Genomic DNA, 56,365 nt, shown 5'->3' with positions numbered 1-56,365 from the left:
CCACATCGGACACCTCGTCACAACCATCGAGCCCAACGAATGCAGCAACTACTTCGCCAATGCCGGATACGCTTCCGTCAAAACCTGAAAGGCTCTAGCATTCAGCTAGAAACGGAAAAGCCCCCGGCCGGTGAATCCGACGACGGCAAGGCTTCATGCCTTCGACTTCCGCCATCCTGCGGCCCACGCCTCGAATTCGGAACAGAACCAGCGTTCTCGAGATTGAGGGCTAATTTTCGTCTGCGAGTAAGGCGCGCTGCTTGTGTTGGCGCAGGTGGTGATCGCGCCGGCCATCGGTGAACCGCTAAATTCTGACCTGCCGCCTCAGCCATGCCGCCTCATTTCGACGAGCCGAGGGGGCAGATGGAGTAGCGGCAACGACTTGCCGGACTATCTGGTCGGGGAATCGGAAATCGATGATCAGATGCTTGCCCTCTCGGACAAGCTCCCAACTGATGGCGCCAGCACCAGCGGCTAGTTCTTTAATTTCGAGAATGACGGCCCGCTTCATACGGCTACCTCGCGGAAGCCGGGAAGTGCGATCTGCTCAATCAAGCCATCGAAGTCGGCTACTCCGTCTTCCGCTGGATCGAGCTCAATATCTGGATCGCCGTCGAGACGGTCCAGCAGTTCGATTAGTTGCTCAATGAGATTTTCAATCCGTTCACGCACTGCCTAATACTCCACAAATAGGCCGAGCGAAGTCGGCCGGTTAAAACCGTTGCCATGCTTCGTCTCCTACTGTGGTGGAATGCGCGCGGGTGGTGAGTCCGCTTCGGTTGGTAGCCGCGAGCAATTTTTGCGCGAAACCCAACGGGAAGTCAAGCGACCGAGCTCCCAAGCTCGGCGGGCTTTTGTCCGTCTTTAGGCCGGATTCAATTCAGCGGTTTTTCCAAAGCTCTTTAACAAACGCGGCGCTGCGGCGAGCCCAGTATCTTCATTAACTTCGACAGCGTAGGCGGCTACACCTGCCCAGCGCGGCGCAATTGCTGCTGCGATTCGCAGCGCGCCAGTATCCGTTGAGGCTGGAATCGTTCGTTGTGGGGCGACAGCCGCAGCGATCATGCCGAATGACACAACAATAAATTTCGTGCTCATGTGCGCTCCTCGCTTGTTCGCTTTATGTTCCAAGTTATTTAAGTTGTCAAATCGCTTCAGCGTGCTCAACTGCTTTCCTAAAAGACGTGAAATAATTTTTTCGATCTCGCCGCCATCCCGTCCCAGAATCTTTCTCGATCACCCAGTCTGCTTTTTCCTTAACGAGCCGGATTGTCTTGTTGTCTCTTCGGAGCGTGGGCCAATCGATTTCGGTCCAATCCGGGATCGCGGCTCGCGCGTTCGTCAGTGCAGCGCAGAAATCAGCCACGGTGTCGTATCTGTCCGCATACACAACCCTGGTCGCCTTCCGAACTATCGCCACCAGCGCTTTAGGCACGTAAGCAGGCAAGCTGTCGTAGTCTAGCAGACGACCAGCTTTGATTTTCTTCTCAATGGCATTCGCGGAAAACAGTTGCTGTTCATATCCTTGCAGTTCGTCGTATTTTATCTGTTCCTTGACCGACAGCCAGTCACGTTCACCATAGGGGAGAAAACCGCCTAGCATTTGGTAGTAGAATATTCCCAACTGGTAGACGTCGCCAGCCCTGTAATATGTGTTCGCTACGAAGAGTTCCGGGGGCCTGTAAAGCAAAGAATGTTTCGTCAAAGATACCGCTGATCCAGTTTCACCTTGTTCAACGACTGAACCGAAATCGCCGATCACGCAGCGATCATTGTCCAAAAATATGTTCTCCGGCTTCAGATCCCGGTGGAGAAAACCTTCAGCGTGTAAAAAGCTCACCGCCGATGCCACCTGCGTAGTGAGGTCGGTAGCTTTGATAAGTCCAATTTTTCCCGCAAACAGATGATTGTCGATGTCACCGCCATCACAATGACGCATCATGTAAAACGCGTAATCGTCATCGATTGACTGAGCATCATAGATTTTCACTACATGGTCGTGTTCCAATTGTGCCAGTCGTTTAGGTTCTATGTGGTCGCCATTTTCCCAGAAGTAAAATTTTATAACGACGCTTCGTTCTAAAAGACGGTTTTGGCCGAACAGGACGTAGCCATTGGCGCCCTTTTCGCTAGCTCTCTCAAAATCAATATCCTTCTCAAGCGAGCGTATTGTGGGAACAATCTCGGCCGGAAATGTGGAGTAGTCTATCGGCATTATTTTCTGTCCAGCGACCACAAATGCGCCGCCGCGGCTTCATAGGCATCCCGTTGATAGGTGAGGCATGTCTGCGGAGAGGCGATGGAGTTGGTTTTCTTCAGGGCGGCTCTGACTGTCGCATCGTGTATGAAAACGACTTGTTGGCAGGCAAGTTGAAGAAGTGTCTCGATTTTGTAGGTCACCGGTGATGCCTGCATGTGACCGCCTGGCCTAATTTTAATAACGATCTTTTCCACGCCGTTTTCACGAAAGAAGTTCTTTGCAGAATGGAGAAACGATTCTAGGGATGCTGTTTCCTCATCATTACCCAAGGTAAGTTTCTTAGTAGATGAGACAACATGAGCGGGAATATTTCCTGCATTATCGACCAGCGCGAACAAGGCGTCTTTAGATTTAATCTGAACGCCGCAAATTTTCATGACTCATCTTCTCCTCAACCTTGTGCCGTTGACTACTGAGCCAAATCTAGCCTGCGTTCAACCATCTTCTATGACTTTGCGTCGCAACCTGTGGATAGTTTTTGCTGCCTCGACATCGCGCCTGCGTGGTGCAATCTTTGGTTCACGTGTCCCACGATTCGCAGCGATCAGCATGAGCGACGAGGAAGATAAGGATTTCCCAGAGGGCGCCAAGGGCGGCAAGTACATCCGCGGGGCGCTGAACGCCGCCGGCGGCATGATACCCTTCGCTGGCGGCCTTATCTCTGCAGCGGCGGGCGCCTGGGGTGAGCACGAACAAGAGCGCGCGAACGATTTCTTCCGCCACTGGATCGATATGCTGCGTGCTGAGATGGGCGAAAAAGAGAAGACAATCCTTGAGATTATGCAGCGTCTTGATCTTCATGATGAAAAGATTGCGGATCGCATTCAGTCTCCCGAATTTCAATCGCTACTTAGAAAATCCTTCCGTGATTGGGCGGGAGCAGAAAGCGAAGATAAGCGGAGTTTCGTCCGCAATCTCCTAGCTAATGCCGCGTCCTCAACAGTCTGCAGTGACGATGTTATCCGCTTGTTCATGGACTGGATCAAAAACTTCTCGGAATTGCACTTAACCGTAATCGGCAAAATCTATAACCAGAACGGGATTACTCGCGGCAGGATATGGCAGGCTTTAGGGCGTGCACCAGTCAGGGAGGACTCGCCGGAAGCCGACCTATTCAAGCTTTTGATACGCGATCTCTCCACCGGCGGTATTATCAGACAGCATCGAGAAGTCGACTACGCTGGCAACTTCATAAAAAACTCCTCGCGCCCGCGGAGCACCAGCACTGGCAACGTTCATAAATCAGCTTTCGATGATAGCGAATACTACGAGCTGACAGCGCTAGGAGACCAGTTCGTCCACTACGCAATGACCGACATCCCGATAAAGATCGAGTATCACGACCCGAAACCGACGGAGCGGTAGCACAACCTGTGAAATACCTCCGGGATATCTCGACATTGACTTCGCGTGGTGCGAGTGATGCATCGACCAACAAATCAAACCCAGGACGAACCAATGTCGGAAAACGTGGTAAAAATGCAAAAAGGCTGGGTAGTGCAGCTGAAGTCGGGCGGTCCACTAATGACCGTAACCGAAGTAGAATCGGACATTGACGGTGACACCGTCTATTGCCAATGGTTCGGCGATAAGAACAAGCTTGAATTCTCGTCGTTCGCCTCCTTCGCTCTCATTGTTAAAAATCAATCTTGAGAAGCCCACGACCTGCCGGTTGAATGGTGGCTGGACATCTTCATCGACTTTGCCCAAACGGAGAGCCGGGTCATGGATGATAACCTCACGCAAATAACCGACTTTGTATGTGGAGCTTGCCAACAGCACTGTCGGCGCGTTGCAAAGCGCCCCGTTCTATTTCCCGCGCGGGGAGTAGGATTGAGAGTGTTGAACTAGGGCAAGCCGGTCGGCGCCGATTGAGGCACCCCACCAACTCATGGAAGGTCAATCTTCGTCCAAAAGATGGAGGCCCTCATCGGTCCAGACGCCGCCCCATGCTTCCGGTTTTACCAGGCCATAGGATGCAAGCACCTCTACCGCGCCTTCGCCGGCGCTCATGGACTTGTGAACCAGCCCGTCCCGACCGTCGTCCAGGTACTGAAAGCACATGGCGGCCAGCGCCTTAAGGATCGTTCTTTCTTCCGGTGTCATTGAACTTACGTTCCCCCGTCGGTGAAACAGTGAGCGGTGATTTAGGAGCGCCAAATATGGCGGCGAGGGGACAAAACCAGTTGCGCCCCTGATCCTTCACGATGTGCGCTCACTCCGAGGACGGGCCTATCTGTAGAGCGTCAGAAGCAACAGAGGCATCTTCGTCGCCCAAAGGTGGGATGCGACAGCGATAATAATAGCCCATACGGCGAGCGAGAACATGACCGCCGCTAACCTGATCCCGACTGGCTGCATCATTTCCTCCATCCCAGCATAATCGCTCCCCCCTCGAACGATCCAATGTTAGCAAGATGCAGGCCCGTCAGCTATCGCAAGAAATTGGTACCCAGATAGGCGCCGCAGAGCGCAGTCGATGAAGGTGCACAGATTTCGGTGATGCGGCGCCCATTCCCCATCAATCAAACGATGAAATGAAAGTTGTCGTATTGCGCGCCGTAATAATCCGGGCCGCTCGTCTCTGTGATGACGGGTTCGGTGTCGAGCACGAGATAGTCGATTTCGCCGTAGGCGCTGAGATCGATCACTTGCGGGTCATGAATGCTGTCGGCGGTGACGTTGACCGTGACCAAGAATACGGTATCGTCGTCCAGCTTACCTTCGATCGTCAGAACGTTGTCGTAGTCCGATGTGCCGTTTGCGACACTGAATTGCTCGATCTGAAAGTTGCCGCCATCGGCGGCTTGGATGGGTGTCCAGAACACGCCTCCTCCCAGATAGTGGTTGCCATCCGCTTCCTGCCGCACAGTCGCGTCGTCACCATCGTACCAGGCGCCCCAATCGAAGCCTTTGTAGCCCGTCGGGAAGTCGTGGTTGCCGACATCCTCGAAATTGACGAAGACGTCGCCGCGTTCCGGCAGGTCGACCGCGATGTTGAGCAAGCCGAAGTCGGTGGCGCCTTTGCCATCCGAGATCTTGAAATTGAACTGGTCGACGAGTTGGTCTCCCGGGCCGAGCGCTGATACCACCGGGTTGGTGGGATCGAGCTCATAGGTGTAGTTGCCGTTGGAATAGACGGTCAGAGTGCCGTACTTTCCCTCGACTGTGGTGGTCGTGGCAGGCCCGTTCGGATCGGCTGGTTGCGGAATTCGCTGTCCATTGACGAAGTTGAGACGCACCTGATCTCCGTCGGCATCCACCGAACTGGTATTGTCCAGGATGTTGCCGTCGATCGGGTTGTCGATGTTGAAAATAGGCTGGTATACATCACCTGCGACTGGCTTGTGGTTTGCCATTTCTACCTCCCATGTGATTTTCTGTTCGACTATGCAACCCTATAGGGTATCTGGCAACCGAAATTGAGGGAGCGCCAAAGCAATTCCGCCCGTCAACGCCACACATTCCGGTCGATTACACTTCAACGGTTCAGGTAAAGGGAGCGGCATAAACGTCGATCCTGTTTATGAACCAGGATTTACGTCTTGTCTTACGTTGCTGCCGCTTCATCGATCATGGTGTTGCTCGCCTTTTCAGGCGATCCATCAATTCGGCCAGCGGAAAACTTTCAGGCAGGATAATAATGGCGGATCAATCATGACGTCGTCATGACGATATACTGCATGAATTGCTCGGCGCGCCAAGAGCAATCTTGAAGGCGAAAGGGGAGCAATCAGCAGAGCCGGAGCTTCTGCCGACCATCCCATCAATGCAGGCCGCCGACCCCGAGCAGGCTCTCGACAGCCTCGTGATCCCTGGTGAGGTTCTCCGGCGTTCCGGTCCAGGCCAGTCTGCCGCGTTCGAGAATGACGACCTGATCGGCGAAATCGAGCGCGCTCTGGATGCGCTGCTCTACCAGCACGATGGTCATGTCTCCCGTCTTGGCGAGGTCGGTGAAGGCCGCCATAAGTTCCTCGCAGATAACGGGTGCCAAGCCCTCCAGCGGTTCGTCGAGCAGCAGGACGGAGGGGCGGCCGAGAATGGTGCGGGCCGTGGAGAGCATCTGCTGCTCGCCGCCGGAAAGCTGGCTGCCGAGGTTGCGGCGGCGCTCCTTCAGGCGCGGGAACATCGCATAGGCTTCTTCCAGCGCCGTTTTCGGTCGCGCCTTCAAGCCGACGAAGAGGTTCTCTTCGACCGTCAGCGTCGGGAAGACGCAGCGCGCCTGCGGCACATATCCGAGGCCCTTGTGCGCGCGTGCAGCACTCGGTGCCGTCGTGACATCCGAATCCCCGAGGCGGATGCTGCCCTCGTATCGCCTGGTCTGCCCGGCAAGCGTCGCGAGCAGCGTGGTCTTGCCCATGCCGTTGCGGCCGAGCACGGCAAGCCGTGCACCTGCCGGCACGGCGAAGGAAATGCCTTCGAGCACTTTTGTCGGCCCATATCCGGCCGACAGATTCTCGACCTCAAGTGATATGGCTGGCATTGGCATAGCTCCCGAGATAGGCCTCGCGCACGCGCGCGTCCTTGGTGACGTCTTCAGGCAGGCCGTCGAAGATGATCGCGCCTGATGCCAGCACGATGACGCGTTTCGCAAAACGGAAGACGAGGTCCATGTCGTGTTCGATCATCAGCACGGCGAGATCGGCGGGCAGATCGGCCAGCGCCTGCTCGATGCGGCCGGTATCGCTCTGCGGCACGCCGGCTGCCGGCTCGTCGAGCAGCAGGACTTTCGGCTTCAATGCCAGCGCCACGGCGATCTCGAGAAGCCGCTGCTGGCCATAGGCGATTTCGCTGACCTTGCGATGCATCAGGAAAGCCAGCCCGAGCTTGCCGAGGAGATCATCGACCTCCGCCATGACGCCGGGCATACGCAGGAAATTGCCGAACATGTGCCCGGTCTTTCCGTCGCGCTGGAGGACGGCAAGTCCCACATGTTCGGCCGGCGTCATGTCCTGGAAGAGCCGGGTTACCTGAAAGGAGCGGACAAGGCCGCGTCTGACCCTGCCGATCGCATCGACCTTCGTCACCACCTCGCCGCCGAGGCGAACCTCGCCGGAATCGGGAGAGAGATTACCGGTCACGAGGTTGACGAAGGTGGTCTTGCCGGCGCCGTTTGGGCCGATCAGCGCGATACGATCGCCAGGCGACATCGTGAGCGAGACATTATTGGTCACGGCAAGGCCGCCGAAGGCTTTCTTGAGATTGGCGACTTCGAAGACCGGGCTCATGAGCGCTGCTCCCTGCGGCGGCTAACGAAGGCTGCGGCCGTGCCGTAGAGGCCTTTCGGCGCAAAGAGCACGACGGCAATCAGCAGCGCGCCGACCATGGTCAGCCAATGGAAGGGATTGGCGGCGGAGACATAGTCCTCGAAGAGCATGAAGATGACAGTGCCGGAAAGTGCCCCGAAGAGAGAACCGGTGCCGCCGAGGACCAGCATCACAAGCGCTTCGGCCGACTGCGTGAAAGACAGGCTGTCGAGGCCGACGACCTGCGTCGAAATCGCGTTCAAGGCGCCGCCGACACCGGCAACGGCGCCGGAGATCGCGTACATCCTGATCAGAGCTGCCTTCGGCGAAGCGCCCATGGCGCGGACGCGCAGCGGATCCTGCTTGATGGCGCGGCAGAGCATGCCGAAGGGCGAACGAACCAGGAATCTCAGCAGCACGAAGACGATCAGCAGCAGCGCCATTCCGAAGAAGAAGGCGGTGTGACCGTAGAGATCGAATTCGAAGAGGCCGAAGACCGGGTCCGGCGCAATGCCGGAAAGACCATCGCTGCCGCCTGTCCAGGACGAGGCCTTGTTGGCGAATTCATGGAAGAGGTTGATCAGCGCAATCGACAGCACCAGCTGCGGCAGCCCATGCGCACGCAGGATGATGGCTCCGCAGAGCAGTCCGGCAACCGCGCCGCCGGCAACGCCGGCAAGCATCATCAGCAGCGGGTCATTGATGCCGTAATGCGCCGACAGGATCCCGGCGGCATAGGCGCCGGAGCCGAAAAGTGCTGCATGGCCGAGCGTCGCGACGCCGCAATAACCGGTCACGAGATCGAGCGACAGGACGAGCAGCGCGATCGTGATCATCCGGGTCAGAAGGGCGAGATTATCGGGGAAGGCGAAATAGCCAACCGCGCCAATGGCTATGATCACCGCTATTCCGATAAGATCGCGGCCGATGAACCCGCGGCGATGCTGGAGAGCTCCGTTTTCGTCATTCATGACAAGTGCCATCTCATTTCGCCCTTCCGGCAAGGCCGCGCGGGAAGACGCAGATGATTGCGATCACGGCGAGATAGAAGAAGAATTCGCCGAATTCCGGCATCATATATCGCCCTGTCGTATCGATCGCGCCAAGCAGCAGGCAGGCAATGAGCGCACCCGGAATGGAACCCGCGCCGCCGACGGAGACGACGACTAGGAAGGTGACCATGTAGCGTAGTGCGTAATAAGGCTCGACTGGCAGGAGTTCGGCGCCGACCACGCCACCGAAGGCGGCAAGCCCGACGGCAACGGCAAAGCTCACGGCATAGATGATCTCGGTGCGCACACCGAGTGCCGCAGCCATTGCCGCATCATCGACGGAGGCGCGCAGCTTGATGCCGAAGCTCGTCCTGTCGATCGCAAACCAGAGGGCGAGTGCCACGACGAGGCCGCAGAGGATGACGAAAAGCCGGTGAACGGGAATGGTGCGGAAGCCGAGATCGGCCGATCCCTGCAGCGCGCCGGCAAGCGGAATGGTCTTCAGCGTCGGCCCCATGACATAATTGGCGATGCCGATGACGCAGAAGGTGATGCCGATGGTCATCAGCACCTGGGTCAGTTCCGGCGCGCCATAGATCCGGCGGTAGAGAAAACGCTCGATCGGAATGGCGACGATGATCGTGATGGCAACGGCGGCAACGACCGCCGCGGCATAACCGAGGCCAAGATCACGTGCGACATAGGAGGCGATATAGCCGCCGATCATTGCGAAGGCGCCATGGGCGAGGTTGACGACACGCATCAGCCCCATGGTCACCGAAAGGCCGATCGAGATCACGAACAGCACCATGCCATAGGCAAGGGCGTCGACGGCTATGCTGAAGACTGTCTGCATGGAAATACCTTGCTTCCAAGCGACGGGCTCGGCCTGATCGCAGGCCAAGTCCGTCGTCTGCCTTGACGCTCGATGTTACTTGACGGCCGCCAGGCCCGGATCGCCCTGCTTCTCGAAAGTCTGGACCTCCTTGTTGATGTAGGTCCCGTCATCGGCTTTCGTCACTTCGCGCAGATAGATGTTCTGCGTGATGTGACGGCTTTCCGGATCGATCGAAACCGGGCCGCGCGGGCTCGTCCAGGCAAGGCCCTTGACCGCATCGACAGCCTTTTCAGCATCCTGTTTGCCGCCCGTCGCCTCGATCATCTTGTAGATGACATACATGCCGTCATAGGCGCTGACTGAAGGGAAGGAGAGTTCGGCCTTGTTGCCGATCGCTTTGGTCGCCGCCTCGACGAAAGCCTTGTTCTCCGGAGAATCGTGCGACACGGCGTAGTGGAAGGTCGTCTGGATGCCGAGGGCAGCATCGCCGAGCGCCGGCAGATCGGATTCCTGGGTCAGGTCACCTGGCGCGAAGAACTTGATGCCGGCAGCCTTCAGGCCATTGTCGTTGTAAGCCTTGACGAAGCCGAGCGTCGTCGGGCCGGAGGGCAGGAAGGCGAACACGCCCTCAGCGCCGGAATCCTTGATGCGCTGCATGATCGGGCTGAAATCGTTGGTCGCAAGCGGCATGCGGATCGCCTCGACCACCTGGCCGCCGGCCTTTTCGAAGCCGGCCTTGAAGGCGTTCTCGGCGTCGATGCCGGGGCCGTAATCGCTGACGACGGAAATCACCTTCTTGACGTCGGCGTCGAAGGCGACCTTGGCGATCGGCGTCGAGGTCTGCCAGGTGGTAAACGAGGTACGAACGACGAGCGGGCTCTTGGTCACGATCGCCGAGGTGGCGGCGTTCATGATGACCATCGGCACGTTGCCCTGCTTCAAGATCGGCGTTACTGCCATGGCATCGGGGGTGAAGTAGAAGCCGGCCAGATATTGGACCTTCTCCTTGACGATCAGTTCCTGCGCCAGCGCCTTGGATTGGGCGGGATCGGCCTGCGGCACGTCGCGATAGACGATCTCGACCGTATCGTTGCCGACCTTGTTGCCGTTGACCGCCATATAGGCGTCGATGCCGGCCTTGAAGTTCTTGCCTTGGAGCGCGAACGGGCCGGAGAACGGTCCGATGACCCCGACTTTGATGGTGTCGGCATAGGCGCTCGTGCCCATGACGACTGCCGCAATGGCGGCCAGAAATAGTTTCTTCATTCTCTCTCTCCCTTTTGGGCGCACTCCAGCGCCGTATTCGCTAGCCGCTAGAAATTAGCGCTAACCTGTCATGCGAAATGGTGATGTAAAATGAAATAAATACCGTAATCCATAACTGTGCAATTATGATTGTATGTCGAGGATCGGAACTATCGGCCGCCGGTTCTACGGTCGAATTCTGGTTCATGCCGGCCTCAGACACTCCTATCAGAATGGCAGTCCCACATAGTTCTCCGCAAGCGCCGTCGAGGCGGCGCGGGAATGGGTGAGATAGTCGAGCTCCGCCTCCTGGATCTTCTGGTCAAAATCCCCGGTATCCGGAAAACGATGCATCATCGTCGTCATCCACCAGGAAAAACGCACGGCTTTCCACACGCGTGCGAGCGCCTTCTGCGAATAGGCGTCGATGCCACTATTCGAGCCTTCGCGGTAATGCTCGATCAGCCCGGAGAAAAGGTAGTGGACGTCGCTGGCGGCAAGGTTCAATCCCTTGGCGCCGGTCGGCGGGACGATATGGGCGGCGTCGCCGACCAGGAAAAGCCGGCCGAAACGCATCGGTTCAGTGACGAAGGAGCGCAACGGAGCGATCGATTTCTCGAAGGACGGCGCGGTCGCCAATGCCTCGGCATGATGCGCCGGCAGCCGCCGTCTCAACTCGTCCCAGAAGCGATCGTCGCTCCAGTCCTCGATCTTCTCGTCGAGCGCGCATTGGATGTAGTAGCGGCTGCGGGTCGCCGAGCGCATCGAACAGAGCGCAAAGCCCCTTGGATGGTTGGCGTAGATCAGTTCATGGCTGACGGGCGCCACATCGGCAAGCACCCCCAGCCAGCCGAAGGGATAGACCTTCTCGAAACTCCTGATCGCCCGTTCCGGGACGGCCTTGCGGCTGGCGCCGTGAAACCCGTCGCAGCCGGCGATGAAGTCGCAATCGATGCGCTTGGCAACAGCGTCTTTCACAAAGGTGACGAAGGGAGAATGGCCTTCGAAGTCACGCGGCGCGACATCGACGGCATCGTAGATCGACAGGGAGCCGCTCGCTTCACGCCGCTCCATGAGATCGCGCGTCACTTCGGTCTGTCCATAAACCGTCACGCGCCTGCCGCCGGTCAAGTCGTGGAGGTCGATGCGATGGTCGCGTCCGTCGAAGGCCAATGAGAAACCGTCATGCGGCAGGCCTTCGGTGTGCAGCCGCGTCCCGGCTTTTGCCTGATCCAGCAACCCGACGGTGCCTCCCTCCAGAACGCCGGCGCGAACCCGGCCGAGGATGTAATCCTTGTTCACACGATCGAGAATGACATTGCCGATGCCAGCTTCGGTCAGGAGCTGGCCGAGCAGCAGGCCGGATGGTCCAGAACCGATGATAGCGACCTGCGTTCGCAACTGCTGCCTCCCTGCAATTTTGCGTTTTGCCAGATTCTGCCGTGTCGTCCCTGCCGCAGCAATGGACATTCCGGCCGAAAAATTGCACTAATCGAACATTGGTGCGGGAGGAGCCCCATGAGCAGACATATCCCTACCTACGAACTCTACGGCGAGAATACCGGGCGAAAGCCCGATTTTTGGTTGCATTGCGAAACAATTCGCTCCCGCAGCAGCTTGCATCAATGGGAGATTCGCCCGCACCGTCACGAGAGTTTCTTTCAGATATTGTACATCGAAGGCGGTTCGGGCGATGCGATCTTCGGCGAAAAAAGCCACGCCATCCGTCCGCCGGCCATCATCATTGTGCCGCCCGGTCTCAATCACGGCTTTCGTTTTTCACGCGATATTGACGGCTTGGTGATCACCCTGTTGAAATCCCATCTCAGCCATGCGCCCGGCGACCGAAGCCAGCTCGGCGAATGGCTGGCGGCGCCGCATCTGACGCCGCTCGATCCCGATGATGCCGAGGCTTTCTATGTGATGCAGACGTTGCGGCGGCTGGGCGACGAATTCGCAAATCGTCGCAGCGGCCGCAACGAGATGTTGGGCGTCTATGTCGCTTTGGTGCTACGGCTGACGGCAAGAATTTCGCGTGAGGGAAATGCGCACGATCTTGCGCCAAACGAGAACGCGCGGCGGATGGACATTCTGACCGAACTCATTCAGCAGCATTTTCGATCGCACAAGCCGGCTTCCTTCTATGCAAGGGAGCTTGGCGTTTCATCGACGCATCTCACCCGTATCGTCCGGACGATGACCGGAAACACCCCGCATGAGCTAATCGCCGGCAAACTGATCGAGGAGGCGAAGCGCCAGTTGGTCTTTACGATGGGCAGCGTACAGGAGATCGGATTTCGCCTCGGCTTTGCCGATCCCGCCTATTTCTCGCGCTTCTTCGTCAAGTACACCGGAGAAACGCCGCGGGTCTGGCGCATGAAGGAGAAGGTTCGACTTGAAGGTGTATAGGCCGGGCGCAGGGGTTGCCCGGTGCAACGGCCTTACCAGGCTTCGACACCCTCTTCCGTGTTGCGGGCGCGTTCGCCGGTGCGGGTCTCGTATGCGTCTCGTTGCTCAGCTGGCTTGACGGTATCGTCTGAGCCATCGCGCTGGGCTTCGGGCGTCAGGTAGAAGGCGAGCGCCTTTTCCAGCCGGGCTGCGGTAAGCGTGGCAGCGAAACTTTTCATGTCGTTTCCTCGGTCGACGGCCTTGAAGCTTGCCCGAGACACATAGCCTAGGATGCGGCCTTCCAGGAACAGCGCGCCGATGGTTTTCACCAACTTTAGACTTTGCTTGACGATCGCTTCTGTCGGATGATCTCCGCCGACCAGTTCCGTGCGATTCCGTTTGGCTTTCGATTCACACCTCCGGCCACGTCCAGTCTCGCACCTCCGGCATATCCTCGCCATATTCACGGACGTAGTCGTGATGCTCGGCAAGCTTGCCGCGGAAGGCGGCGAGCGCTTCGCCTGCTTTTTCCTTCAGGCCCGGCACACGCTCGATCGCTTCGATGGCGAGGTGGAAGCGGTCGAGTTCGTTGAGGACGGTCATGTCGAAGGGTGTCGTCGTCGTGCCTTCCTCAATGAAGCCGCGGACGTGGATGTTGCGGTGGTTGGTGCGTTTATAGGTCAGGCGGTGAATGAGATAGGGATAGCCGTGATAGGCGAAAATGACAGGCTTATCGGCGGTGAAGATCGCATCGAATGCCTCGTCGGTCAGGCCGTGCGGATGCTGATCCCTGGATTGCAGTGCCAGGAGATCGACGACGTTGAGGGTGCGGATCTTCAGCTCGGGAATGGCTTTACGCAGAAGATCGACCGCTGCAAGCGTCTCCATGGTCGGCACGTCGCCGGCGCAGGCCATGACGAGATCAGGCAGGATGGTGTCGTCCTCGTTGCTCGCCCAGTGCCAGATGCCGATGCCGGCCTCGCAATGTTTCACAGCCTCGTCCATCGATAGCCATTGCGGCTCCGGTTGCTTGCCGGCGACGATGACATTGATGCGGTCATAGGTGCGCAGGCAATGGTCGCCGACCCAAAGCAGGGTGTTGGCGTCCGGAGGCAGGTAGATGCGGACGATATCGGCCTTCTTATTGGCGACGAGGTCGACGAAACCGGGATCCTGGTGGCTGAAGCCGTTGTGGTCCTGACGCCAGACATGCGAGGTCAGTAGATAGTTCAGCGACGAGATCGGCTTTCTCCATGCGAGTTCGCGCGTCACCTTCAGCCATTTGGCGTGCTGGTTGAACATGGAATCGATGATGTGGATGAAGGCCTCGTAGCAGGAGAACAGGCCGTGCCGGCCGGTCAGCAGATAGCCTTCCAGCCAGCCCTGGCAGAGATGTTCGCTCAGCACCTCCATGACACGTCCATCCCGGGACAAGTGGACGTCGTAGGGTTCGATACGCTCCATCCAGACACGGTCGGTGACTTCGAAGACGCTGCCGAGGCGGTTCGATTCGGTCTCGTCGGGGCCGAAGATACGGAAATTGGCGGCATCGGCGTTGCGCTTCATCGTGTCGCGCAGATAATGGCCGAGGATCTCCGTCGATTGCACCATGGCGCTGCCGCGCTTGCCGATATCGACCGCATAGTCGCGAATATCCGGAACGTCGAGCTCCTTACGCAGCAAGCCGCCATTGGCATGCGGATTGGCGCCCATGCGGCGTTCGCCGACAGGGGCGAGTGCGCGCAACTCGGGTTTCAGCCGGCCGTCGGCACTGAACAGGTCCTCGGGATCATAGCCCCGCATCCAGTCCTCGAGGATCTTGCGATGCCCTTCATTCTCGCGGCAATTGGAGACTGGCACCTGGTGGGCGCGCCAGAAGCCTTCGACCTTCTTGCCGTCGACCTCCTTCGGGCCCGTCCAGCCCTTCGGGCTGCGCAGCACGATCATCGGCCAGCGCGGGCAGATATCGGGCGCCTTGCCATTGCGGGCTTCTTCCTGGATTTCGCGAATGCGGTCGAAGACCCTGTCGAAGGTTGCTGCCATCTGCTGGTGCATGTCGCGCGGCTCGTGACCCTCGACGAAGAAGGGCTCGTAGCCATAGCCTTCAAAGAGGCTCTGCAAATCCTCGTGACTGGCGCGGCCAAGAATGGTCGGATTGGCGATCTTGTAGCCGTTCAGATGCAGGATCGGCAGCACGGCGCCATCGCGGGCAGGGTTCAGAAACTTGTTGGAATGCCAGCTCGCAGCCAGCGGCCCGGTTTCGGCCTCGCCGTCGCCGACGACGCAGGCAACGATCAGATTGGGATTGTCGAAGGCGGCGCCATAGGCATGGACGAGGGCGTAACCGAGTTCGCCGCCCTCGTGGATCGAGCCCGGTGTCTCGGGTGCTGCGTGGCTCGGAATGCCGCCGGGGAAGGAGAATTGCCGAAAGAGCTTGCGCATGCCCTCCGTATCCTCGGAGATATCGGGATAGATCTCGCTGTAGATGCCTTCGAGGTAGGTGTTGGCGACCATGCCCGGTCCGCCATGGCCGGGGCCGCACATATAGATGATGTCGAGGTCGCGGGCGCGGATCAGGCGGTTCAGATGCGCATAGATAAAGTTGAGGCCGGGCGTCGTGCCCCAGTGGCCGAGCAGGCGGGGCTTGATGTGCTCGGCTTTCAGCGGCTCACGCAGCAGCGGATTGGCAAGCAGATAGATCTGGCCGACCGAGAGATAGTTAGCAGCGCGCCAGTAGCGGTCGATGAGCGTGAGTTCGGTGTCGGTCAGGGCGGCGGTCGAGACATGCTTTTCCATGGGTTTCTCCCGTTCGAAAACGTCTTCAACGTCAATTCTACCGGCTGACGCCGGCAAGCTGTTGATCTGGATCAGCCACCGCCAAGAACGGACAGTGCCTCCTCGGCGATGATCTGCTCCTCATCGGTGGCGATGACATGGGCGGCGATGCGGCTTTCCCCGGTGCTGATGGTGAAACTATTGGCGGCATTGGTCTTTTCGTCGATCGCAAGGCCAAGCCAGGACAGCCGCTTGGCCACGCCTGCGCGGATCTCCGGCTGATGCTCGCCGATGCCGGCGGTGAAGACGATGGCGTCAAGGCCATTCAGCGTTGCCGCCATGCGGCCGATTTCGCCGGCAATGCGCAGCGTGAAGAGGTCGATTGCCTGGCGCGCCTCCGGGCGTCCGTCCTTCAACAGATCGCGCGTATCGGCGCTGATGCCGGAGACGCCGAGCAGGCCGCAACGGTGATAGACCAGGTCCTCGATCTCTTCGAAGGATTGTTTCTTCTGACCGGCCAGATGCAGGACGATGCCGGGATCGAGCCAGCCGGGGCGCGTCGCCATCGGGATGCCGTCGAGCGTCGAAAAGCCCATGCTGCAATCGCGGCTGACGCCGTCATCCAGCGCACAGAGGCTGGCGCCGCTGCCGAGATGGGCGACAACCACCTTTGCCGCACGTGGCGCCTTGCGGCGAAGTTCTCCGGCGATGAATTTATAGGAGAGGCCGTGGAAACCGTAGCGCTTGATGCCCTCGTCATGCAGCGCGCGGGGGATGGCGAAGCGGCGAAGGAGATCGTCCTGCGTGGCGTGAAAAGCCGTGTCGAAGGAGGCCGTCTGGGGAAGATGCGGTTTCAGATGCCGGAGGGCGCGGATGAAACGCAGCGCCTGCGGCTGGTGCAGGGGCGCAAGCGGGGTCAGCGCATCGACGGCATCGATTGCGGCGGCGTCGAGGGCGATCGGCCTGGTGAAGCGGCCGCCGCCATGGACGACACGGTGGCCGGCAGCACGCGTCGCTGTCATGTCGAAGTGATCGGCAAGACGCGCAAAAGTCTCATCGATGACGTCGTGCAGGTCTTCCGTCACCTCGGCCTTCAACGGCATCTCGACTATCTGCTGCCCTTTTGTCAGGCCGAGTGACAGCGGTTCGGCGCGGAAATCGATGACGCCCTTGCCGATGCGCTGCGCCTCGGAGCCGTCTATCGCGAAGATGCCGATCTTGATCGTGGAGGAGCCGGCGTTGAAGGTCAGCAGGAGGTCGGTCGATGACATGTCCTCTCAGACTCCGTGTTGAGGTGACGATGGCCGAACTTAGTGCCGGGGCCTTGGACGGAAAGGTATCTCATCGCCATTCCCGCATTTTGTCGCTGCCCGGCCTATCCTCTTGTGCTGGCGGGATCGTGCCACGGCATCCTGCATGAACGTGCCGGGATGGAGGCATGTGACAGTGAATATTGGCCGATGTCAGTACCTTACGGGTGGGCCGGGTAAGGCGTCATGAGAGGTTCACGCTGCAGAATTATTAACAAAAGGCAAATTTGCAAAACGGAACAAGGAACTATGACATGGCCGATATTGCCCCCAGCCAGGTTCATAGCGACGAGTCCCACCCGCTACACAGTTCGAATTCGGCCGGCAAATGGTTCTTGCCGCTGTTCGCGCTCGTTCTGGTTTGCGGCCTTGGATATGTCGCCTATGCACTCGCCCGCGACCTGACAACTGCAGTTGCCGTTCCCTGGATTCTCCTAGGCCTTGCGCTGCTCATCGCGCTCGGCTTCGAGTTCGTCAACGGTTTTCATGATACGGCCAATGCCGTCGCCACCGTGATCTACACCCGTTCCATGCCGGCGGAATTCGCCGTCATCTGGTCCGGCTTCTTCAACTTCCTCGGCGTGCTGACCTCGAGCGGCGCCGTCGCCTTCGGTATTCTGGCGCTACTGCCGGTGGAACTGATCCTGCAGGTCGGTTCCGGCTCCGGCCTTGCCATGGTCTTCGCGCTGCTGATTGCCGCGATCGTCTGGAACCTCGGCACCTGGTATCTCGGCCTGCCGTCGTCGAGTTCGCACACGCTGGTCGGCTCGATCATCGGCGTCGGCCTCGCCAACCAGTTCCTGGCACCGGCAGGTACCGCGACCAGCGGCGTCGACTGGTCGCAGGCGACCAATATCGGTCTCTCGCTTTTGATCTCTCCGCTGATCGGCTTCGGCCTGTCGGCTATTCTTCTGCTGGTCATGAAGCTTCTGGTGCGCAACAAGGCTCTCTATGCAGAGCCGAAGGGCAACCGGCCGCCGCCGCTCTGGATCCGCGCCATCCTGATTTTCACCTGCACCGGCGTCAGCTTCGCCCACGGCTCCAACGACGGCCAGAAGGGCATGGGCCTCATCATGCTTATCCTGATTGGCCTGGTGCCGACGGCTTTCGCGCTGAACCGCACGCCCGATGTCAACTATCTCGAAGCCTACAAGTCGGCATCGGCTCAGGTGGAAACCGCGCTCGGCAAATATGTGAAGCCTGGCGTGACGGTTGCGGACTACAAGGTCGAGGTCAGCAACGCCGTCAAGAACAAGACCTGGACGGATGCGACGACGCTGGCTCTGCAGCAATATATCCACCAGACCAGCGCTGAGGTCGCCGGCTTCCCGACGCTCGAAGCAGTGCCGACCAATCTCGTTGGCAACGTCCGCAACGACATCTACCTGATCGGCGAGGCGCTGAAGCTGATCGACAAGCAGAAGCTGCTGCCGATGGATGCCGGTGACCTCAGCGCGGTGACGAACTACCACAAGGCCGTCGACAACGCGACGAAATTCATCCCGCTCTGGGTGAAGGTGGCGGTCGCGATCGCGCTCGGCCTAGGCACGATGGTGGGCTGGAAGCGCATCGTCGTCACTGTCGGCGAAAAGATCGGCAAGACGCATCTGACCTATGGTCAGGGCGCGGCAGCCGAAGTCGTGGCGATGGTCACCATCGCTTCGGCCGACCATCTCGGCCTGCCGGTCTCGACCACCCATGTGCTGTCATCAGGCGTTGCCGGCACCATGGCGGCGAACGGCTCCGGCCTGCAATGGTCGACCGTGCGCAACATGCTGATGGCCTGGGTGCTGACGCTGCCGGCCTCGATTGCGATCGCCTTCGTGCTGTTTGTGATCATGCGCCAGGTTTTTTAGAGAAAATTCCCGGCGTCAAAACAAAAGGTTAGAGCATACCGTCAGGCCGTGGAGGCCAGACTGGCATTGCGATCGCTGATAAAGATGCCCGCCTCGGCGGCGGGCATGGCCTTGCCGAAGAGATAGCCCTGGCCGATGTCGCAGCCAAGCTGCAGCAGGAAGGCAAGCTGGCCGTGCTCCTCGATACCTTCGGCCGTCGTCTTGATGTTGAGGCTCCTGCCGAGGCCGAGCATGGCGCGGACGATCTTCTCCTGGCGCTCGTCGTCTCGATAGGTGGCGATGAAGCTTTTGTCGATCTTGATCTTGTCGAAACGGTAGCGGGCGAGCTGTGCGAGGCTCGAATAGCCCGTGCCGAAATCGTCGAGGGCGATCTGGATGCCGGCGGCATGCAGCTCATCGAGAATAAGCGCGGCAATGGTGGGATCCTGGATCAGCGCGTTTTCGGTGATCTCCACTTCCAGGCGCTGCGGCGGCAGCCGGCTTGCCGAAAGGACCTTGAGAATGCGCGACGTCAATAATCTGTCTTCCATCTGCACCGGCGAGACGTTGAAGGACAACATCACATGCTCCGGCCAGGTGAGGGCGTCGCTACAGGCCTGGGTGAGAAGGTCCTCGAACAATGCGGTGATCATGCCGGTTTCCTCGGCGATATCGATGAAGACCGGCGGCGGAATGTTGACGCCGTCGTCACCGATCCAACGCGCTAAGGCCTCGAAGCCGCAGAGCTGGCCGGTCTTCAGGTCGATCAGCGGCTGATAGAAGGGCTTGATCGCCTTGTTGGAGATTGCGACGCGCAGCCTGGTTTCCAGCGCGGCACGCTCCGTTACCTTGTCCTGCATCGAAGCTTCGAAGACGAAATAGTGGTTGGGCCCGCGTGATTTCGCCTCGTACATGGCGAGGTCGGCACGGTGGGCGGCATCTTCCAGCGGCTCGGCCCCCTCGGCCCAGCGGTCATAGCCGACGCTGGCGCCGACTTCGACGGCAAAGCCATCGATATGGATCGGCCGGGTGACGGCCTGGATCAGCAGCTTGGCAAAACGCTCCTCGCGCTGCGCGGTCAGGGCGAAGGCGACGATGATGAATTCGTCGCCGCCGAAGCGATAGACGCAATCGGCATTGCCGAGCGCGCAGATGCGTCTGGCAACCTCGATCAGCAGGACATCGCCGCCCTTGTGGCCGACGAGATCGTTGACCTTCTTGAAGCCGTCGAGGTCGACGGAGAAGATGGTGACGTTGCGGTCCCACTCCTCGATCTCGGCCTCATCGTCCTTGATCGGCCGTGAGAGGATCTTACGCTCGAAGGCGTATCGGTTCGGCAGCTTGGTCAGATGGTCGTGGGTTGCGGTCCAATCGGCCTTTGCCTGGGCGGCGGCGCGCAGTTCCATTTCTTTACGCAGGTCGGCGATGCGCAGCACCGAATAGATGAAGCTCATGGCGCCGGCTATGCCGAGGGCCAGAACGAGCTTGTCGGCGCCGTACTCGCCGAAACCGGTCATGAAGGCGACCAGGCTGTCGTCGAGCTGTAACAGCGTGCCGAGGAGCCAGAGGGTTACCCCAAATCCGACAATCGACACGCATTGCCGTCCGGCCCTGCTTTGGAAAAACACCGGCATTATGCCTTCTCCATCTCCACCCTTCGCCGAATTATCACGAAAGTCTGAAATGTTTGTTGAAACCAGAAGGCGAATTATCGGAGGCGGCAGCCTGTTGCTGTGCCGCAGAGAGACCCGACAGGGCTTGTGGGGAACCAGGGCGTCGTTGGCAGCGCGATTCTTGGTTGGGAGACCGGCTGATGCGGGAAAAAACGAAGGCGAGCGTGCTATTGCATCGCTCGCCCTTTCTCGTGCTTCAGGCGGTGACGATCAGCAGCGGGACGCTGACGATGAGACCGACCAGAACCGTGACTGTGGCGACACGCATGAAACGCAGGCGTCGCGTGCGCTCGCCACTCCAATCATATGTCATTCTTCCATCTCCTTGGGACAAGGAAGTAGTCCCCGCAAAGCCGGGTTCAACAGAGATGACGCGATTTGCTTGTGCAAAGCTGGATAAGATCAGCAGTCTCTAATGCTGGAAGCGCAGAGACCAGCGCTGTCCGTTGCTGGTCATGCGGATGACGGAAAGCGGCTCGACGTCGCTCAGCCAGAAGGAGGAGAGCGGCGCCTGCAGCACATGGACGATCGCTGCCCGGATGACGGCCGCATGGCTGATTGCAATGATGTGGCCGCCGAGGACGGTCTGGCCATCCATCCAGCCGGCGATGCGCTTGCGCAGATCAAGAAGGCTCTCGCCGCCATGCGGAGCCGCTTCCGGATCGCTCATCCAGCCCATGAGGTTCTCCGGCTCTTCGGTTCCGATCGCCGCGATCGACCTGCCGGCCCAGCGGCCATGGTCGCAGTCGCAAAGCGCCTGATCTACCCGGGCTTCGAGGCGGAGCGCGTCAGCAGTCTGGCGGGCGCGCAAGGCGGGGCTCGTGGCAATACGGTCGGCGCGGGGCGGGGCGATCATCCTGCCGGCTTCCTCCACTGCCTTGTCCTCCAGCGGTTCGTCGAGCGGGAACAGGGCCTTGCGGCTTGCTGCCGTCGCGCCATGGCAGATCCAGGTGAGGCGCGTGTTCACGGTCGTTCTTGTCTCCCGGAATGCAGCGACAGCGTCCTTCGCCGGCTTGTGAAGTTTCGTTGACAGTCTCTTCGGCGTGCAGATATAACCGTGCTGTTGCGGGTTTGGAAGCCGGTGTAAGTCCGGCGCGGTCGCGCCACTGTGACCAGCGTGTCGAAACTCTTCGCGCTGGAAGTCAGACCCTACTGCACAAGCACTCTTTCGACTGAACGCGTCATTCCCGGAGGAATACATGTCTGACACCACTTTCGCGCCCGTTGCTGTACCGGCGCCGATCCCTGTAGGAGAGATCCTGCCCTGGGCGATCTTCGGCGGCCTGCTGATGCTGATCGTCCTCTATTTCGTCGGTACCGAGGAAGGCGCGATGGCGCTGTTCAACGGCATGTATGTGCACGAATTCGTGCATGACGGCCGCCATCTCCTCGGCTTTCCCTGCCACTAAAGCGCGCTTCGCGATCGGAGTTCCTGACATGGTTGGAAACCTTCTGCTTCGCGGCATGCTCGCGGGCCTGATTGCCGGCATCCTCGTTTTTGCTTTCGCCCATACCTTCGGCGAGCCGCTGGTCGATGCGGCGATCGCCTTCGAGGAGGCGAGCGCCCAGGCGGCCGGCGAAGCTGCCGAACCTGAAATTGTCAGCCGCGCCACGCAGGCCGGTCTCGGCCTTTTCACCGGCGTCATGGCCTACAGCGTCGCCGTCGGCGGGCTCTTCGCGCTCGCTTTCGCCTTCGTGCACGGTCGCTTCAGCCGCCTTTCGGCGCGCGGCACCTCGGCCGCCATCGCCATTGCCGCCTTCGTGGCGGTCGTGCTTGTTCCCAGCATCAAATATCCCGCCACTCCGCCGGCGGTCGGCAATCCCGACACGATCGGCGTCAGGACCGAACTATTCTTCCTGATGATCGTCGTTTCGCTTGCCGCACTCATCGCCGCGGTGGCGCTGTCACGTCGTCTCTCCGAGCGCTTCGGTCCCTGGAACGGCGCGATCATCGCCGGCATCGCCTATCTCGTCTTCATCGGTCTCGTGCTCTCTCTGCTGCCGCCGATCAACGAGGTGCCGGAGAACTTTTCGGCGATGGTGCTCTGGGGCTTCCGCACGACCTCGCTCGGCATGCATGCGATCCTCTGGGCAACGCTCGGCCTCGTCTTCGGGGCGCTGGCGGAAAAGCGGCTTGCCGTTAAGGGCGGGCAACGCGGCCGACCGGCAACGGCATTTCACTGAACGCATCGAAGGGCACCGCTTTGCCGGCGCCCTAAACTTTTCGGGCGATTATGAAAAACGACAGAGCCAGACCATTGCTGCTGGCGGCGTTTTCTGCCGCCGCGTTTTTTTGTGTGGTCGCCGGAAGCGCTTTTGCCCATAGCCGCGGCGGCGGCGGCAGCTATGCCGGGCTGAATATCCCGCAAATCTCCCATGGCGAGATGGCTGTCATGTCTGACTATCGCGGTCGGATCATCGATCTTGCATCCCGCGCCGTCGAGACAAACGAGCCGTTCCGTCGTGTGTTGAACTATGCTGAAATCCAGTACGCCTACTGTCTGTGGGGCCGGGTGCCGGGCAGCGTGACGGACGAGGAGAGCCCGTTCAACGAATGCGCCCATGCCTATCTCGCCGCGACCAAGGCGGTCTTGCTTTCGATGCGCGAGATGCCGCGGGAGGCCGCTGCGGCGGGTGAAATCATTTCCGCGGTCGACGCCGACATGGCGCGGCGCGGGCTTGCGCTGATCAGTTGCCGGTTCAGCGGCGCAGCCTTCAACACGGCCGATATCGTCGAGCCGCGCTGGAGCGGAATCCCGTTTCATGCCGCCAGCATGGCATCGCTGACGGGGCTCGCCTCTTTGTTCGGCCTTAGCGTGTTTGCGCTTCGCCGTTTCACGCGGCCGAAAGCTCAATCGTCGGAATAGCGTTGCTCGCGCCACGGATCGCCATAGATGTGGTAGCCGTTCTTTTCCCAGAAGCCCGCCTGGTCAGCAGGCATCAGCTCTATGCGGCGCAGCCATTTGGCGCTTTTCCAGAAATAGCGATGCGGTACGACGAGACGCATCGGGCCGCCGTGCTCCGCCGTCAGCGGCAGGCCTTCCCAGGCGGTGGCGAGGATTGCATCCTCGGCGGCGAAATCGGAGAGCGGCAGGTTCGTGGTATAGCCGTCGTAGCTCGTCAGCATGACGTAAGCTGCTTCCGGCTTCGGCATGGCGAGGTCGAGCAGATCGCGCGTCGAAACGCCCTTCCATTTGTTGTCGTAGCGCGACCAGGTGGTGACGCAGTGGATATCGCTGACGCTTGTGCTCTGTTCGATCGCCTGGAAGTCGGCCCAGGTAAGGGTGCGCGTCGTTTCGACGAGGCCGCGCAGCTCGAGCCGCCAGGTCTCGGTCGAGATGACAGGCTGCTGGCCGAGGTCGAGTACCGGCCAGTTCTTGACAAGGTGCTGGCCGGGCGGCAGGCGCTCGGCTTCCGGACGGCTGATACGGCCGGTCAGGAACTTGCCCTCTGCCGCCCAGCGACGCTTGGATGTGGTGAGCTTGCTGTCGGCGGGCGTCTGGTCGTCGCTCATAGGCGGGATCTCCTTGCGATGCAGCAATAGGACATCCGCCCCTACCGGGTGTCAAGTTTCAGCAGCCCCTTGGAAATCGCGGCCGGCCTCAATAGCGCTAAGGACGCTCTATCATTTTGAATCTGCGCATAATCCTTTCCGAAAATCGATTCCGATTTTCGGGGTTATGCGCTAGACTTGGCGCCGTCGGGTATGCCTCGCTGGGGAGCGGAGGCAGAAAGGGAGGAGCTGGATCTGTCTTCGAGATATCGTGCGATAGCGGCGTTGCTCGTCGTGCCGCTCATCATTTTCGCCTTCTTCACCTATGGGAGCGCGATTGCGACGCGCGCCTATATGGAGGAAGCCTCGGCGCAGGCAGGAACGGCGCTACGCCTTGCCGTTTCGGCACTCAGCGGCCATCTCAACCGCTACGAGGCGCTGCCGGCGCTGATCGCCGATCATGACGACATCAAGGAACTGGTGAGCGCGCCTGAAGATGCGGCGCTGCGCGATGCGGCCAATCTCTATCTCAAGGAGATCAACGGGCTGCTGAAATCCTCCGATATCTATGTGGTCAAGCCAGACGGAGAGACGATCGCGGCCAGCAATTACGATGGGCCAGCAAGCTTCGTCGGACAGAATTTCAGCTACAGGCCCTATTTCCAGGATGCGATCGAAGGCCGGCAGGCACGATTTTACGCGCTCGGCACCACCTCGCTGAAGCGCGGCTATTATTTTGCCGCACCGATCCGGACGGGCACGGATATTCGCGGCGTCATCGTCTTCAAGGTCGATATCGACATGATCGAATCCTCCTGGGGCGGCGGCGAATACAAGATTTTCGTCTCCGATCCGGAGGGTATCATCTTTATGTCCGGTAGCCCGGAATGGCTCTATGGCGCGATCCTGCCGCTGACGGCCGATCGCGTCGCCCGCACCGAGGCGTCGCGGCGTTATGCCAATGCCAGGCTGGCGGCGCTGCCGGTGACGCGTCACCATTTCGAGCAGCATGAGCTGATGACGCTGGCCGGCGAGCGCGGTTCGAGCGAATATCTGGTGCTTTCGCATTACATGCCGGCCGAGGACTGGACGGTGAACGTGCTGATGGAGACGAGTTCCATCCGTGCCCAGGCACGCACGGCGCTTGCGGCAGTCTTTCTCTTTCTCTGCATCGCCGGGCTCGCGGTTGCGGTTCTGCGTCAGAGGCGGGCGCGGCTTGCCGAGCGCATGCAGATGCAAGCCGAAGCCCGCAACGAGCTGGAGCGGCGCGTCGAGGAGCGCACGGCCGATCTTGCCCGCGTCAACAGCCGCATCGAAGAAGAAATCGCCGAACGGCGGCTGACCGAGCAACAGCTTAGACAAACACAGGCCGATCTGATCCAGGCGGGCAAGCTTGCCGGGCTGGGGCAGATGTCGGCTGCCCTTTCGCACGAGTTCAACCAGCCGCTCGCCGCCGCCAAGACCTATACGGACAGCGCCTCCGTTCTCATCGAGCGTGGGCGGACGGAGGAGGCGCGGGACAATATCCGGCGTATCGGTGGGCTCATCGACCGCATGGCCGCGATCAGCCGGCACCTGCGCAACTTCGCCCGCAAGCCGAACGAGAAGCTCGGTCCCGTTTCCCTCGACGAGGCGATGCGCGATACGCTCGAGATCATAGCCTGGCGGCTGAAGGCGGCGGATGCCGAACTCCTGCTCGATCTGGGACCGCGTCCGCCAGTCGTGCGCGCCGGTTCGGTGCGTCTGCAGCAGGTGCTGGTGAACGTGATCTCGAATGCGGCCGATGCGGTGGAAGGGCTGGACGACAGGCGTATCGAGGTTTCGGCCTTCGAGGAGGCCGGCAAAGTGGTGCTGACGGTGCGGGACCATGGGCCGGGTGTGCCGGCGGCGATCGCCCAGCGTATCTTCGATCCCTTCTTCACGACGAAGGGCGTCGGCAAGGGGCTCGGTCTCGGGCTTTCGATCTCCTACAACATCATCAAGGATTTCGGCGGCAGCCTTACTGCTGCCAATCATCCCGAAGGGGGCGCGGTGTTCCGCATCGAGCTGCAATCGGCGGCAGGGCTGATGCCGGAGGCAGCGGAATGAACGATGCGAAGATCCTGCTGGTCGACGACGAGGAGGAATTGCGCCGCTCGACGGCGCAGGCATTGGAGCTCTCCGGCTTCAGCGTCGAGACCTTTTCGAACGGCGACCACGTGCTGGAGTTGATCGGCTACAGTTTTCCCGGTGTCGTCGTCAGCGATATCCGCATGCCCGGCATGGACGGCATGACGCTGATGCAGAAGATCCGCGAGCTCGACCCCGAGGTGCCGGTCATTCTCGTCACCGGCCACGGCGACGTGCAGCTTGCGGTGAAGGCGATGCGCGAAGGCGCCTATGATTTCATCGAGAAGCCGTTCACGCCGGAGATGCTTGCCGGCGTCATCCGCCGGGCGATGGAGCGGCGCGGCCTCGTGCTCGAAAACCGGCTGCTGAAAGCGGTGGCCGGCAAGCGCGACGATATCGAGGCGCGGTTGCCGGGGCGCACGCAGGTGATGGTGGATTTGCGCTACCGCATCCGGGCGATCGGGGCGAGCGATGCCGATACGCTTATCGTGGGCGAGACCGGGGCCGGCAAGGAGGTGGTGGCGCGGGCGCTCCACGACATCAGCGCCCGGGCGAGCCGGCCGTTCATCGCGATCAATTGTGCCGCACTGCCGGCGAACTTGATCGAGAGCGAGCTCTTCGGCCATGAGGTGGGGGCCTTTCCGGGCGCGGTGAGGCCGCGTTATGGAAAATTCGAACACGGGCGCGGCGGCACGATCCTGCTCGACGAGATCGGCTCCATGCCCTTCGACCTGCAGGCGAAGTTCCTGCGGGTGCTGCAGGAGCGGGTGATCTCCAGGCTCGGATCGAACGAGGTGGTGGCACTCGACGTGCGCTTCATCGCGACAAGCAAGGTCGATCTGGAGGCGGAGGTGGCGGCGGGGCGCTTCCGCGCCGACCTCTTCTATCGGCTGAACGTCGCGACGCTGCACGTGCCGTCTTTGTCGCAGCGGCGGGCGGATGTTCCGCTGCTTTTCCTGCAACTGGTGCGGGAAGCGGCGGCCCGCTACGGCCGCGACGAGATGGCCGTGCCGCCAGACGTGATTTCCGACATTGCTCAGCGCGACTGGCCCGGCAATGTGCGTGAGCTGAGGAACGCTGCCGACCGTCTGGTCCTCGGTCTCGACAATGGCGGTCGGCAAGCCGAGGAGGCGACCGGGCTTGCGGAGCGTGTCGCCGAATTCGAACGCGGGGTCATTGCCAGCGCGCTGGTGGCGCATGGCGGCAGCCTCAGGCCGGTCTATGAGTCGCTCGGCATTTCCCGGAAGACCCTCTACGAAAAGATGCAGAAATACGGTCTCGACAAGCGGATGCTGACGACCGAAGGCTAGCCCCGGAGCTGGCGGCGGCGCAATCTCGCGGTGCGGTGGGTGGATTTCCACCCATCGCCGGAGCCGTTTGTTTCCAAATCGACCCATGCTGCATCGCACTGTCGTAAAATCGTCTTTCGAAAGCGGCTGCAATGATTGCGGGTCGATTTTTCCAGGCGGCAAATAGGTGATCCGAACCGGCGCGGAGGATGTGTCGGCGGGCTCGCTTATTTCATCAGGGAGGAAACGATGAAAATTCTGAAGGCCATGCTCGGCCTGACCGCGGCTGCCGCGGTCTCTCTTCTCGCCGGCGCCGCTTCGGCGCAGACCTATCCCGAGCGCACCATTACGATGGTCGTGCCCTTTGCGGCCGGCGGCCCGACCGATACCGTCGCGCGCCTCGTCGCCGAATCCATGTCGAAGGATCTCGGCCAGCAGATCGTCGTCGAAAATGTCGGCGGAGCGGGCGGCACGCTCGGCGCCGGCCGCGTGGCGAATGCCGATCCCGACGGTTACACCATCCTGCTGCACCATATCGGCATGGCGACCAGCGCGACGCTCTACCGCAAGCTCGCCTACGACACGCTCGGCGCCTTCGACTATGTCGGCCTCGTCACCGACGTGCCGATGACGATCGTTGCCCGTAAGGACATGGAGCCGGCCGACCTCAAGGGGCTGATCGATTATATCAAGGCTAACAAGGACAAGGTGACGGTTGCCAATGCCGGCATCGGTGCGGCCTCGCATCTCTGCGGCATGATGTTCATGAGCGCCATCCAGACGCCGCTCACGACCGTTCCCTATAAGGGGACCGGCCCTGCCATGACCGATCTGCTCGGCGGTCAGGTCGACGTCATGTGCGACCAGACGACCAACACGACGAAGCAGATCCAGGGCGGCACGATCAAGGCCTATGCCGTGACCTCGCCCAAGCGCCTCGACGTGATGAAGGACATTCCGACGGCCGTCGAAGCCGGTCTGCCGGGCTTCGAGGTCGGTATCTGGCACGGCATCTATACGCCGAAGGGCACGCCGGCCGAGATCAACGAACGTCTGTCGAAGTCGCTGCAGGTGGCGCTGAAGGATCCGAATGTCGGCGCCCGCTTTGCCGAACTCGGCACGGCGCCATCCTCCGACGCCGATGCGACGCCGGCTGCGTTGAAGGCCAAGCTCGAAAGCGAGATTGCCCGCTGGAAAACGGTGATCGAGGCCGCTGGCGAATATGCCGACTGAGGATTATCCTCGTCAGGACATGCCGGATAAGCCCCTCACCCTAACCCTCTCCCCGTGAACGGGGAGAGGGGACTTGCGTCACTCAAAGGCGGCAAGGGGCGAAGGGCTTGCAGCAGCATTTTTCCTTCTCCCCGCATGCGGTGAGAAGGTGCCGGCAGGCGAATGAGGGCAATCGCAGCAGCAGTGCGTCACGAACCATCTCCCCAGGAGACACCATGAAATCCATCAGTTTCGATACCACCAATGCGATCTGCGGCGCGCTTTTCGTCGCGACCGGTGCTTTCTTCGCCATCCAGTCGCTGGGGCTCGACCTCGGCACGTCAGTGCGCATGGGGCCTGGTTATTTTCCGTTGGTGCTTGCCGCCGTGCTCGTGCTTCTCGGAGCGATCATCTTCATTCAGGCGCTGCGGGTCGAGGGCGAGCCGATCGACCCGTTTGCCTGGCGCGGCATGTTCTTCATCCTGCCGGCGCCGGTGTTCTTCGGGTTGACGGTGCGCGGGCTCGGATTTGCGCCAGCGCTGTTTTTCACCGCCTTCATCGCCTGCTTCGCATCGCGAAAGATGAACGTGTTCTTCGCGATCGTGCTGTCGTTGCTGCTGACGATCTTTTCGGTTGGGGTCTTCAGCTACGGGCTCGGCCTGCCGTTCGAGCGCTTCGGCCCCTGGGTCCGGTTCTAGGAGACGATGATGGATCTTTTCAGCAATCTCGCGCTCGGCTTTGCAACAGCCGGCACTCCGGAAAACCTGCTCTTCTGCCTGATCGGCGTGCTGCTCGGCACGCTGATCGGCGTGCTGCCCGGCATCGGCGCCACGGCGACGATCGCCATGCTCTTGCCGATCACCTTCCAGCTTGAACCGGTTTCCTCACTGATCATGCTCGCCGGCATCTATTACGGCGCGCAGTACGGCGGCTCGACGACGGCGATCCTGATCAACATGCCGGGCGAATCCTCCTCGGCCGTGACCGCGATCGACGGCTACCAGATGGCCCGCAAGGGCCGAGCCGGCGCAGCGCTTGCGATCGCGGCACTGGGTTCGTTCTTTGCCGGCACGGTCTCGACCTTCCTCGTCGCGATCTTCGCACCGCCGCTGACGGCAATCGCGCTGCAATTCGGCTCGGCGGAATATTTCTCGCTGATGATCGTCGGCCTCGTCTCCTCGATCGCGCTCGCGCATGGCTCGGTCGTCAAGGCGCTGGCGATGGTGGCGCTCGGGCTGCTGCTCGGTCTCGTCGGCACCGACATCTACACCGGCACGCCACGCTTTACGCTCGGCATCCGTGAATATGCTGACGGGCTGAACTTCGTGGCGCTTGCCGTCGGCGTGTTCGGGGTGGCGGAAATCCTGCGCAACCTCGAGGGCGAGTCGACACGCACGGTGCTGATGGCCAAAGTCACCGGCCTTTTGCCGTCCCGCCAGGAATTCAAGGAAATGATTGCGCCGGTCATTCGCGGTACGGCGATCGGCTCGGCGCTCGGCATCCTGCCGGGTGGTGGCGCCATTCTCGCTGCTTTTGCCTCCTACACGGTGGAAAAGCGGATGTCGAAAACGCCGGAGGAATTCGGCAAGGGTGCGATCGCCGGCGTTGCGGGACCGGAATCGGCGAACAATGCCGGCGCGCAGACCTCGTTCATTCCGCTGCTGACGCTCGGCATTCCGGCCAATCCCGTCATGGCGCTGATGGTCGGGGCGATGATCATCCAGGGCATCGTACCCGGTCCGAACGTCGCCACCGAGCAGCCGGCGCTGTTCTGGGGTATCATCGCCTCCATGTGGATCGGCAACCTGATGCTGGTCATCCTCAACCTGCCGCTGATCGGGCTCTGGGTAAAGCTCCTGACCGTGCCTTACTACGTGCTCTTCCCCATCATCATGGCCTTCTGCTCGATCGGGGTCTACAGCGTCAACGCCAACGTCTACGATCTCTACGCCGTCGCCTTCTTCGGGCTCATCGGCTATGTGCTGGCGAAGCTTCGCTGTGAGCCGGCGCCGCTTCTGCTCGGCTTCGTGCTCGGGCCATTGCTCGAGGAGAACCTCCGGCGCGCCATGATCCTGTCGCGTGGCGATCCCACCACCTTCGTCACACGGCCGATCAGCGCCATTCTTCTGGCCATCGCGGTCGCCGTGCTGGTCGTCGTCTTCCTGCCGAGCGTCAAGAAGAAGCGCGAGGAGGTGTTCGTCGAGGAGGGCTAGAGCGTGATGCCGAAAAGTGTAAGCGGTTTTCGGACGACATCACGCTCTAACTATATAATGTAGAACAGGATTCAGATTTTAGGCCGGCCTAAAATCATCCTGTTCTGGGGGTTGAACTTGTGGGCCGTTTGATGAACAAGGATAATCTGACGCGGGCGCCGGTTAGGCGCCCGTTTCGCATGACAGGTTATCCAGGCCCCAGGAGCATTGCCCGATGAGCATTCCCGCCCGGATCAAAGACGATCTGCCGTTTCTTACTGCCTTGCGCCGCGACCTGCACGCCCACCCCGAACTCGGTTTCGAGGAGGAGCGCACCGGCGGCATCGTCGCGAGGCTTCTCGAAGAGGCCGGCATCACGGTGCATCGCGGTCTCGGCGGCACCGGCGTGGTCGGCACGCTGCAGCTCGGCAACGGCACACGCAGGATCGGGCTGCGCGCCGACATGGATGCGCTCGCCATGCCTGAAATGGCGGAGCGGCCCTATAAATCGACGGTGCCTGGCAAGATGCATGCCTGCGGCCATGACGGCCATACGGCGATGCTGCTTGGCGCCGCGCGGCATCTAGCGGCGACGCAGGGTTTTTCCGGCACGGTGCATTTCATCTTCCAGCCGGCCGAGGAAGGGCGAGGCGGAGCAAGGCGCATGGTCGAGGAGGGGCTGTTCAAGCTTTTCCCCTGCGATGCCGTTTATGGGCTGCATAACATGCCTGGGCTTGCGGTCGATGAGATCGCCGTGGGCGAGGGGCCGCAGCTTGCCTCCTCCGACAGCTGGCGCATGACCTTCCGTGGGACCGGCACGCACGGCGCCAAGCCGCATCTCGGCCGCGATCCGATCACGGCGGCCGGAACCTTCCTGGCATCGCTGCAGACGATCGTCGGACGGGTGGTCGATCCGCTGCAACCGGCCGTCGTCAGCGCCTGTTTCCTGCAGGCGGGCGACTCGAAGGCGCTGAACGTCATTCCTGATATCGTCGAGATCGGCGGGACGGCGCGGGCCTATTCGCCCGATGTGCGCGACCAGCTGGAGACCGAGATCGGGCGGTTGGCGCATGGCACTGCGGCCATGTACGGCATCGCCGTGGACTATGTATTCGAGCGGCGGATTCCGCCTGTCATCAATGACGCGGAGGCGACCGAACGGGCGCTGGCAGCGGCTGGCTCAGTCTTCGGCGGGAAGGTGCAGACAAGCTTTCCGCCGTCGACGGCAGGCGACGATTTCGCCTTCTTCGCGCAAAACGCGCCCGGCTGCTATGTCTGGCTCGGCAACGGTCCGGCGGTGGATGGGGCGCTGCATCACAACACGGCCTATGATTTCAACGATGAAGCGCTGGGATATGGGGCGGCCTATTGGGTGGCGTTGGTCGAGCGAGAGTTGAAGGTTTGATTATCTGCTGCAGCGACTTCGTCAATGTCCATCAGTCAATCGGCGATTCCTCAACCCGGGTCGTCCCGAGCGTGGCATGGATGAAGGCGAGCACGAAGCCGATCGCCAGCACAAGCACGATGGTCGGCGCCGGCGCGCTGTCGATGAAGAAGGACAAGTAGACGCCGACAAAAGAGCCGATCACGGCAATGGCGACGGAGAGGAGCAGCATCGTGCTGAACTTGCGGGTGAGCAGGAAGGCGATGGCTCCCGGCGCAATCAGCATGGCGATCGAAAGGATGATGCCTACCGCTTGCAAGGCACCGACGATCGTCAGCGAGATGAGGGCGAGAAGGCCATAATGCAGCAGGTTGATCCTGAGGCCCACCGCTTTCGCCTGTGCCGGGTCGAAGGCGTGCAGCAGGAAGTCCTTCCACTTCACACCAAGAATGACAGCCGTGATCGCAGCAATGACGGCCGACTGCCCGATGTCGCGCCAGGAGACACCGAGCATGTCGCCGAACAGAATGTGGTCGAGATGCACGTCGGATTGGATCTTGACATAAAGAACCAGGCCGAGCCCGAACATGCCGGAGAAGACGATGCCCATCACCGTATCCTGTTTGATACGGCTGTTATCTTTCAGGAAACCGGTGGCGATAGCGCAAAACATGCCGGCCACGAAGGCGCCGACCGCGAAGGGTATGCCGATGATATAGGCGATAACCACGCCGGGGAAGACGGCGTGGCTGATGGCGTCTCCCATCAGAGACCAGCCTTTCAGAACCAGAAAGCAGGACAACAGCGCCATCGGGATTGCGACCAGCACCGAGATCACCAGCGCATTGACCATGAAGCCGAACTGGAAAGGCGAAAGAAGAGTGTCGACCATGTTCATGGCGCTGCCTCGAGTGCCCGTGCGGCGCGTCTGCGCGCCGCCAGCATGCCGTGTTTGGGTGCGAAGAAGAACGCGATCAGGAAGATTGCCGTCTGCAGCACCACGATGATGCCGCCTGTCGCGCCATCGAGGAAGTAACTCGCATAAGCGCCGACGAAACTGGTCATCGATCCGATGATGACGGCGATCACAAGCAGCCGCGGGAAGCGGTCGGTCAGCAGATAGGCGGTCGCGCCAGGCGTCACCACCATGCAGATGACGAGGAATGCACCGACTGTCTGCAGCGCCGCGACGGTGGAGGCGGACAGCAGCGTGAAGAAAGTGACCTTGAGAGCGGTGGGATTGAGACCGATCGATCGGGCATGGCTCTCGTCGAAGAAAGTGACCATCAGGTCCTTCCATTTGACGAGCAGAACAGCGAGTGACACGAAGCCGATGATGGCGAGTTGCAGCGTATCCTCGGGTGTGATGGCGAGAATGTTGCCGAGCACGATCGTCTGGATGTTGACCGCCATGGGCTGGAGCGAAACCATGAACAGGCCCAGCCCGAAGAAGGAGGAGAAGATCAGGCCGATGATGGCATCTTCCTTCAGCTTGGTGCGCTGGTTGAGGAAAAGCATCGCTGCGGCAGCGAGCCCTCCCGAAAAGAAGGCTCCGATCGAAAAGGGAAGTCCGAGCATATAGGCGCCGGCGACGCCGGGAACGATCGCATGCGAGAGCGCGTCGCCGATCAGCGACCAGCCTTTCAACATCAGATAACAGGAGAGGAAAGCGCAGACGCCGCCGACAAGGGCGGACACCCACATGGCATTGAGCATGTATTCATAGGTGAAGGGCTGCAGGAGCTCGGCTATCATTCCCGGCCCCCATTGCCACTATCGGACCTCCGGGCAGTCGCTTTGCCACCCTGCAAAATCAGGGGGCGCTCATCATCGGTTATGACGCCGATCGACGTTGGCCTGCCGTTCTGCGCTTCGCTCAACATGAAATGACGCAGCACGCCGCCAAAGGTCTTTTCCAGATTTTCCTGCGTAAAAGTCTCGACGGTCGGGCCGTAGGCGAGCACTGTGCCCTTGATCAGGATGGTCCGGTCGCAGAACTCCGGCACGGAGCCGAGATTGTGGGTGGAGACCAGCATGACGCGACCTTCATCCCGCAGTTCGCGCAGGAGCTTGATGATCTGGTCCTCGGTCTTTACGTCGACACCGGTAAAGGGTTCATCGAGAAGAATGACCCGGCCGTCCTGCGCCAGTGCTCGCGCCAGAAAGACCCGCTTCCTCTGGCCGCCGGAGAGTTCGCCGATCTGGCGCTTGCGGAACTCGCTCATGGCGACGCGGGCGAGTGCGGACGCAACTGCCTCGTGGTCTGCAGCCTTCGGGATGCGCATCATGCCCATGTGGCCGTAGCGGCCCATCATCACGACATCCTCGACCAGCACCGGGAAATTCCAGTCGACTTCTTCCGATTGCGGCACATAAGCGACGAGGTTCTTGCGCAGCGCCTCTTCGACCGGCATGCCAAGCACGCGAATGTGGCCCCTGGCGAGCCGCACGAAGCCCATGATCGACTTGAAGAGCGTCGACTTGCCGGAACCGTTGACTCCGACCAGCGCGGCGATCGTGCCAGTCGGAATCTCGAAACTCGCGTCCCTCAGGGCCGTATGCCCATTGCGGTAAGTGACGGTCGCATCCTTTACCGTGATCCCCGATCCCGCATCCGAGGATGCGGGACGGACATGATTGCCAAGCAGCACAGTCATTGCGACAACCCATCGGCAAGACCCTTGGCGACAGTATCGGAGGTCACGCGCAAAAGATCGATATAGGTTGGCACCGGGCCGTCGGCTTCGCTCAGCGAGTCGACATAGAGGACGCCGCCATAATGCGCGCCGGTTTCGCGCGCCACCTGCCGGGCCGGTTTATCGGAAACGGTGCTTTCGCTGAAGACGGTTGGAATCTGGTTTTCCTCGACCGCATCGATCACCTTGCGGACCTGCTGCGGCGTGCCCTGCTGGTCGGCGTTGATTGGCCAGAGATAGAGTTCCTTCAGCCCGAAATCGCGTGCGAGATAGGAAAAGGCGCCCTCGCTTGAAACCAGCCAGCGCTTGTCCTCGGGAATTTTTTCGAGGGTGGCGCGGATCGGAGTGATCGTCGCTTCGATCTTCTGCTTATAGGCCTCGGCGTGAGCCTTGTAGGTCTCCGCATTCGCCGGATCATAGTTTGCGAAAGCATCTCGGATATTGTCGACGTAAATCAGGGCGTTCTTCGGCGACATCCAGGCGTGGGGATTGGGCTTGCCTTCGTAGGGGCCTTCCGAGATGCCCATCGGCTCGATGCCGTCGGAGACGACGGTGCCGGGGACATCGTGCAGGTTCTGGAAGAACTTTTCGAACCAGCGCTCCAGATTGAGCCCGTTCCAGAGAATGAGCTGTGCACCTTGTGCCCGCTGGATGTCACCCGGCGTCGGCGCATAGTTGTGGATCTCTGCGCCCGGCTTGGTGATCGATTCCACGATCGCGGCATCACCGGCCACGTTTTTTGCCATGTCGGCAATCACCGTGAAGGTCGTCACCACCTTGAACTTCGAATTGGTCTGTTGGGCGACGGCGGGAAAAGCAACCAGCACGGCCGCGAATGCCACCCCAATAACTCCGGCCAAAACCGACCGTCTTTCCCTATTGAGCATAAATTTCTCCTCTTGCTGCTATTGCGACCGAATTGCAAAAGCCGCGAAGAGCCGAACAAGTTGCGATTCAGAATGATTTGCAAAAATGCTTGACGACCCTTGCTTTGACTATTGTGCAATTAAGAATGAATTGCAACAATGATCCGAACCGGAGGCCGAAAAATGATGACAGCAGGGCCCGATGGGCTGGCTGCGGTCAACCTCAAACAACGCATACAGGGATTTTGCCGTAACGGCGCCTGCTTCGACCAGTTAGGCATTGAGGAGCACACGGCACGCCTTCTGGCGGAGCTGCGCTTTCCTCGATCTACCAAACAGCCAGTACCGGGCTTTCCAGCACCTTGCCCGTCACCACATCGGCAATCCCCCGATCAGTCTGATGCGGGCCGACATTGCAGGCGAGCGTTGCGCCGAAGCAGGCCTTGAAGACCCGATAGGGTGGCTTCCACGCGACGATCTTTTCCATCGCCTTGCGGATGCCGGCAAAGGCCAGGGCCGTGTCCTTCAGCGATGCATCCGTCACCAGACCGGAGAGCGGCAGCGGCAGTATCGCCTCGACCCTACCGTCTTTGACGACCGCCATGCCGCCGCCGGCGGCGATGACGGCGTTGGCGGCGAGCGCCATGTCGCCTGGATTGCCGCCGAAGACGGTGAGGTTGTGACTGTCATGCGAAACGGTGGTACAGAAGGCGCCGCGCCATTCACCCCAGCCGGTGAGGAAGCCGATGCGCGGGATGCCGTCGGTCTTGCCGTGGCGATGGACGACGGCGATCATGGCGCTGCCGGCCGGCGGCACGACGAAACCGTCCCTGACCTCGGTTTCGGCCTCGCCCCATTGCGTGAAGCGCGGGCGGTCGATGGTGGCGATGCGGACGCGCTCGCCCTTCGCCGGAATGCGGAAATCAGTCTCGGTCAGCGGCGGCAGCTTCACCGAATTGACAAGCGGCGCCGTATCGATCTGCTGGACGGCAACCTGCATGCTGCCGTTGCGGGCAACGATGCGGCCGGCTGATATGACGAGCCGCGCCCGGAATTCTGTGAGGTCTTCGAAAAGCACGATGTCGGCGCGGCGGCCGGCGGCGAGGAGGCCGAGATCGGAACGCTTCAGACGTTGTGCGGCGTTGAAGGTCGCGGCACGGATGGCCCATTCCGGCTTCATGCCGTAGCGCACCAGGCGCCTGATGACGTCGTCGAGGCCGCCGCCTTCCTGGAGTTCGTCCGGAAAGACGTCATCGGTGCAGAGCGTGACGGTCGGGGGCAGGTGGCCGAGACCGTTCAGTACCTCGACGAACTCCTGCAGCAGATGGTCGTGAGAGCCGCGCAGCTCGATCGTCAAACCGGCGGAAAGCTTGGCAAGGAGATCGGCGCCGGAGGTAAGTTCGTGATCGGAGGTGATGCCCGATGCCATGAAGGCGTTGAGATCGGCGCCTTCGAGGCCGCGGGCATGGCCGCAGACGAGCTTGCCAGCGGCAAGGCCGGCATTGACGATGGCCGTGATGCGCGGGTCGCCGTCGATGACGCCACGCATATTCATCACTTCGGCGACGCCGCCGACGGCGGAGGAGTGCAGCATCTCGGCGACGACCGCAGCATCGAAATCGGCGCCGGCAAATTCCAGGCCTGGTGCGGAGGGCACGCAGGAGGGCGCGAGAAGGATCATACGCAGCGGCAGGCCGCGCGCCGCCTCGATCGCCCAGCGCACGCCGTCGAGCCCATGGACGTTGCCGAATTCATGCGGATCCCAGACGATCGTGGTCACGCCGCGTGGCAAGACGGCGCTCGCATATTCGGCCGGTGTCACCATCGAACTTTCGATATGCATGTGCGTGTCGATCAGGCCGGGCGTCAGGATACTGCCCGCCGCATCGATAATCTCGACGGCATCCGTTCGGCTTGCCGGGGCATGGACGCTTGATATCAGTGCGCCGACAAGGCCGATATCGGCTTGCCGGATCAGGCCCGTCACCGTATCGATCAGCTGGCCGCCGGTGATCAGCATGTCGAAGGGGGCGTCGCCGCGCGCAGCAGTGACGGCGCGGGCCCGCAAGGCAGGATCGTTGAGATCGGCGGGTTCTTGGCGAGCGGTGACGTTCATTTGCGGGCCTCGTTGACCAGGGCAGCGAGAATGATGACACGCGCCATGTCGGCATCGATGTCGGCGGCGAATTGAGCATTGAAACTCGCATGCGTGGCGCGGGTCTCGACGACGGTGCGACCACGGGTCAAGCTGCCATGCAGCTCGACGTCGATACGGGCAGGGCGGAAGCTGACGATATCGGGAGCGACGAAGGCGACGGCGGCGGAAGGATCGTAGATCGCCATGGCCGGGCGGCCGCGGCTGGTACCGATGCGGATATAACCCGAAAACATATCGGCGATCAGCTCGGCGTTGGCGCCGCCGGCATTGCGCACCGGCTCGGTGTCTTCGGGCCTGGCCAGCACCTTGCGGCAGAGGTCGAGATCGACCATGCGCAGCGGCAGGCCATGGGCGATGACGATCGCAAGCGCCTCGGGATCGGCGAGCGCGTTGAATTCGGCGGAGGCCGTATGGTTGCCGCTGGTGACGCCGCCGCCCATCCAGACGAGTTCGGTGATGCGGGCAGCAAGATCGGGCCGGGCGAGCGCCACGGCGGCGATGTTGGTGAGCGGTCCAAGCGCCAGGATGCGGTGCTGGCCTTGGCGCTCCAGCCAGCGGCAGAGTGCTGCGAAGGCATCGCTTTCGGCAAGGGCAGCCGCCTGCGGCAGGCTTCTGCCGATGGTCGGGATGCCGGTTTCGCCGAGGATCGCCTGAGCGGTTTCGAGCTTGCCGAGCACGGGCATGGCGCGGCCGGTGTGGATGGGGAACGTCCAGCCGAAGGCGCGGGCGGCGCCGGCGGCGTTTATCCTCACCTGCGGCAGCGGCGTATTGCCGAAGATCAGCGATACACCGTCGATCTCGAGTTCCGACTGTCCCACCACCAGAATGGCGGCGATGTCGTCGAATCCCATGTCCGTATCGATCCAGACGCCCATGATTTCACCCGAACCGTTTGAGGCTTGCCGCGCCGGCAACCGGCAGATCGAAGGCGAGCGGGCTGCCGATCTCGTGCGGCGGCAGGCCCGCATCGATCTCGGCCTTGATCGGGCCGAGCGGTGTGTCGAGCAGGTATTCGCGGGTGTTGCCGGCGAAAGACGTGCCGCGCACGGTGCCCTGGAAAGCACCGGAGCCAAGGGTCACCATGCGCGGACGCCAGGCGAGGCCGGCTGCGGCTTCCGGAGCCGGGCCGGAAAGTCCGACCGGCCCATTCGGCGTTGCAAGCTTTCCATCCTTCAGCGCGAAGACATTCTCGAAGCCGACGAAATCGGCGACGAAGGCCGAGGCCGGATTGTTGTAGATTTCCTCCGGCGTGCCGATCTGTTCGATGCCGCCGTTCAGCATCACGACGATGCGGTCGGCAAGCGCCAGGGCTTCCACCTGGTCGTGGGTGACGAAGATCATGGTGACGCCGGTCTCTTTCTGCACGCGCTGCAATTCGGCGCGCATTTCAAGGCGAAGGCGGGCATCGAGATTGGAGAGCGGCTCGTCGAGCAACAGCACCTTCGGCTCCATCACCATCGAGCGAGCGAGCGCCACGCGCTGCTGCTGGCCGCCGGAGAGTTCGGCGGGCTTGCGGCCGGCGAAAGCCGACAGGCCGACCGATTTCAGGCCGGCGCCGACACGGTCGTCGAGATCCGCACCTGAGATACGCTTGAGACGCAAGCCGAAGGCGACGTTCTCATAGACCGTCAGATGAGGGAAGAGGGCGTAGGACTGGAAAACGAGGCCGACGGCACGTTTGTTGGCGGAGACGCGGGTGATATCGGCGCCGTCGAGGCGGATGCGGCCTGAGGCGGGCGTCAGCAGGCCGGCGATGGCGCGCATCGTTGTCGTCTTGCCGCAGCCGGAGGGGCCGAGAAGCGCCACCAGCTCACCTTTGCCGATCGCGAGATCGAGGTCCCGGACCGCGACCGTGTCGCCATAGGCAAGTGTCAGCTTGTCGAGTTGAAGATAGGCATCAGACATAACGCGAGAATCCCAGGAAGCGTTCGGCAAGAAAGACGATGCCGATCGAGAGAAAGGCGAGAAGGGCGGAGAGCGCCGCGATGGAAGGATCGTAGGTGGTTTCCATGTAACCCAGCATGTCGATCGGCAGCGTGCGGACGCCGGGACCGGACAGGAAGAGCGAGACGGGCACCTGATTGAAGCTGGTGACGAAACCGAGGATGAAGGCGGCAAGGATGCCGCCGCGGATATTCGGCATCACCACGCGGAAGAAGGCGCCGAGCCGCGAGGAACCGAGCAGGACGGCGGCCTCCTCGATGTCCGAGCGCAGATTGTCGAGGCTCGCCGAGACGACGCGCACGGCATAGGGCAGCACCAGGGCCGTATGGGCGAAGAAGAGCGCGAGCGTGATGTTGAAGCCGAAGGGCACGACGAGATAACGCAGCAGCGCCAGACCGACGATGATGCCGGGCACGATGATCGGCAGCGAGACGATGGTGCGGACGGTCTCGGCCGCGGGCAGCTTGTAGCGGGAGAGGGCGTAGGCGGCCGGGATGCCGAGGAGGAGGGCTGCGAGCGTTCCGAAGACGGCGAGGAACATCGACATGGCGAAGCTGTCGCGGAAGCTCTCGATGGTGAACACCTTCATCACCCAACGCGGCGACAGGCCCTGCGGCGGGAAGGCCAGCGTATCGCCTGATGATAGCGAAGCGGCGATGATGATCAGGAACGGGCCGATCAGGAAGACCAGCAGCAGGAAAAGCACGAGAGGCGAAAACAGACGCAGCGTCATCGGCGGTTCCTCGCCGTCGCAAGGCGTTTCAGCAGAATGTTGGCGGCAAAGCTCATGACGATCAGGATGAAGGCGATGACGCTTGCCGAAACGAAATTATTGGCGACGGAAACCTGCTGGTACATCAGCGTTTCCAGCATCAGCACCTTGGAGCCGCCAAGCACGGCGGGGGTGATATAGGCGGTCAGCGATCCGGTGAAGACAAGCGTGCCGCCGACGACGAGGCCTTCCCTGGTGAGCGGCAGGATGACTTTCCAGAAGACCTGGAACCAGTTGGCGCCGAGCACGCGGGCAGCCGGAATCGCATCCTTCGGCATGTTTTCGAGCGCGCTGATCAGCGATAGGATCATCAGCGGCAGGAAGAGCTGCAGGAGGCCGATGAAGACCGCGGTCTCGGTGAACAGCAGCCGCAGCGGCTCGGCGCTGAGACCCAGGCCTGTTATCGCCTGGTTGACCATGCCGGTGCGGCCGAGAATGACGATCCAGGCATAGGTGCGCGCCACCGGGGAGATCATCAGCGGCAGGGTCACGAGGCCGATCATCCGGCCCTTGCCTTTCGCCGGCAGGTTGACGATGGCAAAGGCTGCGGCATAACCGATGATCGCGGAAACGGCGGTGACTTCGAACCCGAGCCGGAACGTGCGCAGGAAAACGGTGCGGTTCAACGTCCCTGAGAAGAAATCGGTATAGGCCGACAGGCTCCAGCTGCTGCCGGCGCGGAAGCCCTCCGACAAGAGGATCGCAACGGGCAACAGAAAGACCACGGTGGCAAAGATGGCTGCCGGCAAGGCGAGTGCCAGGGCTTCTGCGCGGTTCTGGAACATGAGGCGCCTTTCGAGCGGACAAGAGGAAGGCCTCGGCAGAGGCGCCGGGGCCAGTTTTCACGCGGGCCTTACTGGCCGACCTTCTCGTTCCACGTCTTCAGCCAGCCGGCGCGATTGTCGAGGGCAACGGCTGAGGGGATCAGCTTGAGGCTCTTGGCCGTTTCCTCGCCATAGGTGAGGTTGTTGACGGCGGCTTCGGAAAGCTTGACCTCGCTGTTTGCCGGACTGTCGATCAGCTTTTCGGCGAGTTTGGTCTGGATGTCGGTCGAGAGCCAGAAGTCCATGAACTGCAAAGCGAGATCCTGGTTCTTCGAGCCCTTGGTCAGAACCAGCACGTTCATACCGCCGGTCTGCCCCTCCTTCGGCGTTGCCCAGGCGACCGGGACGTCGAGTTTGGTGAAGCCGGCCCAGGAGAAACGGCCGATCGGCGCTGCCCAGATCTCTTCCTGTTGCATCAGTTGCACCAGCTGCGAGGACTTTTCGTAGAAGGTGACGATGTCGTCCTTCTTCTCGCCCAGCGCTTCGATCGGTCCCTTCAGATCCGGCGTGTCCTTGCCGAGCGCCAGGCCGAGCATATAGAGCGCCGGCGGGCCTTGGTTGGTTGTCACGTTCGGAAAGGCGACGTGGCCGACATATTCCGGCTTCAAGAGATCGGCCCAGGAGTCGATCTTCATCTTGTCGGAGCGATAGGCAATCGAAGTGGCGTAGAAGGTGTAACCGACGCTCATGCCGTCGCCGTTCGGATTCTTGGCGACCTCGTAGAGCTTGGCGAAATCGGCGAGTTTCGCGGTATCGATCTTGTCGATCAGGCCGGCGCGGGACGCGGCCAGCGCATCGGCCATGGAAACGGCGGCGAGATCGACGACGGGGTTGGCCTTGTTCGCCTCCATCTTGGCCAGGCGCTCGACGCTGTTGCCGGTCTCTACCACGAGCTTGCAGCCGCATTGGGCTTCGAACGGATCGTAGACCAGCGTCTTGAAATCGTCCTGCGCAAAGGCATAGACGGAAATCGTCAGCGTCCGTTCTGCTGCGCCTGCGGCGAGCGGGAAAAGGGCGGCGAATGCTGCCGAGGCAATGAGAGCTCTTCTCATCTTACATGTTCTCCATCTCTGAGGTTTTTGGTGCCGGGTTCGCAGGCCCGGATGATTGGCGGACGATCAGCTGCATGGCAACGCGTTCGATCTCCGCGGTAACGAGCATGCCCTCCCGGGTGCGGTTTTTTCTTATGGTTTCGGCCAGCGCCGATACCGCGATGCCGGCAATCCTATCCATGTCCATCCGGACCGTCGTCAGCGACGGCGTGACAACAGGCGACCAGATGAGGTCATCGAAGCCGGTGACGCTGACGTCAGTGGGAATGTTGATACCCGCCTGCTGCAACTCCGTCAGCGCGCGCAGCGCCTGCAGGTCGGAGAGGGCTGCGAAGGCGGTGAAACCCTGCCTGGCTTTTTCGGCGAGGCCGAGCGGGCAGCCGCTGCCGTTCTCCTGCTCCAGCCTGTCGATCCACAGCGTTTCCGAATGCATGCCCGGGCGCATGCCGGAGCGGATGCCGCCGGCGCGGTCGTTCTGGACGTTGGATTCCCGATTGTTGCCGATGATGAGGATACGGCGATGGCCAAGGCTCGCGAGATGGCCGGCGATTTCGCGGCCGCCCTGCGAATGGTCGGCGGCGACGGTGTTTCCGGACGTCGAGGGAGTGTCGATGACGGCGACCGGACAGGCGGCAGACGAAATGCGGGTGGCGCGGCGGGGAATGATGACCATGCCGTCGACGCCGCGCTCGACCAGCCGGTTGATCGCCTCGGTCTGGGCGGCGGCATCACCGCGGGAATCGGCGATCAGCACGCCGTAACCTGCGGCGGAGGCAGCGAATTCGATCGCCTGCGCGATCTTCGGGAACAGCGGATTGGCGATATCGGGCAGCACCAGGCCGAGGACGCCACTGCGGCCGGTCCGCAGCGCCCGCCCTGCCTGGCTCGGGACGTAACCGAGCTCGGCTGCATGCTCACGGATCCTTTCGACCAGTTGGCCGGAAACCCGGCCCTTGCCGGAAAGCGCATTGGAGACCGTGGCGACGGAGACGCCGAGCGACGTCGCTATCCTGCTGAGGTTCGGTCCCGGGCGCGAAGTTGCCATGATCGACGATCACTCTGATTAATCGTTTAATCAGAGTGATAGCTCAGCTTTTCCCGCCTGTCGAATCCGAATTCATCTTATGCGCAATTATTCGGTTACGGCACGCTGCGGATAAGAAAAAGCCCCGCGAGACGATCGCGAGGCTTTGTACTTTCAGATCGATTGAAGCAGCTGTCAGCCCTTGACAGCCACAATCTTTACCGCCGGTGCGGTGGTCTTGCCGCCGGGGGCGAAGCCGCCGCCGACTGCGATGTTCAGCGACACGTAGTCCTTGGCCATCTGCTGGACGGCTGCGGCAAGGCTTGCCTGGGCAAGCGAAACCTGGCGCTGGGCGTCGAGAACGTCAAGCAGCGAAGAGGCGCCGTCCTTGTAGGATGCTGTGGAAAGCTCGAGCGTTTCCTGCGTGGTCTTCACTTGGGCCTGAAGTGCTGCGACCGTGCGGGCGTCACGCCGGACGGCGGCAAGCGCATTTTCGACCTGTTCGACGGCGGACAGCACCGTCGACTTCCAGTTGAGATAGGCGGTGGCAGCGTTGGACTCTGCCGACTTGACGTTGGCGCGAAGACGGCCACCATCGAAGATCGGCAGGTTGAGGCTCGGACCGAAGGACCAGCCGGTCAGGCCGCCATGGACGCCGCGCTGGTTGATGTAGGACGGCGAGATCGAGCCGCTGAGCGAGATGCTCGGATAAAGCTGCGCCTGAGCAACACCGATATTGGCGGTTGCGGCGGCGAGATCACGCTCCGCTACGCGGATGTCGGGACGGTTGCGGATCAAATCTGCCGGAATGCCGGAGTTGATGCCGCCGCGGAATACCGGCTGGCCACGGCCCTTCAGCAATTCATCGACGAGAGCCGAGGCCGGCAGGCCGAGCAGCGTGGCGATGTGATGGGCCGATATGCGGATGTTGGTTTCGAGGCCGGGAATTTCAGCGAGCGTCGACTGGACGAGGCCTTCGGCCTGAACGACGTCGAGACGCGAGGCGGCGCCGGCTTCGAGCTGGAACTTGGTCAGCTCGAAGGTTTCCCGGCGAGACTTCAGGTTGGCGTTCGAAAGCGCCAGGCGCTGCTGATAATAGCGAACGTCGATATAGCTCGAGACGAGATCCTGCACGAGGGTCAGCTTGGCGACATCAGCGGATGCGTAGGCGGAATCGAGCGAAGCGAGCGCGCTCTCGGTGCTGCGCTTGTAGAGGCCGAAGAGATCGAGCAGCCAGCTCAGTTGGACGTCGCCGGCGCTGGTGTTGCGCGTGTCGAACTGCGTGCGCAATTCGCCCTTCTGGCCGCTGACGGTGTGCGAGGCGCCGACGTTCAGGTTCGGAAGGCCGCCCGCACCGGCGGTGGTGACGTTGGCGGAGGCCGCATTGATGCGTTCGATCGCCTGTTGGACGGTCAGATTCTGATCGAGGCCGGCCTGGACATAGCCATTCAGTTTGGGGTCGTTGAAGGCGGTCCACCAGGATGCGGTAGCAACGTCGCCTACACTCTTGGTTCCACCCTCTCCGAATTTGGCGGGCAGCGGCATTTCAGGAGGAGCATGATCCGGGCCCACAACGCAGCCCGACAACAATAACAATAATGCCGGTGTGGCAAAACGAAGAGATACCATTCATTTCATCCTGTACTCGAGCAAGTCAATTCTTGTCCGACGCTTCATGCTTCACTATCGCCGCCGCGCCTCGTCATACCAAAAAAACACACCGAAGCAGTCGGGCGCAATGTAGCAACGGGAACTGCATTATCACAGTGCATTTATATCACAGTCCTGCCGCATTTTTGGCGCGTGTGGCAAAGATGCGTCGAATGACGACGAAAAACGACGGAACGAAGAAAATTCCGAGCAGCGTTGCCGCCAGCATGCCGCCGAGAACGCCGATACCGATGGCATTCTGCGCCGCCGAGCCCGCGCCTGTCGCGATCGCCAGCGGCACGACGCCGAGAATGAAAGCAAGCGAGGTCATGATGATCGGTCGCAGCCGCAATCTCGCCGCTTCCAATGTCGCCTCGTAGAGTCCCATGCCGCTTTCCATGCGGTCCTTGGCGAATTCGACAATCAGAATGGCGTTCTTCGCCGCCAGCCCGATGGTTGTGAGCAAGCCGACCTTGAAATAGACGTCGTTTGACTGGCCGAAGACGGTTGCCGCTGTCAGCGCCCCGAGGATGCCGACCGGCACCGCCATGATTACCGAGAAGGGGATCGACCAGCTTTCGTAAAGCGCTGCCAAGCAGAGGAAGACGACCAGCACCGAGATCGCGTAGAGCATCGGCGCCTGCGAACCGGAGAGCCGCTCCTGATAGGAGATGCCCTGCCAGGCGACCGTATAACCGCCGCCGAGCTCATTGGTCAGTGCTTCCATTTCGTTCATCGCATCGCCGGAGGAAACTCCGGGTGCGGAAGCGCCGTCGAGCGGAATGGCGCTGACGGCGTTGAAGCGGGCAAGCGAGGGCGCGCCCTTTACCCACTCCGTGCGGGTAAAGGCGGAGAAGGGGACCATTTCGCCGTCATTGTTGCGGGCGTACCAATGGTTGAGATCGCTCGGCTGCATGCGGAAGGGCGCATCGCCCTCGACGTAGACCGGCTTGATCTCGCCGTTCAGCGTGAAGTCGTTGACGTCGCGGCCGGTGAAGATGATCGACAGCATCGAATTGACCGAGGCGATGTCGACGCCCATGGCGCCGATCTTCTCCTGATCGAGCACGATGCGCATCTGCGGCTCGACTTCCTTGTTGCTGCTGCGCAGCGCCACGATCTTGCCCGAGCCATTGCCCATCTGGATCAGCCGCTTGGAGGCGGCCGTCAGGGCGTCGTTGCCGTGGCCGCCGGTGTCGACGAGATACATGGAGAAGCCGCTCGACACGCCGAGACCCTGGATCGCCGGCGGCAGGAGCGCGAAGACCTGCGCCTCGCGGATCGCAAAGAAATTGCCAAGCGCACGGTTGACGACCGACTGGGCGCTCAGCGTCGGATCGGTGCGCAGCGAGAAATCCTTGAGCTTGGTGAAGACAATGGCGCTGTTCTGGCCGGAACCGCTGAAGCCGAAGCCGAGCGCGCCGAACACGGATTCGACGGCGTCCTTCTCGTTTTCACGATAGTATTTCTCGACCTTTTCGACGACTGCCTGGGTCTGCTGCGTGGTCGAGCCCGGCGGTGTGGTGACGATGGTCAGCAGCACCCCCTGGTCTTCCTGCGGCAGGAAGGAGCTCGGCAGGCGGGTGAAGAGATAGGCGCAGCCGGCGCCGACCAGAAGGAAGACCAGCATGACGCGGATCGGCCGCTTCAACAGATAGCCGATGGCGCTGATGTAGCCGTTGGTCGAGCGCGTGAAGTTGCGGTTGAACCAGTCGCCGACGCGGTGCTTCCTATGTTCGCCGATCGGCTTCAGCATCGTGGCGCAAAGTGCGGGCGTCAGCACGAGGGCGACGAGCGCCGACAGCAGCATGGCCGAGACGATGGTGATCGAGAACTGCCGATAGATGATGCCGGTCGAACCACCGAAGAAGGCCATCGGAATGAAGACGGCGGTGAGGACGAGTGCGATGCCGACGATGGCGCCGGTGATCTCGCCCATCGATTTTTCCGTCGCTTCGAGCGGTGAAAGCTTTTCTTCGGACATGATGCGTTCGACGTTTTCGACGACGACGATGGCGTCATCGACGAGAAGGCCGATCGCCAGCACCATGGCGAACATGGTCAAGGTATTGATCGAATAGCCGGTGACCGCGAGCACTCCGAAGGTGCCGAGCAGCACCACGGGAACGGCAATCGTCGGGATCAGCGTCGCACGGAGATTCTGCAGGAAGACGAGCAGCACCACGAAGACGAGCACGATCGCCTCGATCAGCGTGTGCACGACCTTCTCGATCGACAGTTCCACGAAGGGCGTGGTGTCGTAGGGATAGGTGATCTCGACACCTGCCGGCAGGCCGCGGCCGATAACCTCGAGCGCGGAGCGCACGCGGGCGGCTGTATCGATGGCGTTGGCGCCGATTGCAAGGTTGACGGCAAAACCGGTCGACGGCTGGCCGTTATATCGCGAACCGCCGCCGTAGCTTTCCTGGCCGATCTCGATGCGCGAGACGTCGCTCAGGCGCACCGTCGCGCCGTCCTTTTCGACCTTCAGGATGATGTGCTCGAAATCGGCGACGGTGGTCAGCTGACTTTGGGCAGTGATGGTGACGTTGATCTGCTGGCCGGGAATGGCCGGCTGGGCACCGAGCGAACCGACGGAGACCTGGGTGTTCTGCGCCTGGATGGCTGACGTCACGTCGCTCGGCGTCAACTGGTATTTCAAGAGCTTGAACGGATCGAGCCAGACGCGCATGGCGTAACCCGAACCGAAGACGTTGATGCTGCCGACGCCTTCCAGGCGCTGGATCTGATCCTCGATCGAGGTCGACATGATATTGCCGAGGTCGACAGAGTTGCGTTTGCCGTCGGTCGAAACGAGCGAGCCGACGAGAAGGATGCTCGAGGTCGAGCGGGTGACGCTGATGCCGGCATCGATGACGTCGCTTGGAAGCTGCGATTGAACCAGCTGCAGCTTGTTCTGCACCTGCACCTGGGCGATATCGGGGTCGGCGCTCGTCCCGAAGGTGAGCTGGATGCTGGCCGAACCCGTCGCTGAGGTCGAGGTCATGTAGGTGAGGTCGTCGAGGCCGGTCATGCCATCCTCGATGATCGTCGTCACCGATTTCTCGACAGTCTCGGCGCTGGCACCGCGATAGGTGGCGTTGATGCGAACCGTCGTCGGGGCGATGTCGGGATATTGCGAGATCGACAGCGTGAAGATCGCCAGCAGGCCGGCGAGCATGATTGTGATCGCAATGACCCAAGCGAAAATCGGACGTCGGATGAAAAACTTGGCCATCGGTTGTTCCTGTGCGGCTGAGACGGTGACGATGCGGGCCTGCGGCGATTACTTCGCTGCGGGCTTCTCAGCATCACCGGCCGCGGGCTGCTCGGCAGGCACGACCACGCCGGTGTCGTTGATCTTCATCGGGACCGGCTTCACCGGCATGCCTGAGGTGATCGATTGCAGGCCGGTGACGATCAGCTGATCGCCGGGCTTGATGCCTTCGGTCACGAGCCAGGAATTGTTGGACGGCGAGCTGTTCTCGAAGGCGCGGGTTTCGACCTTGCCGTCGGCGGAAATGAACTGTGCCGTCAGCCGGCCGTTGGCGTCACGGCTCGTCGCCAGCTGCGGCAGCGCATAACCGGCCTCGGCGCCGAGCTCGACGGTTGCGCGGACATACATGCCGGGCAGCACGATACGGTCGGGATTGGGAAAGAGCACACGGATGATGAAGGTGCCGGTCGTCTCGCTGACTACCTGCTTCGACATGTCGAGCTTGCCCTGCTGGTTGTATTCCTTGCCGTTTTCCAGGATCAGGTGGAAGACGACATTGGCTTCGCCCTTGATGTCGCCGGCGGCCATCGCATCGCGCAGCTTCAAGAGGTTGGTGCTCGATTCCGTCAGCGAGATGTAGATCGGATCGAGCTGGCGGATCGTCGTCAGCGCCGTCGTCTGGTTGGCAGAGACGACATTGCCGACATTAACGGCCGTCTGGTCGATGATGCCATCGAAAGGCGCGACGATCCTGGTATGGTCGAGATCGATCTGTGCGGCGGAAAGCGCGGCTTTCGCCGACTCGACTTCGGCCTTGGCCTGCAGCAGCGTCGTCTTGGCCGTCTCGAATTCGATCTGGGTGGCGCCACTGCCGACGAGGCGCTGGTAGCGGTCGAGATTGCTTTCAGCGCTCGGCACGCTCGCCTGCGCCTTGGAGATCGCCGCCTTGGCCTGCTCGACGGCGGCGATATAGGGTGCATCCTCGATCTGGTAGAGAAGGTCGCCCTTCTTGATCTCGCCGCCGTCCTTAAAGGCAATCTCGCGGATCAGGCCGCTGACCTGAGGCCGGATATCGGCTGTCTGAAATGTCTCGGCGCGGCCGGGCAGGATCGTGGTGATCGGGAAGGTACCCTTCGCCAGTGTGACTACGCCGACGGGGGCAGCCTGCTGCGCCGCCCCTTCACCCGCATTGCCGGCGGGCTTGGAGCCACTGTCGCTGCAGGCGGCGAGAAGGGCTGCGAATGCCAGGGCCGAGGAGATGAGGAGGGCACGCAGTATCATGCTGAATTCCTGTGCGGTGGCAATCGCCGTTCAATCCACGAGCTCGGGCCTGCGGGCTCGGCTTGATCGAGCGCAGGCTTATATAAGCGTCAGGATTGGGTTGGCTTCAAATGCCGTTATCCGAATTTAAGAAAAGCTTTACGAAGTGACGTAATTCAGCAATCATCACTTAGCAAGCGCTATTTTGCAGTGCGGCATCGACGAAACACACGATTTTTTCGGCACGGTGCACAAGGGTCTCCTTGTCGTCGCGAGCGATCAGGACAGGGTGCAGCACGCAGGCCAGGAGGTCTGCAACGGTATGCGCCGCGCTCTCGGGATCGCGGCAATGATAACGTCCCTCCGCCATGCCCTCGCGGATGATCTCGCCGAGCTTCGCCTCGATGCGGGCGCGATAACGATTGCCGGCCTCGAGTTTGGCTTCGATCGTCGAAAGCACCATTTCGAAGATGTAAGGGTTCTTCTGGATGTCCTGCAGGTGGCTTTCCAGCAGGCGCAGGATGAAGCGGAGCAATTGTTCCTTTTGCGGCAGCTTCTCGTCGAAGGCGGCGAAGCGCTCGGCGGCATCATCGAGATGGCGTCCGGCGATCGCATCGACCAGCGCGACCTTGGAACGGAAATGCTTGAAGACATTGGCGGGCGACATGTGCAGCGCGCCGGCGATATCGGCGATCGATACCGCGACGAAGCCACGCTCGCGAAACAGCATCTCCGCCATGGAGAGAATGTCTTCCCGCGTTTCCTCGGCCTTGCGTCTTGGCCTTCTTACCATCTGTTCCCCGCCGGGCTGAGCCCGATACCCCTTTTTTTCGATGCTAGCGCATAACTCCGAAAATCGGAATCGATTTTCGGAAAGGATTATGCGCCAATTCAAAGTGATAGCGCGTTCTTAGCCCGTCCTCTTGGACGCGCGCCTCCAGCGCGATTGGGCGAAATGCCGCAAGCCGATGAACGGCCCGGCGGCTTCGCGTGCCGCCATTTCAAGGGAAATAGCGGGCGAGGTTGTTTCGGACGCGGGCAAGCGGCGTCTCGCCGCTGTCATCGGGGACAAAGCGCTCGCCGGTGATCGCCTCGTAGGCTTTGATGTAGACGGACGAGGTCTGCTCGATCAGTTCGGCGGGGATTTCCGGGATCTCGTCCTTATAGGGGTCGCAGCGCTCCGCCACCCAGGCGCGGACGAAATCCTTGTCGAAACTTTCCGGACGCTTTCCGGCGGCAAAGCTTGCCGGATAACTTTCGGTCAGCCAGTAGCGGCTGCTGTCCGGCGTGTGGATCTCGTCGGCGAGGATAATGTTGCCGTCACCATCGGTACCGAACTCGTATTTGGTATCGACCAGGATTAGGCCGTTTTTCGCCGCCATCTCCTGGCCGCGGGCAAAGATGGCGAGCGCATATGTCGACAGCGTCTGCCATTGCTCTTTTGTGAGAAGGCCGCGTGTGACGATTTCGGTGGGTGTCAGCGGCTCATCGTGGCCGCCGTCGAATTCCTTGCTGGTCGGCGTGATGACGGGTTCCGGCAGGATCTGGTTGTCGCGCATGCCATCGGGCAGACGCATGCCATACATCTCGCGTTCGCCCTTTTTATAAAGCGTCAGGATCGAGGTACCGGTGGTGCCGGCGAGATAACCGCGCACGACGATCTCGACCGGCAGGATGTCGAGCCGCTTGCCGATAACGACATTCGGATCGGGATAGTCGAGAACGTGGTTCGGGCAGATGTCCTTCGTCGCCTCGAACCAGTAGCGCGCCGTCTGCGTCAATACTTCACCCTTATAGGGGATGCAGGTGAGGATGCGGTCGAAAGCGCTCAGCCGGTCGGTGCTGATAATGATGCGGCGTCCGTCCGGAAGATCGTAATTCTCGCGCACCTTGCCGCGATAATAGTTCGGCAATTCCGGGAAATGGGCTTCGGAGAGAATTCGCACGGCGCTCGACTGTCCTTAATTATTGGGTGAAGACTTCCTGCTCTAGTTTCATTGCTGGGGAAGTCAAGCCGGCCGGGTATCGCATCACAGCCAGAACAGACCGGTAAGAAGCAGGGCGAGGCCGTAACTTGCGACGGCAAGCGGCCAGCCGGCGCGCAGGAAATCGCTGAAGCGGTAGCCGCCGATGCCCATTGCCAGCGTGTTGTTGTGATGGCCGAAGGGCGTCAGGAAATCCAGGGAGGCGCCGGCGGCCACCGCAATCAGATAGGCGTCCGGCGCATGCCTGCCGGCTCTTGCGAATTCCAGTGCGATCGGGGTCAGGACGATTGCGACCGTCGCGTTGTTGACAAAAGGCGTCAATGCCATGGCGAGGAAGAGGATGAGGGCGATGCCGAAGAGCGGATGGGTGATCGGCACGACGAGGCTGAGCCAGCCGGCAATGGTTTCGGCCGCTCCGGTGCTCGCCACCGCTTGGCCAATCGGGATCATCGCCGCCAGCATGATGATGATCGGCCAGTTGAGATCGGCCATCGCCTGACGGATGTTGAGGTGATTGAGCAGAGCGAGCACGAGCACGACGCCGGCAAAAGCGACGTCGGGACGCAGGCCGGCCGCCGAGGCGGCGACGCCGCAGGCAAAGAGCGCGAAGGGCCGCCAGGATAGGAGCGCCGGTTCGCTCGGTGCTGTCGAGGCGAGCGGCAGGCACTCGCTTTCCTCCAACGCTTCGCCGATTGCAATGCGCGGCCCCTCCAGCGTCAATATATCGCCGATCGACAATTGCAGGTCGAGGAAGCGGCCTTCGATGCGTGGCGCGCGCATGGAAAGGGCGGTGACCGCGATGCCGCGATGGTGGAAGACTTCCAGCGAACGGACGCGCGAACCGACCAACGTGCTCTCCGGCATGACGACGGCTTCGACACGGGTGAAATCCGGCTGCAGGCCATGCGGATGGGCATCGGCGATCAGCGCCTGCGTGGCGGCAAGGCCGGCAAAGACCGCATCGGCGCCTTCGGCAAGCAGCACATCGCCGGGTTCGATCACCGACTGGTCGAGCGGACCGAAGACGAAATTGTCGCCGCGGATCAGCGCGTGGGGCTTGATGCCGAAACGCACCGGGCAATCGGAAAGCCGCACGCCGATCAGCGGCGAGACATCAGGGATGCGACGCTCGACGACGATGCGGCGCGCGGTCGGGGAGATGGTTGCCGGTGTTTCGTCGGGTTCCGGAAACAGGCGCTGCACGCGAAAGGCGATGAGCAGAATGCCGGCAATGGCGACCGGCAGGCCGACATAGGCGAAATCGAAGAAGCGAAAGCCGGTTCCGGTCGTCTTGGCGAGCGCATCGCTGACGAGCAGGTTGGCCGGCGTGCCGATCAGCGAAACGAGGCCGCCGAGCAGGGCCGCGAACGAGACCGGCATGACGAGCTGGCGGCGGGGGATCGTCAGGACCGTGCCGAGGCGTAGCGCGACCGGCAAGGTGATCGCAAAGGCGCCGATATTGTTCATGAAGATGGACATGAAGCCGGCAAGCGAGGAAGTGCCGGCGATGACCTTGAAGCCTGAAGGTCTTGCGGCCGCAAAACGGGCGGCGAGACTGTCGAACAGCTTGGCGCGCGCCAGCACCTGGACGATCAGCAAGATCTCGACGACGGTGATGACGACGGGACTGGCAAAGCCCGTGAAGATCTGATCGGCGGGATAAAGGCCGAGCGCATAACCGCCGAGCAAGCCGGCGATCGAGACCACCTCGATGCGGATGCGATCGAGCGAGAAGAGAATGAGCATCGCCAGCAGAAGGATCAGCAGGGATGCTTGCTCGAACGACATGGGCGGGTCCGTTGTTTCATCGATCAGGCGGGACTGTAATCGTTCCTCATGCGCTGTACAGAGGTGCCTTCAGGCAAAGATTGAACAATCCTCATATCTCGCGTCAGGCTGGTGGCGCCTGCCACCGGCCTCTGGCGTTCCGCTGCAGAATAGGGGTTGCGAAGACGCCGATGGTGCGCGCGCTCCATTGCGGCCCGGCGGCTGCGAGGCTTTCGCGCCAGCGCTCCGATTGCAGCATGGCCGCACCGATGACGACGGGTTCGATGCCGCAGCCTGTCAGCAGATGAAGACCCGCGACGATCGAGGCGCCGCTGGAAATGACGTCATCGATGAGTGCGACGCGTCGTCTCTGAAGCAGCGGCAGCATGCGGGGATCGATATAGAGACGTTTCTGCTGTGTCGGCGTGGTGATCGAAGACAGGGCGACGGAGAGTTCGTCGCGATACCAGAATTTACGCGAGGTGCCGAGCGGAACGTAGCGGCTATGGCCGAGCTTCTGCGCCACGGCGGCGGCCAGCGTCAGGCCGAGCGTCGGCAGGCCGGCGACGACATCGATGCGCATGGGCCTGATCTTCTCGGCAAGGCTTTCAGCGAGCGCATCGAGCACGGCAAAGCTCGCCTGGTTGACGATCAGCGAGGCGAGGGCGTGGTCGCCATCCGCCAGCTCACGTATGGGCAGGCGAAGCTGGCGGCCGTCTTCGAGCGTGGCGACATAGAAGGAGGTGACTTCCCCATCGCCGGCAAAGGTGCCGGGCGGGTGAAGTTCCTGCCAGAAGTCGTGCGGCGCCATCTCCGTCACAGCAATCAATTGCGTCTCATCCTCTCCATGCCGGTTTTCCGGCGCAGTGCCTGCAATTCGGGTTCGGTCAGCGCACGCACGGCGCCTTTCGGCAGTTCGCCAAGTTCGAGCCCGCCGATTGCAACGCGCACGAGACGCAAGCATTCGGTGCCGAGCGCCTCCAGCATGCGGCGGATCTGGCGGTTGCGGCCCTCGTCGAGCTCGACCTCGATCCATGAATTCCTATCACCCTGGCGCAGGCGCCGCGCGGCGGTTGCCGTCAGCAACTCGCCGTCATGGCGGATGCCCGATGTCATGGCGGTAATGTCCTCGTCGTCCATGATGCGGTCGATCTGGACATGATAGGTCTTCGTCACATGGGTGACCGGATCGAGCAGGATCTGGGCGAATTCGGTGTCGTTGGTAAAAAGCAGCAGGCCTTCGCTGGCCTTGTCGAGCCGGCCGACCGGAGAGAGATGCGGGATGTCGAAGTCCCTGAGGCAATCATAGACCGTCGGCCTGCCTTCGGGATCGTGGCGGGTGGTGACGAGACCGCGGGGCTTGTTGAGCATCAGATAGATTTTCGCTTCGGCAGCGATGACGAGGCCGTCGATGCTGATGCTTGCCGTGGCAAGGTCGACCCATGCGGACGTATCGCTGATGGTTCGGCCGTCAACTGCAACACGATTTTCGGCGATCAGGCGCTCGGCCTGCGTGCGGGAGCAATAACCGAGCTTGGAAAGGGCACGTGGAAGGGTGACCCGCTTGGCCGCGGCGTTATCGGTGGGCTTTGTCCGTTCACGCGTCTTGTGCGGTGGGCGCCGCTCCCTCATCTGCCATCCTTATCCTGCTTTTGATGCCGTTTTCTTGGCATGAACGACAGAAGGATGCCAGCAGAGTGAATAAAAAATGAGGGGAATAACAGGCGCTGCAAAAAGGGCTCAGCGCTTTGGACAAAGCACTGTCGCGGCTTTGTTAGGGTGGCACTGCCTCAGCGGCAGACCATGAAGCCGGCCAGTTCCTTGCGGCTGATGACGATACCGGCGGCGGCCTTGACCGGGTCCGGATGGGTGTAGGACAGACTAGGCATTTCCGGCAGATCGAGTGCCTGGCGCATATTCATGATGCCGACCGCATAGCGGCCATTGGCGCTGTCGACACTGACTTCGATAATGCAGTTGGCCCTCTTGTTTTCCATGGTAGTCCTCCCTTCGTTTTTTATGTTCCCATAGCTGGCATTAAAAATTGGTTTTTCTAAGACATAAGCATTTACGCACCCTGCCGAAAAACGGATCGGCGGGTGCGCAAAAACTGGTTTATGGGTGGATATGGCGTGTTCAGCGCCACCAATGGCGAGGCTGCGGCTGCGAACTGCCGGAAAGCAGGTATCCGGCAAGAAAGCCAATGGCACCTGCAAGCACCAGGGCAGTGGTCGTTGCGGTCGGATGCTCGCGGGCGGCGTCGGCAGCAGCCACACCTTCGGCCCGGATCTGGGCGACGGCGTTCTTTGCCCGGGGCAGGGCTTCGTCATAAACCTTGCCGGCGCGGCCGCGCACTTCGTAATAGGCTTCGGCGCCCTGAGCGGAAATCATCTTCTGCAGGCGCGAGACTTCCTGTTGGAGTGCGGCGATGTCCTTGCTGACGGATGCTCTGATATCATCGGTATTGGCAGCCATGTCGGTCTCCTTCCTTCAATGGGAAAGACAACACCCAACTCGGTGATAGGTTCCGAAATCTCAGCCGCTGATTTGTGACGGAAATTTAAAGCTCGCCGGTCGGAGGCGCTTTAATCCTCCGTTAACCATAATTTCGCGCAAGATCCTGTTTTCTCGCTATCTTTCGGTCGTTGAGAACGACGTTCGGATGGATTTTTGACCAGCCGGTAAAGGAATTTTCAGGAATCCGTCCCGAAAGGGCGCCCTGTGGATAATATCGACCGGCAAAAATGCCAGCCGAATCAACCTGTTACAAAAATGTCAAAAAACTTTGGTTGGGTGTGTTGACTGTTTCGGTGGGTTAGTTCTATAAGCCCCCTCACTGAACGAGGGCGGCGGCGCTGCTGGCGACGAAGTCTTTCGTTCTGGTGAAACTCAAGCGGATTGGCGATTGC

52 protein-coding genes and 1 pseudogene are annotated in these 56,365 nt (G+C 61.1%); 13 read left to right on the top strand and 40 right to left on the bottom strand.

Features of this window, described 5'->3' with window-relative positions:
- Nucleotides 1-153: 153 nt before the first annotated feature.
- The 5 genes and pseudogenes from G9X68_RS32130 to G9X68_RS31190 all read right to left on the bottom strand — a co-directional run.
- Nucleotides 154-249: pseudogene (locus G9X68_RS32130) on the bottom strand (sunset domain-containing protein); the annotation flags it as partial.
- A gap of 258 nt (nucleotides 250-507) precedes the next feature.
- Nucleotides 508-672, bottom strand: a complete 165-nt coding sequence (locus G9X68_RS31205; RefSeq protein WP_171605669.1) for a hypothetical protein — start codon at nucleotides 670-672, stop codon at nucleotides 508-510.
- 192 nt (nucleotides 673-864) lie between these two features.
- Complete coding sequence (locus tag G9X68_RS31200; RefSeq protein ID WP_171605668.1) at nucleotides 865-1,167, bottom strand: hypothetical protein; 303 nt, start codon at nucleotides 1,165-1,167, stop codon at nucleotides 865-867.
- The gene (locus tag G9X68_RS31195; protein WP_171605667.1) at nucleotides 1,145-2,215 is read right to left on the bottom strand and encodes a serine/threonine protein kinase; all 1,071 of its coding nucleotides are present in this window, start codon (nucleotides 2,213-2,215) and stop codon (nucleotides 1,145-1,147) included. Before G9X68_RS31195 ends, G9X68_RS31200 begins: the two co-directional genes overlap by 23 nt.
- Nucleotides 2,215-2,637, bottom strand: coding sequence for a DUF3010 family protein (locus G9X68_RS31190; protein ID WP_138387527.1), 423 nt, complete (start codon nucleotides 2,635-2,637; stop codon nucleotides 2,215-2,217). Before G9X68_RS31190 ends, G9X68_RS31195 begins: the two co-directional genes overlap by 1 nt.
- Between G9X68_RS31190 and G9X68_RS31185 the strand changes: the two genes are divergently transcribed.
- On the top strand, nucleotides 2,636-3,625 hold the full coding sequence (locus G9X68_RS31185; protein ID WP_171605666.1) for a hypothetical protein: 990 nt from the start codon (nucleotides 2,636-2,638) through the stop codon (nucleotides 3,623-3,625). The genes G9X68_RS31190 and G9X68_RS31185 overlap by 2 nt on opposite strands.
- A 93-nt stretch (nucleotides 3,626-3,718) precedes the next feature.
- Nucleotides 3,719-3,913 carry a DUF2158 domain-containing protein gene (locus tag G9X68_RS31180; protein ID WP_206679924.1) on the top strand — a complete coding sequence of 65 codons (195 nt, stop codon included), beginning with the start codon at nucleotides 3,719-3,721 and terminating at the stop codon, nucleotides 3,911-3,913.
- A 246-nt stretch (nucleotides 3,914-4,159) separates the two neighbouring features.
- On the opposite strand, the gene G9X68_RS31175 is transcribed toward G9X68_RS31180, so the two are convergent.
- From G9X68_RS31175 to pobA, 8 genes are all read right to left on the bottom strand, one after another.
- Nucleotides 4,160-4,366, bottom strand: coding sequence for a hypothetical protein (locus G9X68_RS31175; protein ID WP_171605665.1), 207 nt, complete (start codon nucleotides 4,364-4,366; stop codon nucleotides 4,160-4,162).
- 419 nt (nucleotides 4,367-4,785) lie between these two features.
- Entirely contained in the window at nucleotides 4,786-5,619 is an 834-nt protein-coding gene (locus G9X68_RS31170) for a VCBS domain-containing protein (RefSeq protein ID WP_171605664.1), read from the bottom strand.
- Nucleotides 5,620-6,026: 407 nt separating this feature from the next.
- Nucleotides 6,027-6,743 carry an ABC transporter ATP-binding protein gene (locus G9X68_RS31165; RefSeq protein WP_171605663.1) on the bottom strand — a complete coding sequence of 239 codons (717 nt, stop codon included), beginning with the start codon at nucleotides 6,741-6,743 and terminating at the stop codon, nucleotides 6,027-6,029.
- Nucleotides 6,724-7,488: an ABC transporter ATP-binding protein gene (locus G9X68_RS31160; protein WP_171605662.1), complete on the bottom strand. Its 765-nt coding sequence runs from the start codon at nucleotides 7,486-7,488 to the stop codon at nucleotides 6,724-6,726. The genes G9X68_RS31165 and G9X68_RS31160 overlap by 20 nt, the downstream gene beginning before the upstream one ends.
- Nucleotides 7,485-8,489, bottom strand: a complete 1,005-nt coding sequence (locus tag G9X68_RS31155; protein WP_171605661.1) for a branched-chain amino acid ABC transporter permease — start codon at nucleotides 8,487-8,489, stop codon at nucleotides 7,485-7,487. Before G9X68_RS31155 ends, G9X68_RS31160 begins: the two co-directional genes overlap by 4 nt.
- Before the next feature lies 1 nt (nucleotide 8,490).
- Nucleotides 8,491-9,354 carry a branched-chain amino acid ABC transporter permease gene (locus tag G9X68_RS31150; RefSeq protein ID WP_171605660.1) on the bottom strand — a complete coding sequence of 288 codons (864 nt, stop codon included), beginning with the start codon at nucleotides 9,352-9,354 and terminating at the stop codon, nucleotides 8,491-8,493.
- A gap of 75 nt (nucleotides 9,355-9,429) precedes the next feature.
- Nucleotides 9,430-10,602 carry an ABC transporter substrate-binding protein gene (locus tag G9X68_RS31145; protein WP_171605659.1) on the bottom strand — a complete coding sequence of 391 codons (1,173 nt, stop codon included), beginning with the start codon at nucleotides 10,600-10,602 and terminating at the stop codon, nucleotides 9,430-9,432.
- Nucleotides 10,603-10,809: 207 nt separating this feature from the next.
- Nucleotides 10,810-11,982 carry a 4-hydroxybenzoate 3-monooxygenase gene (gene pobA / locus G9X68_RS31140; protein WP_171605658.1) on the bottom strand — a complete coding sequence of 391 codons (1,173 nt, stop codon included), beginning with the start codon at nucleotides 11,980-11,982 and terminating at the stop codon, nucleotides 10,810-10,812.
- 117 nt (nucleotides 11,983-12,099) lie between these two features.
- Between pobA and G9X68_RS31135 the strand changes: the two genes are divergently transcribed.
- A complete protein-coding gene (locus G9X68_RS31135) occupies nucleotides 12,100-12,990 on the top strand; it encodes a helix-turn-helix domain-containing protein (protein ID WP_171605657.1) in 891 nt (296 codons plus the stop codon).
- Nucleotides 12,991-13,022: 32 nt separating this feature from the next.
- On the opposite strand, the gene G9X68_RS31130 is transcribed toward G9X68_RS31135, so the two are convergent.
- The 3 genes from G9X68_RS31130 to G9X68_RS31120 form a co-directional block, all read right to left on the bottom strand.
- Entirely contained in the window at nucleotides 13,023-13,301 is a 279-nt protein-coding gene (locus G9X68_RS31130; RefSeq protein ID WP_171605656.1) for a hypothetical protein, read from the bottom strand.
- Nucleotides 13,302-13,380: 79 nt separating this feature from the next.
- Entirely contained in the window at nucleotides 13,381-15,765 is a 2,385-nt protein-coding gene (locus tag G9X68_RS31125; protein ID WP_171605655.1) for a phosphoketolase family protein, read from the bottom strand.
- Nucleotides 15,766-15,836: 71 nt separating this feature from the next.
- Nucleotides 15,837-17,015 carry an acetate/propionate family kinase gene (locus G9X68_RS31120; RefSeq protein WP_171605654.1) on the bottom strand — a complete coding sequence of 393 codons (1,179 nt, stop codon included), beginning with the start codon at nucleotides 17,013-17,015 and terminating at the stop codon, nucleotides 15,837-15,839.
- Nucleotides 17,016-17,308: 293 nt separating this feature from the next.
- Between G9X68_RS31120 and G9X68_RS31115 the strand changes: the two genes are divergently transcribed.
- The gene (locus G9X68_RS31115; RefSeq protein WP_171605653.1) at nucleotides 17,309-18,910 is read left to right on the top strand and encodes an inorganic phosphate transporter; all 1,602 of its coding nucleotides are present in this window, start codon (nucleotides 17,309-17,311) and stop codon (nucleotides 18,908-18,910) included.
- A gap of 41 nt (nucleotides 18,911-18,951) precedes the next feature.
- Here G9X68_RS31115 and G9X68_RS31110 read toward each other — a convergent pair whose 3' ends face one another.
- Both G9X68_RS31110 and G9X68_RS31105 read right to left on the bottom strand, forming a co-directional pair.
- Nucleotides 18,952-20,523 carry a putative bifunctional diguanylate cyclase/phosphodiesterase gene (locus tag G9X68_RS31110; protein ID WP_171605652.1) on the bottom strand — a complete coding sequence of 524 codons (1,572 nt, stop codon included), beginning with the start codon at nucleotides 20,521-20,523 and terminating at the stop codon, nucleotides 18,952-18,954.
- 451 nt (nucleotides 20,524-20,974) lie between these two features.
- Complete coding sequence (locus G9X68_RS31105; protein WP_171605651.1) at nucleotides 20,975-21,529, bottom strand: histidine phosphatase family protein; 555 nt, start codon at nucleotides 21,527-21,529, stop codon at nucleotides 20,975-20,977.
- A gap of 232 nt (nucleotides 21,530-21,761) precedes the next feature.
- Between G9X68_RS31105 and G9X68_RS31100 the strand changes: the two genes are divergently transcribed.
- Genes G9X68_RS31100 through G9X68_RS31090 form a run of 3 tightly spaced genes read left to right on the top strand, consistent with a single transcriptional unit; the run spans nucleotide 21,762 to nucleotide 23,429 of the window.
- Nucleotides 21,762-21,971: a CbtB domain-containing protein gene (locus G9X68_RS31100; RefSeq protein WP_003542661.1), complete on the top strand. Its 210-nt coding sequence runs from the start codon at nucleotides 21,762-21,764 to the stop codon at nucleotides 21,969-21,971.
- A 28-nt stretch (nucleotides 21,972-21,999) separates the two neighbouring features.
- Nucleotides 22,000-22,746: a CbtA family protein gene (locus G9X68_RS31095; protein WP_171605650.1), complete on the top strand. Its 747-nt coding sequence runs from the start codon at nucleotides 22,000-22,002 to the stop codon at nucleotides 22,744-22,746.
- A 50-nt stretch (nucleotides 22,747-22,796) separates the two neighbouring features.
- Nucleotides 22,797-23,429: a hypothetical protein gene (locus tag G9X68_RS31090; protein ID WP_171605649.1), complete on the top strand. Its 633-nt coding sequence runs from the start codon at nucleotides 22,797-22,799 to the stop codon at nucleotides 23,427-23,429.
- On the opposite strand, the gene G9X68_RS31085 is transcribed toward G9X68_RS31090, so the two are convergent.
- Nucleotides 23,414-24,076 carry a sulfite oxidase-like oxidoreductase gene (locus G9X68_RS31085; RefSeq protein WP_171605648.1) on the bottom strand — a complete coding sequence of 221 codons (663 nt, stop codon included), beginning with the start codon at nucleotides 24,074-24,076 and terminating at the stop codon, nucleotides 23,414-23,416. The genes G9X68_RS31090 and G9X68_RS31085 overlap by 16 nt on opposite strands.
- Nucleotides 24,077-24,268: 192 nt before the next feature.
- On the opposite strand from G9X68_RS31085, the gene G9X68_RS31080 reads away from it, so the two are divergent.
- From G9X68_RS31080 to G9X68_RS31055, 6 genes are all read left to right on the top strand, one after another.
- Entirely contained in the window at nucleotides 24,269-26,143 is a 1,875-nt protein-coding gene (locus G9X68_RS31080; protein ID WP_280526526.1) for a sensor histidine kinase, read from the top strand.
- Entirely contained in the window at nucleotides 26,140-27,474 is a 1,335-nt protein-coding gene (locus tag G9X68_RS31075; RefSeq protein ID WP_171605646.1) for a sigma-54-dependent transcriptional regulator, read from the top strand. Before G9X68_RS31080 ends, G9X68_RS31075 begins: the two co-directional genes overlap by 4 nt.
- A 228-nt stretch (nucleotides 27,475-27,702) precedes the next feature.
- Complete coding sequence (locus G9X68_RS31070; RefSeq protein WP_168308443.1) at nucleotides 27,703-28,686, top strand: tripartite tricarboxylate transporter substrate-binding protein; 984 nt, start codon at nucleotides 27,703-27,705, stop codon at nucleotides 28,684-28,686.
- Between the two features lie 215 nt (nucleotides 28,687-28,901).
- Nucleotides 28,902-29,363 (top strand): tripartite tricarboxylate transporter TctB family protein, encoded by a 462-nt coding sequence (locus G9X68_RS31065; protein WP_171605645.1) that lies wholly within the window; start codon nucleotides 28,902-28,904, stop codon nucleotides 29,361-29,363.
- 9 nt (nucleotides 29,364-29,372) lie between these two features.
- Nucleotides 29,373-30,878 (top strand): tripartite tricarboxylate transporter permease, encoded by a 1,506-nt coding sequence (locus tag G9X68_RS31060; RefSeq protein ID WP_171605644.1) that lies wholly within the window; start codon nucleotides 29,373-29,375, stop codon nucleotides 30,876-30,878.
- Nucleotides 30,879-31,092: 214 nt separating this feature from the next.
- On the top strand, nucleotides 31,093-32,262 hold the full coding sequence (locus G9X68_RS31055; RefSeq protein ID WP_171605643.1) for a M20 aminoacylase family protein: 1,170 nt from the start codon (nucleotides 31,093-31,095) through the stop codon (nucleotides 32,260-32,262).
- Nucleotides 32,263-32,293: 31 nt separating this feature from the next.
- Here G9X68_RS31055 and G9X68_RS31050 read toward each other — a convergent pair whose 3' ends face one another.
- The 21 genes from G9X68_RS31050 to G9X68_RS30950 all read right to left on the bottom strand — a co-directional run bounded on the left by G9X68_RS31050 (nucleotide 32,294) and on the right by G9X68_RS30950 (nucleotide 55,931).
- Nucleotides 32,294-33,139, bottom strand: coding sequence for a metal ABC transporter permease (locus tag G9X68_RS31050; RefSeq protein ID WP_171605642.1), 846 nt, complete (start codon nucleotides 33,137-33,139; stop codon nucleotides 32,294-32,296).
- Nucleotides 33,136-33,996 (bottom strand): iron/manganese ABC transporter permease subunit SitC, encoded by an 861-nt coding sequence (gene sitC / locus G9X68_RS31045; RefSeq protein ID WP_171605641.1) that lies wholly within the window; start codon nucleotides 33,994-33,996, stop codon nucleotides 33,136-33,138. Before sitC ends, G9X68_RS31050 begins: the two co-directional genes overlap by 4 nt.
- Complete coding sequence (locus G9X68_RS31040) at nucleotides 33,993-34,898, bottom strand: manganese/iron ABC transporter ATP-binding protein (RefSeq protein ID WP_171605640.1); 906 nt, start codon at nucleotides 34,896-34,898, stop codon at nucleotides 33,993-33,995. Before G9X68_RS31040 ends, sitC begins: the two co-directional genes overlap by 4 nt.
- Nucleotides 34,895-35,824 carry a metal ABC transporter substrate-binding protein gene (locus G9X68_RS31035; RefSeq protein WP_171605639.1) on the bottom strand — a complete coding sequence of 310 codons (930 nt, stop codon included), beginning with the start codon at nucleotides 35,822-35,824 and terminating at the stop codon, nucleotides 34,895-34,897. The genes G9X68_RS31040 and G9X68_RS31035 overlap by 4 nt, the downstream gene beginning before the upstream one ends.
- Before the next feature lie 307 nt (nucleotides 35,825-36,131).
- A complete protein-coding gene (locus G9X68_RS31030; protein ID WP_171605638.1) occupies nucleotides 36,132-37,919 on the bottom strand; it encodes an adenine deaminase in 1,788 nt (595 codons plus the stop codon).
- Complete coding sequence (locus tag G9X68_RS31025) at nucleotides 37,916-38,836, bottom strand: nucleoside hydrolase (protein WP_171605637.1); 921 nt, start codon at nucleotides 38,834-38,836, stop codon at nucleotides 37,916-37,918. Before G9X68_RS31025 ends, G9X68_RS31030 begins: the two co-directional genes overlap by 4 nt.
- A 4-nt stretch (nucleotides 38,837-38,840) precedes the next feature.
- Nucleotides 38,841-39,866 carry an ABC transporter ATP-binding protein gene (locus G9X68_RS31020; RefSeq protein ID WP_171605636.1) on the bottom strand — a complete coding sequence of 342 codons (1,026 nt, stop codon included), beginning with the start codon at nucleotides 39,864-39,866 and terminating at the stop codon, nucleotides 38,841-38,843.
- Nucleotides 39,859-40,638: an ABC transporter permease gene (locus G9X68_RS31015; RefSeq protein ID WP_171605635.1), complete on the bottom strand. Its 780-nt coding sequence runs from the start codon at nucleotides 40,636-40,638 to the stop codon at nucleotides 39,859-39,861. The genes G9X68_RS31020 and G9X68_RS31015 overlap by 8 nt, the downstream gene beginning before the upstream one ends.
- Nucleotides 40,635-41,462 (bottom strand): ABC transporter permease, encoded by an 828-nt coding sequence (locus tag G9X68_RS31010; RefSeq protein WP_171605634.1) that lies wholly within the window; start codon nucleotides 41,460-41,462, stop codon nucleotides 40,635-40,637. Before G9X68_RS31010 ends, G9X68_RS31015 begins: the two co-directional genes overlap by 4 nt.
- Before the next feature lie 68 nt (nucleotides 41,463-41,530).
- A complete protein-coding gene (locus G9X68_RS31005) occupies nucleotides 41,531-42,553 on the bottom strand; it encodes an ABC transporter substrate-binding protein (RefSeq protein ID WP_171605633.1) in 1,023 nt (340 codons plus the stop codon).
- Nucleotide 42,554: 1 nt separating this feature from the next.
- Nucleotides 42,555-43,598, bottom strand: coding sequence for a LacI family DNA-binding transcriptional regulator (locus tag G9X68_RS31000; protein WP_171605632.1), 1,044 nt, complete (start codon nucleotides 43,596-43,598; stop codon nucleotides 42,555-42,557).
- A 174-nt stretch (nucleotides 43,599-43,772) separates the two neighbouring features.
- The gene (locus G9X68_RS30995) at nucleotides 43,773-45,206 is read right to left on the bottom strand and encodes an efflux transporter outer membrane subunit (RefSeq protein ID WP_171605631.1); all 1,434 of its coding nucleotides are present in this window, start codon (nucleotides 45,204-45,206) and stop codon (nucleotides 43,773-43,775) included.
- Nucleotides 45,207-45,354: 148 nt separating this feature from the next.
- On the bottom strand, nucleotides 45,355-48,465 hold the full coding sequence (locus G9X68_RS30990; RefSeq protein WP_171605630.1) for an efflux RND transporter permease subunit: 3,111 nt from the start codon (nucleotides 48,463-48,465) through the stop codon (nucleotides 45,355-45,357).
- Nucleotides 48,466-48,513: 48 nt separating this feature from the next.
- Entirely contained in the window at nucleotides 48,514-49,725 is a 1,212-nt protein-coding gene (locus G9X68_RS30985) for an efflux RND transporter periplasmic adaptor subunit (RefSeq protein ID WP_171605629.1), read from the bottom strand.
- Between the two features lie 169 nt (nucleotides 49,726-49,894).
- Nucleotides 49,895-50,497 (bottom strand): TetR/AcrR family transcriptional regulator, encoded by a 603-nt coding sequence (locus G9X68_RS30980; RefSeq protein ID WP_171605628.1) that lies wholly within the window; start codon nucleotides 50,495-50,497, stop codon nucleotides 49,895-49,897.
- Between the two features lie 208 nt (nucleotides 50,498-50,705).
- Entirely contained in the window at nucleotides 50,706-51,650 is a 945-nt protein-coding gene (locus G9X68_RS30975) for a phosphoribosylaminoimidazolesuccinocarboxamide synthase (RefSeq protein WP_171605627.1), read from the bottom strand.
- 84 nt (nucleotides 51,651-51,734) lie between these two features.
- Complete coding sequence (locus G9X68_RS30970) at nucleotides 51,735-53,477, bottom strand: SLC13 family permease (protein ID WP_171605626.1); 1,743 nt, start codon at nucleotides 53,475-53,477, stop codon at nucleotides 51,735-51,737.
- A gap of 103 nt (nucleotides 53,478-53,580) precedes the next feature.
- Nucleotides 53,581-54,267: a phosphoribosyltransferase gene (locus G9X68_RS30965; RefSeq protein WP_171605670.1), complete on the bottom strand. Its 687-nt coding sequence runs from the start codon at nucleotides 54,265-54,267 to the stop codon at nucleotides 53,581-53,583.
- Nucleotides 54,268-54,281: 14 nt separating this feature from the next.
- Nucleotides 54,282-55,088 carry a pseudouridine synthase gene (locus tag G9X68_RS30960; protein WP_171605625.1) on the bottom strand — a complete coding sequence of 269 codons (807 nt, stop codon included), beginning with the start codon at nucleotides 55,086-55,088 and terminating at the stop codon, nucleotides 54,282-54,284.
- 158 nt (nucleotides 55,089-55,246) lie between these two features.
- Entirely contained in the window at nucleotides 55,247-55,453 is a 207-nt protein-coding gene (locus tag G9X68_RS30955) for a hypothetical protein (RefSeq protein WP_171605624.1), read from the bottom strand.
- Between the two features lie 139 nt (nucleotides 55,454-55,592).
- Nucleotides 55,593-55,931, bottom strand: coding sequence for a hypothetical protein (locus tag G9X68_RS30950; RefSeq protein WP_017961927.1), 339 nt, complete (start codon nucleotides 55,929-55,931; stop codon nucleotides 55,593-55,595).
- Nucleotides 55,932-56,365: the final 434 nt, after the last annotated feature.

This window comes from Rhizobium changzhiense (assembly GCF_013087625.1).
GTDB classification, from domain to species: Bacteria; Pseudomonadota; Alphaproteobacteria; order Rhizobiales; family Rhizobiaceae; genus Rhizobium; species Rhizobium sophorae.
Note: the sequence above shows the minus strand (reverse complement) of the source record. Positions and strands in the feature narration are given on the sequence as shown.

Bases quoted from the DNA above. Each gene is read 5' to 3' on its own strand.
- G9X68_RS31145 (WP_171605659.1), bottom strand. From the start codon at position 10,602: ATGAAGAAACTATTTCTGGCCGCCATTGCGGCAGTCGTCATGGGCACG.
- G9X68_RS31165 (WP_171605663.1), bottom strand. From the start codon at position 6,743: ATGCCAGCCATATCACTTGAGGTCGAGAATCTGTCGGCCGGATATGGG.
- G9X68_RS31075 (WP_171605646.1), top strand. From the start codon at position 26,140: ATGAACGATGCGAAGATCCTGCTGGTCGACGACGAGGAGGAATTGCGC.
- G9X68_RS31005 (WP_171605633.1), bottom strand. From the start codon at position 42,553: ATGAGAAGAGCTCTCATTGCCTCGGCAGCATTCGCCGCCCTTTTCCCG.
- G9X68_RS31115 (WP_171605653.1), top strand. From the start codon at position 17,309: ATGGCCGATATTGCCCCCAGCCAGGTTCATAGCGACGAGTCCCACCCG.
- G9X68_RS31055 (WP_171605643.1), top strand. From the start codon at position 31,093: ATGAGCATTCCCGCCCGGATCAAAGACGATCTGCCGTTTCTTACTGCC.
- G9X68_RS31015 (WP_171605635.1), bottom strand. From the start codon at position 40,638: ATGACGCTGCGTCTGTTTTCGCCTCTCGTGCTTTTCCTGCTGCTGGTC.
- G9X68_RS31070 (WP_168308443.1), top strand. From the start codon at position 27,703: ATGAAAATTCTGAAGGCCATGCTCGGCCTGACCGCGGCTGCCGCGGTC.
- G9X68_RS31010 (WP_171605634.1), bottom strand. From the start codon at position 41,462: ATGTTCCAGAACCGCGCAGAAGCCCTGGCACTCGCCTTGCCGGCAGCC.
- G9X68_RS30990 (WP_171605630.1), bottom strand. From the start codon at position 48,465: ATGGCCAAGTTTTTCATCCGACGTCCGATTTTCGCTTGGGTCATTGCG.
- G9X68_RS30980 (WP_171605628.1), bottom strand. From the start codon at position 50,497: ATGGTAAGAAGGCCAAGACGCAAGGCCGAGGAAACGCGGGAAGACATT.
- G9X68_RS31025 (WP_171605637.1), bottom strand. From the start codon at position 38,836: ATGGGCGTCTGGATCGATACGGACATGGGATTCGACGACATCGCCGCC.
- G9X68_RS30950 (WP_017961927.1), bottom strand. From the start codon at position 55,931: ATGGCTGCCAATACCGATGATATCAGAGCATCCGTCAGCAAGGACATC.
- G9X68_RS31160 (WP_171605662.1), bottom strand. From the start codon at position 7,488: ATGAGCCCGGTCTTCGAAGTCGCCAATCTCAAGAAAGCCTTCGGCGGC.
- G9X68_RS31040 (WP_171605640.1), bottom strand. From the start codon at position 34,898: ATGACTGTGCTGCTTGGCAATCATGTCCGTCCCGCATCCTCGGATGCG.
- G9X68_RS31030 (WP_171605638.1), bottom strand. From the start codon at position 37,919: ATGAACGTCACCGCTCGCCAAGAACCCGCCGATCTCAACGATCCTGCC.
- G9X68_RS31050 (WP_171605642.1), bottom strand. From the start codon at position 33,139: ATGAACATGGTCGACACTCTTCTTTCGCCTTTCCAGTTCGGCTTCATG.
- G9X68_RS30960 (WP_171605625.1), bottom strand. From the start codon at position 55,088: ATGAGGGAGCGGCGCCCACCGCACAAGACGCGTGAACGGACAAAGCCC.
- G9X68_RS31180 (WP_206679924.1), top strand. From the start codon at position 3,719: ATGTCGGAAAACGTGGTAAAAATGCAAAAAGGCTGGGTAGTGCAGCTG.
- G9X68_RS31175 (WP_171605665.1), bottom strand. From the start codon at position 4,366: ATGACACCGGAAGAAAGAACGATCCTTAAGGCGCTGGCCGCCATGTGC.
- G9X68_RS30995 (WP_171605631.1), bottom strand. From the start codon at position 45,206: ATGGTATCTCTTCGTTTTGCCACACCGGCATTATTGTTATTGTTGTCG.
- G9X68_RS30985 (WP_171605629.1), bottom strand. From the start codon at position 49,725: ATGATACTGCGTGCCCTCCTCATCTCCTCGGCCCTGGCATTCGCAGCC.
- G9X68_RS31110 (WP_171605652.1), bottom strand. From the start codon at position 20,523: ATGCCGGTGTTTTTCCAAAGCAGGGCCGGACGGCAATGCGTGTCGATT.
- G9X68_RS31100 (WP_003542661.1), top strand. From the start codon at position 21,762: ATGTCTGACACCACTTTCGCGCCCGTTGCTGTACCGGCGCCGATCCCT.
- G9X68_RS31185 (WP_171605666.1), top strand. From the start codon at position 2,636: ATGACTCATCTTCTCCTCAACCTTGTGCCGTTGACTACTGAGCCAAAT.
- G9X68_RS31060 (WP_171605644.1), top strand. From the start codon at position 29,373: ATGGATCTTTTCAGCAATCTCGCGCTCGGCTTTGCAACAGCCGGCACT.
- G9X68_RS31135 (WP_171605657.1), top strand. From the start codon at position 12,100: ATGAGCAGACATATCCCTACCTACGAACTCTACGGCGAGAATACCGGG.
- sitC (WP_171605641.1), bottom strand. From the start codon at position 33,996: ATGATAGCCGAGCTCCTGCAGCCCTTCACCTATGAATACATGCTCAAT.
- G9X68_RS31090 (WP_171605649.1), top strand. From the start codon at position 22,797: ATGAAAAACGACAGAGCCAGACCATTGCTGCTGGCGGCGTTTTCTGCC.
- G9X68_RS31085 (WP_171605648.1), bottom strand. From the start codon at position 24,076: ATGAGCGACGACCAGACGCCCGCCGACAGCAAGCTCACCACATCCAAG.
- G9X68_RS31155 (WP_171605661.1), bottom strand. From the start codon at position 8,489: ATGGCACTTGTCATGAATGACGAAAACGGAGCTCTCCAGCATCGCCGC.
- G9X68_RS31020 (WP_171605636.1), bottom strand. From the start codon at position 39,866: ATGTCTGATGCCTATCTTCAACTCGACAAGCTGACACTTGCCTATGGC.
- G9X68_RS31170 (WP_171605664.1), bottom strand. From the start codon at position 5,619: ATGGCAAACCACAAGCCAGTCGCAGGTGATGTATACCAGCCTATTTTC.
- G9X68_RS31095 (WP_171605650.1), top strand. From the start codon at position 22,000: ATGGTTGGAAACCTTCTGCTTCGCGGCATGCTCGCGGGCCTGATTGCC.
- G9X68_RS31035 (WP_171605639.1), bottom strand. From the start codon at position 35,824: ATGCTCAATAGGGAAAGACGGTCGGTTTTGGCCGGAGTTATTGGGGTG.
- G9X68_RS30955 (WP_171605624.1), bottom strand. From the start codon at position 55,453: ATGGAAAACAAGAGGGCCAACTGCATTATCGAAGTCAGTGTCGACAGC.
- G9X68_RS30965 (WP_171605670.1), bottom strand. From the start codon at position 54,267: ATGGCGCCGCACGACTTCTGGCAGGAACTTCACCCGCCCGGCACCTTT.
- G9X68_RS31000 (WP_171605632.1), bottom strand. From the start codon at position 43,598: ATGGCAACTTCGCGCCCGGGACCGAACCTCAGCAGGATAGCGACGTCG.
- G9X68_RS31125 (WP_171605655.1), bottom strand. From the start codon at position 15,765: ATGGAAAAGCATGTCTCGACCGCCGCCCTGACCGACACCGAACTCACG.
- G9X68_RS31190 (WP_138387527.1), bottom strand. From the start codon at position 2,637: ATGAAAATTTGCGGCGTTCAGATTAAATCTAAAGACGCCTTGTTCGCG.
- G9X68_RS31065 (WP_171605645.1), top strand. From the start codon at position 28,902: ATGAAATCCATCAGTTTCGATACCACCAATGCGATCTGCGGCGCGCTT.
- G9X68_RS31150 (WP_171605660.1), bottom strand. From the start codon at position 9,354: ATGCAGACAGTCTTCAGCATAGCCGTCGACGCCCTTGCCTATGGCATG.
- G9X68_RS31080 (WP_280526526.1), top strand. From the start codon at position 24,269: ATGCCTCGCTGGGGAGCGGAGGCAGAAAGGGAGGAGCTGGATCTGTCT.
- G9X68_RS31120 (WP_171605654.1), bottom strand. From the start codon at position 17,015: ATGTCATCGACCGACCTCCTGCTGACCTTCAACGCCGGCTCCTCCACG.
- G9X68_RS30970 (WP_171605626.1), bottom strand. From the start codon at position 53,477: ATGTCGTTCGAGCAAGCATCCCTGCTGATCCTTCTGCTGGCGATGCTC.
- G9X68_RS31195 (WP_171605667.1), bottom strand. From the start codon at position 2,215: ATGCCGATAGACTACTCCACATTTCCGGCCGAGATTGTTCCCACAATA.